Here is a 54,698-nt window from a genome sequence, read left to right as displayed (position 1 = left end):
GGGGATGCGTCGAGGCTATCGGCTGGCGTACGTCACCGCCGTTCTCCTCGTTGCCCTGTCCGGGGCACACGGCATCGTCCAGTTCCGAGCGGTGTCAGTCCCGCTCGTCGTTCTCTCGGTCGGCGGACTCACCGTCCTCGTCGCCACAAGCGGTCGGTTCACGCGCTCGAGTACCCTCGACGCGACGCAGATCGGTGCGTTCCTGTCTATCGTCGGCGTCCTCTGTTATGGAACCGCCGGAGCGTACGCGCTCAGAAGCGGGTTCGACGGGGTCACGACCGTCGTCGACGCGGTCTACTTTACCATCGTGACCGCGAGCACGGTCGGCTACGGCGACGTCCACGCGAGCACCGAAGCGGCGCGTCTGTTCGCCATCTCGTTGGTCGTCCTCGGACCGGCGACCCTGGCCGCCACGGTCGGCAGCCTGTTCGGACCCGTGCTCGATACCCACCTCGCCCGAACCGGTCGCGAGGCAACGGCTCGTCTCGGTTCCGACGCTGCCGCGGCCGGAGGCGAACCGGGGACCGGCGCGGAAATCGTCGTTTTCGGGTCCGACGAGACGATCGCACCGATCGTCGACGCCCTCGCGTCCCGCGCGTCGGTCGCGGTCGTGACGAGCGATGAGCGCTCACGGCGTTCGGACGGCGTCGACGTGATCATCGGAGATCCGACGGCCGACGGCACGCTCGAGCGGGCCGGCCTCGAAACGTGCGATGCGGTACTCGTCGGGACCGCCGCCCTGCGAGACGCGGACGCGGTGATCGCCGCGGCTCGGTCGCACACGGACGCCAAAATCGTGGCCCTCACGGGTGGGGAAACCGAGTCCACCGACCGAACCGAGGCGGACGTCGTGGTCGACCCCGAAACCGTGCTGATCGAGGTGACCGTCGACGCGCTGCTCGGAACCGACGGGGTCGTGGGTCAGTCGTCCGCGTCGGCGGCCTCCCACAGCGGATAGAGATCGTCCTCGATCGGCTCGGTGATCAGCTCGCCGTCGAGAACGAGTTCGGGTTCGCCGCCCTCGAGGCCCCGAACGGCCCCTATCTCGGCGGCCTCGATTCCCGCAGCCGCGAGCTCCTCGAGACAGTCGTCCAGTTCGTCCGCGGGGACGGTCGCGACCAGCGCGCCGGAGCCGAAGATCCGCAGCGGATCGACGCCGGCCGCCTCGCACAGCGCCGCCGTCTCCTCGCGGATCGGGACGGCGTCGCGATCGACCTCGAGCCGGACGGTCGAGGCGCGGGCCACCTCGAGCAGGCCGGCCGCGACCCCGCCCTCGGTGGGGTCGTGCATCGCCGTCGCGTACTCGCGGACGATGCGGGCCTCGGGAACGACGCTGATCTCATCGAGGAACCCCTCGGCGCGCTCGTGGGTTTCGGAATCGACGCCGAGTTCGTCGCCGAAGTCGGCCGCGAGGATGGCCGTTCCCTCGATCCCCGCGGCTTTGGTGAGGACGACGGCGTCGCTGGGCTCCGCGCCGCCGGTCGGGACGAACCGATCGGTCGTGCCCATCGCCGTCAGGGAGAGCAGCGGCCGCTCGAGCTGGTCGACGTACTCCGAGTGGCCGCCGACGATCGACGCGCCGACCGCCCGCGCGGCGGCGTCCAGGTCGTGGGAGATTTCCTCGAGAGCGCTCTCATCGGCTCCGGCGGGAAGCAAGACGACGGCCGTCAGCCAGCGCGGGTCGGCCCCCGAGACCGCGACGTCGTTGGTGGCGACGTAAACGCCGAGAGTGCCCACCTCGGCGGCGGCCAGGGAGATCGGATCGGAGCTGACGACGAGCGTCCCCTCGCCGTCGGGCCAGTCGATCGCGGCGGCGTCCTCGCCGTCCGCGGGGCCCTGTACTATCGTCTCGTCGGTTTCGGCCGCCCCCGTCCGCTCGAAGACGTGCGCGAGCAGGTCGTCCGGGCTCACCTTGCCGGGCATACCACGAACTGGGACGATGGGCCGTTTGTAGCTGTCGAAGAATTCGTTCGCGACGGTTGGGTATACGACGGACTCACTTACCAGAACACCCCGAAAGCCCCGACACCGCTCACGGGCTGCGACTCGCTGTGCTCCTCGGCTCGCTATACTCGCCTGCGGTGCTTACATCGTCTCGCACCGTGAGCGGCGTCGCCCCTTTCATTCCCACCCGAACGTGGTTTGGTAGGGGTGCTGTCGGATACCGCACACGTCCATGCAGAAACCAATTCGACCTCAATACCCGTTCAGGCGTCGGGCGCGACCGCTTCCATCGTCTGCCGAACCTGCTCCTCGCTCGCGCCGCGGGGGAAGCTGACCGCGACGGCGTCGAGGCCGTCGACCGCTTCGTAGGCCTCGAGTTGCTCGCGAACGGTTTCCGGATCGCCGGCCGCGCAGAGGTCGTCGAGGATGTGCTCGTCGACGAGCTCGAGAGCGCGCTCGCGGTCGCCGTCCTGCCACGAATCGTAAATCTCGGTCGCCTCGTCGTACCCCTGGCGCTCGAGGGAGTCACGGTAGAACGTCCCCATCCCGCCGACGTAGAAGCCGATGTGCTGGCGGGTGAGCGCGCGGGCCTCGTCGGGGTCGTCCAGCGCACAGCAGGTGACGCCGGCGGTGACCTGCACGTCGTCGGGATCGCGGTCGCCGAGTTCGGCACCGCGCTCGATGTCATCGATGCGGTCCGCCATCCCTTCGGGGGTGAGCATGATCCCGTGCCAACCGTCGGAGAACCGACCCGCCAGTTCGACTGCCTTGGGCCCCATTCCAGTGACCTCGACCGGCGGTTGCGTTTCCGGTGGATCACATCGAAGGCGGAACCCCGAGAGTTGGAAGTCGTCGCCGTCGTAGTTCACCGTCTCCCCCGACAGCACTTCTCGAACGATTTCGACGGTTTCGCGCGTCCGTTTGAGGGGGTTCCCGAACTCCACTCCGTGCCAGTTCTCGATCACGACGGGGCCGCTCGGGCCGAGCCCGAGCCGGAACCGGCCGTCGGAGAGCTCCTGCAGCGTCGCCGCCGTCTGTCCCAACAGCGCCGGCGAGCGCGAGTAGGTGTTGAGGATGCTCGAGCCGACGTCGATCGAGTCGGTGCGCTCGGCCATCGCCGTCAGGACGGTGACGCCGTCGCGTCCCCACGTCTCCGGGAGCCAGGCGCAGTCGTACCCGCCGTTCTCGGCGGTCTGTGCGTAGTCGACGATCGAGTCGATCGTCGGCTGTGCGGCCACCGGCAGGTGGACATCTCTGTCTGTCATCATCAACCACAGACGGAACGGTGCCTTTTGGGTGTATGGGAACCGGGGGCCCGAAGACTATCGTTTACAGCTCGGGATCGAACGCGGCCTGAACTAGAATGCGGCCTGATATTCGTGTTGCGCGCACGTCGGGCCGATCCGGAGCGACCGTCAAACCGCCACGGAATCGTCCGGTTTCGGAACGTTTGAGAGCCGTTGTCGGAACTAGTGACTGTGACCCGAACGCGACTCTTCGCCTCTCTCTGTGGCCTCGTCTTTTTGCTCAACCTCGCCAGGGTCATCTTCGCACCGCTGCTGGACGTGTTCATCACCGAATTCGCGATCGGCGAGGCGACCGCCGGACTCATCGTGACGCTCGCGTGGGTCGGGAGCGCCTCCCTTCGTCTGCCGACCGGGTGGCTCCTCACGAAGGTCTCGAGACACCACATCGTGGTCGGGTCGGGGATGATTCTCGCCGCGTCCTCGGCGATCGCTGCGACCGCGATGACCGTCCCACAGCTCATGGGCGGGGCCTTCCTCATGGGCATCGCTTCCGGAGTCTACTTCGTCTCGGCGAATCCGCTGTTGAGCGAACTATTCCCGTCGCGCGTCGGCCACGTTATGGGAATCCACGGGGCTGCCAGCCAGATCGCCGCGGTGATCGCCGCCCCGTTCGTCGCGCTCACGCTCATCGTCGACTGGCGGCTCTCGCTGTGGGCGATCGCCGTCGGCGCAGCAGTAGTGACGGCCGCCACGTGGATTATTGCGAGGAACACCGAGATGCCGAGCGCGGGAGGGGCCGATCGCGACTTCGTCGCCGGTGCGCTCTCGGAGTGGCGGCTCATCGTCACGGCGCTGGCGATCGTCGGCGCGCCCGTCTTCGTCTGGCAGGGCCTGTTCAATTTCTACGAACTGTATATGCAGTCGAAGGGACTTTCTGATCGGATGGCGGGGATGATGCTCACGATCGTCTTCGCTGCCGGCGTTCCCGCGTTCTACTTCGGCGGCGATCTGGCCGACAGGTTCCCGAAGGTTCCCTACCTGCTCGGAATCGTCGGCGCGTTCGCCGCAAGCCTTCTCGTACTGACGGCAGTCGACGGCCTGTTCGCGCTGATCGCGGTCACCGCGGTCGTCGGCTTCGTCATTCACACGCTGTTCCCGGCGACGGACACGTACCTCCTCGATACGTTGCCGGATTCGACGCGGGCGAGCGCCTACGCCGTGTTCAGTTCGGTCTGGATGCTAACGCAGGCGCTCGGTTCGTCCGCCGTGGGTCTCTTCCTCGAGCGCGGCTACACCTACGACGCGGTGTTCAGCGGTGCCGCCCTCCTCCTCGGCGGTTCGATCGTCATTCTCGTCCTCCTCGAGCGACGAGGCAGACTTCCGAGTTGATCCGTCGACTGCTGAGAAGTAGCGATCGTCGACGAAAGCCGAGATCGGGGTCCGACGACGGATTCCCGCGATCGCTACCGGTCCAGTAGTTATTCAGATTGTCGATAAATATACGTGCCGTGCTATCAAATGACTGTGTGATAGTTTCATCTCCCCTCGAGGGGAAAGAGAGCATGGGTTTCCGGTCGTCACCGGGGCAATCGGCACTGTTTCCGACGGCGGACGCGAAATCCGGAGGAGGGGATAATGGTATCAACCGAAACACAAGCGGAGATAGCGGAGTATCTCGGACGGGTTCCGAGCTGGATCGAGGCGCTGCCGGAGCCGGCCGCGGACCACAGCTGGGGAATCGTTCGGGATCTCGAGCTCGGAGAGACGGAGCTCGAGCAGCGGGAAAAGGCGCTCGTCGCCCTCGGCGCAGCGGCGGCAATCCAGTGTCCGTACTGCATCCGCTTCCACAGAGCGGAAGCGGAACTCGAGGGGGTGACGGACGCGGAGATGTCCGAAGCAATCGCCGTCACGAGCGGCGTGCGCTACTTCTCGACCGTGCTCCACGGGGCGGAGGTCGATCACGACGAGTTCGCGACCGAGACCGAAGCAATCGCCGAGCACGTCGAAGAACAGCGATCCGCGGCACCGAGCGACGACTGAGACGGTCTGGTGTAACGGTGTACCGGAGCAACCGCACGGCGGGTCGCGGTTGCGCCGAGACACAGTGGCGGTAGACCGTCTGAACGGCCGGATATCCGGTCACGATATTTCTTTTACCGAGCGACGATTTCTGTCATCGAACGGCGACCGGTGGACGCTCGAGGACTGGGACGGCCGCATCGTGAACCGAGTCGCTCGAGTGAAGCGGGGGTGTTTACATGTCGCGATCTTCGGAAATCTGCGGGACGCCCTGCACCGTGATCGTTTCGCCAACGATGTACGACGAGGCGGGGCTGGCGAGGAACTGCGTGACATCGGCGAGTTCCTCGACGGTCCCGATCCGGCGCGCGACCTCCTCGCGGTCGATGCTGTCCGCGGAGACGCCCATCTGGCTCTCGACGCCCGGCGTGGCGACGAAGCCCGGCGCGATGCAGTTGACGCGGACGTCGTCGTCGGCCCACTCGTAGGAGAGCGTCGTCGTCAGGTTGATCACGGCGGCCTTGGCCGCGCCGTAGGGGCTCATCAGCGGCGAGCCGCGCTGGCCGGCGACGCTCGCGAGGTTGATCACCGAGCCGCCGCCGTCCTTGAGGTGCTCCGCAGCGGCGTGCGTGCAGTGATAAGTCCCGTTGATGTTGATGTCGACGATCGTCTTCCAGCCGTTCGGCGAAATCTCGTCGAACTGGGCCATGAAAGACGCGCCGGCGTTGTTGACCAGCACGTCCAGCCCGCCGAACTCCTCGACGGTGGCCTCGACGAGCGCATCGACGGCCTCGCGGTCGGTCACGTCGCACTCGACCGGCAGCGCCCGGCCGGGACTGTCGCTTTCGTTGATTCCCTCGGCGACCGGATCGACGTTCTCCTGCTCGCGCGAGCAGACGACGACGTCGACGCCGTCCGCGGCGAAGCGCTCCGCGATCGACTTCCCGATGCCGCTCGAGGAGCCCGTGATGATGGCGGTCTCGCCGTCGACGCTGAACTGGTCCGTACTCACGCGCGGTCACCTGCAACTGCGACTCGAATTTGCTTCGTTACCATTGTTAGACTCACCCGCACATTCACATCAGTTGTTAATAAAGATGGGGATGGATACCGTACCGTTAAGTGAGTGGCAAGCACTGACACAGATATTCACGCGACGGCGGCAGGACGGTCGCCGTCACGGACACGACCATGACACCAGACACTCCCGATTACGGACCGGATCGCCAGGCCGAGGTCTATCTCAACGGAATGCTCGAGGACGAGCGCCCCGAGTTTCCCGTCTCCTACGAGGACCTCGAGGAACGCGCCCGTGAAGAACTCAGCGAGGAGGCGTTCGCCTACGTCGCTGGCGGCGCGGGCTCGGAGTCGACGGTCGCCGCGAACGACCGCGCCTTCGACGCGTGGCAGATCGTCCCCCGAATCATGCGGGACATCTCCGAGCGCGACCTGTCGGTCGACCTCTTCGGCCGCGAGTACCCCGCGCCCGTCATGCTCGCGCCCATCGGCGTCCAGTCGATCCTCCACGAGGAGGCCGAACTGGCCGTCGCCCGCGCGGCCAGCGAGTTCGGAGTGCCGATGATCTGTAGCTCCGTCTCCTCGTACTCGATGGAGGAAGTCAGCGACGAACTCGGCGAGAGCCCCGGCTGGTTTCAGCTCTACTGGAGTTCCGACCGGGACGTGGCGGCCAGCTTCCTCGAGCGCGCCGAGGACGCGGGCTACGAGGCCGTCGTCGTCACGCTCGACACGCCCAAAATGGGGTGGCGAGAGCGCGACATCGAACTCGGCTACCTGCCCTTCCTCGAGGCACAGGGCCTGAAAAACTACTTCGAGGATCCGTCCTTCCGCGAGCGACTCGAGGCGGATCCGCGAGACGACGAGGAGGCCGCGATCGCGTCCTGGCAGGCCTGCTTCGGCGACGCCTCGCTGACATGGGACGACCTCGAGTGGCTTCAGGCCCAGACTGATTTGCCGATCGTCGTCAAGGGCGTCCTGCATCCCGACGACGCTCGCGAGGCGGTCGAACGCGGCGTCGACGGGATGGTCGTCTCGAACCACGGCGGCCGGCAGGTCGACGGCGCGATCCCGGCGCTCGAGGCGCTGCCGGACGTCGTCGACGCGGTCGCGGACGCGACCGCCGCCGACCGCGAGGTTCCCGTCCTCTTCGACAGCGGCATCCGGCGCGGGAGCGACGTGATCCGGGCGATCGCGCTCGGTGCCGACGCGGTCCTACTGGGTCGGCCCTACGCGCTCGGACTCGGAATCGGCGGCGAGGACGGCGTCAGCGCCGTCCTCGAGAACCTGCTCGCCGATCTCGATCTGACGGTCGGGCTCTCGGGGTGTGCGAGCCTCGACGAAATCGACCGGTCGACGATCCGGAGGGCCGAGCGATGAGCGAGGATGCGGCGGCGGACGGCGACGCAACTGCACCAGACGGCGAGTGGGAAGCCGTCTTCTGGGACATCGGCGGCGTCATCCTCTCACTCGATTCCGTCCAGGCCGCCCACGCCGACTTCATCGCGGACGTGCTCGAGCGCCACGAGGTGGACGCGACGGTCGAGGAGGCCATCGACACCTGGCGGTCGACCGTCGGGGACTACTTCCGCGAGCGCGACGGCACCGAGTTCCGGTCCGCTCGCGACGGCTACCACCGCGGCGTCGAGGCCATCGTCGGCGAGGTGATCCCTCGAGCGGACTGGCAGCCCCGATTCGACGAGGTCGTCCGCGCGTCGATCGAACCGATTCCGGGGGCCGTCGAGGCGATCGAACGGCTCGCCGAACGGGACCTCCACGTCGGCGTCATCAGCGACGTTGACGACGCGGAGGGCCGAAAGATGCTCGAGCGCTTCGGCGTCCGCGAACAGTTCGACTCGATCACCACCTCCGAGGAAGTCGGGCGCACGAAGCCCGATCCCGCCATGTTCGAGACGGCGCTCGAGACGGCCGGCGTCGACCCCGAACGGTCGCTGATGATCGGCGACCGCTACGCTCACGACGTAAAGGGAGCCGCCGACATGGGGATGCACGGCGTCGCCTTCGGGGCCGACGACGGCCCGGCCGTCTCCTACCGGATCGAGACGCCGACGGACGTGCTCGAGATCGTTGATGGAGACGAGCCACGCCAATCGGAAAATCGGACCCGCTCCGGTGAAGACGCGCGAGACGAGTGAGTTCAATCGGTGGCTCGAGCGAGAGCCGAGAATTGATTCCCCGGATCCGAGTCAGTCGCTGGATCTTGAACTCGCGAGGTATCCGTTTAAGTCCGATCGCCATCTCGAACCGAGCCCGCGAATCCGACGAGACCGTCTCGAAGAGGTCTGAAAATAGATTCCCGCGATTGTAGAATTCACGTCTATTTATATAGCGTCTGTCGACGTCTATAGACGTAGATGAAGATCACATGTCCACAGAGAAGATGAGTGTCGGTGCGAACGTGTTCGAGAGCGAGATCGGCGGCGTCAGCGTCCGCGCGAAGGCCCACAGCCTGAGCGCGTGGTTCGTGCTCGCGCTACGGCTCATGATGGGTTACGCGTTCCTGTACTCCGGGGTCACGAAGATCGCGGAGGGCGGCTTTAGCGCCGGTGGCTACCTGACCCACAGCGCCGCCACGAACGGTAACCCACTCGCCGACGTGTTCGCCTGGATGGGGTCCACGCCGTGGTTCGTCGAATTCGCGAACGTCGCCGTCCCGTGGGGCGAGGTCCTCATCGGCCTCGGCCTGCTCGTCGGTGCGCTCGTCCGCCTCGCGGCGTTCTTCGGCGCGCTCATGATGCTCATGTTCTACTTCGGGAACTGGGACATGGCTCACGGGTTCATCAACGGTGACTTCGCGTACATGCTCGTGTTCCTCGCCGTCGCCGCCTTCGGTGCCGGCCGGATCCTCGGACTGGACCGGCTCATCGAGGCGTACGAGATCGACGGGCAGCCGCTGCTCGAGAAGTACCCGAAACTCGACTACATCCTCGGGTAAGTCGCGGTCTCTCTCCTGATTGGGGCGGTCGAACGGAGCCGGCGAGGAATTTCGGGCCGATCGCGTTCCCGACGAACGCCCGCGGCGGTTCCGCTCGAGCGGCCGCTTCCGTCTGGTTCCCGGCCAATATCCGCGCCCATTGGTAACTTCCACCGCACAAACATTGTAAAAGATGGTTTGCGGCGTAACTATTTTCGTTAAGGGGGGACGTATTGGCATACGACAATGCCCACAGCGAATCACGAATCGCCGGACGACATCGTATCGGCCGCCCGCGCCGACAGCACCGCCGAGTCGCTCCCATGAGCGAGAACTACTACGAGCGCCTCGTCGACGAGGACGCGCTGGTCGCGTATCTGGGAGAACACCTCGGCGAGGTCGACGACTACGACATTGCCCGCCATCAGGAAGGACACTCGAACGAGACCCTGTTCGTCACCTGGGGCGACCGCGAGCTCGTTATCCGGCGGCCGCCGCCGGGCGAAACCGCCGACACGGCACATGACGTCCTCCGCGAGTACCGCGTGACGAACGCGGTCGCCGACACCGACGTTCCCGTGCCGACCCCGGTGCTCGCCTGCGAAGACCACGACGTCATCGGCAGCGACTTTTACGTGATGGAGCAACTCGAGGGGGACGTCCTCCGCGAGGACGAGCCCGAACGGTTCGCCGAGCCGGACCAGCGCGAGCGGATCGGCGAAGAGCTCGTCGACACGCTGGCGAAAATCCACGACCTGGACTACGAGGAGATCGGTCTCGGCGAGTTCGGCCGCCCCGCCGGCTACACCCAGCGACAGGTCGACCGCTGGGGCAAACAGCTCTCGTGGGCGTTCGAAGTCACCGAGGACGAGCGGGAAGTGCCCGACCTCCACGAGGTCGGCGACTGGCTCCGGGACAACGTTCCCGACGAACACCCCCACACCCTCGTCCACGGCGACTACAAGCTCGACAACGTCATGTTCGCCCCCGGAACGCCGCCGGAACTGATCGGCGTCTTCGACTGGGAGATGGCCACGCTCGGCGATCCGCGCGCCGATCTGGGCTGGATGCTTTCCTACTGGCGCGACGCGAAAGACCCCGAGCCGTCGATTCCCGAACTCTCGACCCGCTTCATGGAGCGAGAGGGCTACTCGAGCCGACCCGAACTGGTCGAGCGCTGGGAGGAGCTGACCGGCTACGAGTTCGAACACGAGCGGTTCTACCGGACACTGGCCGTCTACAAGCTGGCCGGCCTCGGCGAGATGTTCTTCCGGCGCTACCTCGAGGGGAACAGCGACGATCCGATGTACCCGCTGATGGAAGAGCGCGTGCCGGCGCTGGCAGCGCGGGCCAAACGGATCATCGAGGGCGACGAACCGCTGTAGCGGGATCGGTCCACGATTTCTCCGTCCGACAGCGTCTGCCGCTCGAGTGGCGAGCGAACCGACCGACGGATCGAACGAAGCTGGTCGTACTTTTTGCTGCTGGCGCATCGAGAGTGAGCAGCGGCACAGAACGGTTCTGAAGCGGCTGGCTCACCCGATAGTCGTCGAACGAACTGTTCGGTAGTAGAGTGAATGGAACGGCGTAGTCTGGGGGAATTGTGGGAAATAAAGCGTCCTGCTATCGTGGCAACAGGGAATCGCCACGCCCTCCCCAACCGATTCGCTCGCTCCTGCCGTCGCTCGCTCATCCCTCGCGCAGTGTCAGGCCGCGGTTCATTACCATTCACCGCGGCCCAGCGCGCGCCACCGCACGCCGGTTGATTGGTCTGGAGCATGCGTTGCTTCCCTGTACGCCACGTCAGAAACCGACGAGGGACAGTCGAGTCGGACGACTCGAGTCGATCGCGAAATCGAACTCGTTCCGTCCCGTCGACCGCTGATCGGCCGTCCGGTCGGAATAAACCCGAGTTTCGATTACCGACGTTTACTCCAAACTCGAGTCAGCGTATGCGCGGTACAACGGCAGACAACGGGCTTAACATTGCTAAGTCGGTTCGGTGGTATTAAGACGATCCCGAGCAATCACACGACCATGTCACTGGACAGCATCGACCGCGTTGCAGTGCTGGGCGCGGGGAACATGGGGCACGGAATCACCGAAGTAACGGCCATGGCCGGCTACGATGTCACGATGCGGGACATCAAAGACGAGTTCGTCGAGGACGGCTACGAGTCGATCAAGTGGAGCGTCGAGAAACTCGAGGAGAAAGAACTCATCGACGAGTCGGCCGACGAGGTCCTCTCGCGGATCGATATCACGACGGATCTCGAGGAGGCCGTCGGCGACGCCGACCTCGTGATCGAGGCCGCACCCGAGGACCTCGATCTGAAACACGACATCTTCACCTCCCTCGAGGAGTACACCAGCGAGGACACGCTGCTGGCGACGAACACCTCGAGTCTTCCGATCTCGGACATCGCGGAGGCTGTGGACACGCCCGAGCGCGTGCTCGGACTGCACTTTTTCAACCCGCCGGTCAAGATGGACCTCGTCGAGGTCATCTACGGCGAGGACACCAGCGACGAGGCCGCCGAAGCGGGATACGAGTGGGTCGAGTCCATCGGCAAGACGCCGATCTACGTCCGCAAGGACGTCCGCGGCTTCGTCGTCAACACCATCGTCGGCCCCTTCGGCGGCGAGCCCGCCTGGATGGTCTCGAACGGCGAGGTCACCATCCGGCAGGCCGACGCCACCATGGTCCACGAACGGGGCTACCCGATGGGGCCATTCGAACTCGGCGATCTCACCGGCATCGACGTGGGCTACCACGTCCGCAAGGAGGGCGGCAGTCCGATCCCGCCGATCACGGAAGAGAAGGTCGAGGCCGACGAACTCGGCCAGAAGACCGGCAAGGGCTTTTACGACTACGAGGACGGCGACGGCGCCGACTACGAACCCGAGGACGCGGGCGGCTTCGACTGGCTCCGCGTCGAGGCCCGCATGATCAACCGCGCGGCTTTCCTCGTCGGTGAGGACGTCGCGACGCCCGAAGAGGTCGACACCGGCGTCCAGCTCGGACTCGGCTTCCCCGAGGGCATCTGCCGACGAGCCGACAAGATCGGCCTCGACGAGGTCCTCGAGAAGCTCGAGACCCTCTACGAGGAGACGGGTTCCGACCGCTTCGAGCCCCATCCCTACCTCGAGCAGCTCGTCGAGGAAGGCAAGACCGGCGAGGACGCCGGTGCCGGCTTTTATGACTACGGCGACGACGAACTCGGCCCCTTCCACGACCTGAACTACGAACTCGAGGACGGCGTTCTCTCCGTCGAACTCGACCGCCCGTCGCGGATGAACGCGCTCTCGGAGGACCTGCTCAACGAAATCGACGAGCTGTTCTCCTCGGTCGACACCGACGAGGTCCGGTGTGCGACGATCGAAGGCGCGGGCGACCAGGCGTTCTGTGCCGGCGCGGACGTCTCCGGCTTCAGCGACGCGAACCCGACCGACCTGATGGACGTGACGCCCGCCTTCGAGACGGTCAACGACTTCGAACGCCCCGTCCTCGCGAAGATCGACGGCTTCTGTCTCGGCGGCGGCCTCGAGCTCGCGCTGGCCTGTGACCTGCGCGTCGCGACCGACCGCTCGTCCTTCGGCACGCCGGAGATCAGCCTCGGCCTGATCCCCGGCGGCGGCGGCACGCAGCGACTCACCCGCATCCTCGGCGAGACCCGCGCGAAAGAACTGGTCTTCCGAGGCAACCACATCGACGCCGACCGCGCCGAAGAGTGGGGCCTCATCAACCGTTCAGTCGAGCGCGACGAGTTCGACGACACCGTTGAGGAGTTCGTCTCCGACCTCGCCGGCGGTCCGCCGATCGGCCTCAAGATCGCCAAGAAGGTCATGAACGAGGGCGAGGACGCGAGCATGGAAGCCGCACTCGCCATGGAGAGCCAGGGCTTCGGACTCCTGACGAGCACGGAGGACGTCCTGGAAGGGACCGCGGCCTTCGCGGAGGATCGCGACCCCGAGTTCGAGGGCAAGTAACATGACCGACGGACCGGACGAGCCGTCCGCGTGGCCCGAGTGGGCGTCGTTCGTCGAACACCACGGCTACCTGTCGTGGCTCGACATCGACGTCGACCACCTCGAGGACGGACGTGCGGTCCTCGTCATCGATCGAAACGAGGACTTCGAGAACCCCACCGGGACTGAGGGATACGATCCGGTCCACGGCGGGATCGTCGCGACGCTGATCGACACTTCGAGTGCGTTCGCACTCCGAAGCACGTTAGAGAACCCGTCGGAGGCGTTCCTGACGACGACAGACCTCAACGTCTCGTATCTACGGCCGGCGACGGGCGACCTGCGGGCCGAAGCCGAAGTACTTCGCGTCGGCGGCTCGACCGGCGTCACCGACGTGACCATCGAGGGGGAAGACGGCGAGGCTGCCGTCGGCCGGACTACCTACCGACTGTTCCGCGACGGCATCGACGGCTAACAACTACCGGGCGGGGTTACCGCTCGTTGCGTTCGTTTCGGAGGTCCTCGTAGATCCGCGGATCGGTCTGGAACTTGAGGACGTTGTGAACCGCCGAGTTGCGGATGTTCGCGATGACGTCGCCGTATTCGGTGTAGCACTCGTGGATCCACTGGGAGACCTCCTGGCGATCGCGGAACATCATCACGGTCTTCCACTGGTACTCCCCGTCCGAGAGGAAGAAGAACAGGGTGTGTTTGTCCGCCTTGATGTACTCCATCGCGTCGCGCCAGCTCTCGGCGAAGTTCTCGGGATTGAACTTGAACTCGAACAGCGCGAAGATGTAGTACTCCTCGTTGGGAATGATCGCCTCGCGGAAGACGCCCTCGTCGCGCATCCGTCGGATCGACTCGCTGACGGTGACGTGGGAGACGTCGATATCGTACTCCTCCTCGAGCACCTGCGTGAGTTCCCGAGAGGACAACTGCGGATCGTTCGAGAGTTCACAGAGGATCGCGATGTCGCGATCTTTGAAATCCCAGGTTGGTGGGTCACCACTCATACGTGCGTGAGTGTCGTAGCTGACATACTGTTACACTTCCGTTCCGGACAGGAACTCGCGGAGGCGGTCGGCGTAGGCGTCGGATCGATCCTCGGGCACCCAGTGGTAGGCGTCCGACAGCGGCGCGAGTGTCGCGTCCGAGATATCCTCGGCCAATCGTTCGGCGTAGGCGTAGGGCTGCATCACGTCGTCTTCGCCCCACAGCAGTAGCGTCTCCGCGGTGATCGCCTCGTAGTCGATCTCGGTCGTGTGGTTGGTGTTCGTCGCGACGGCGTCGCGGACCAGCGAGACGTGGCCCTCGTCGGTCAGCCACGGCGCTTTCATCCCGTCGACGAACTCGGGATCGGCCTCGCCGTAAGCGCCCTCGACGAACGCCGAATCGAGGCGCCCCTCGAGTTCCTCGCGCTCGAGATTGGCCGTCGACGGAAGACCCAGATTCGAGACGAACTCGACCGGCCAGGAGTCATAACAGACCGCATTCGAGAGGACGAGTCGCTCAACCACATCGGGATTGTGCGCGGCGAAGCGCAGGGCGACGCCGCCGCCGATGTCGTGGGCGACGAGCGCGATTCGACCGATAGCGAGGTCCGCGAGCAGGGCCTCGAGCATCTCTTCTTGTGCGCGAATCGAGCGGTCGAAGTCGTCGCTCATCGCGGAGTTGCCGTAGCCGACCATATCGAGCGCGATCGTGCGTCGATCCTCGGCGACCGGCGGCACGATATCCCGCCAGAGGAACGACCAAGTCGGGATGCCGTGGACGAAGACGACCGGCGGGCCCTCGCCCTCGCCCTCGTCAGGACCGGTGTCGTGGTACGCCACCTCGAGATCGCGGCCATCGACCGAGACGGTCGCCGTCGACTGCTCGTCGCTCCAGGTCTCGTGATCGACCATCTATCGCACCCCGTTCTGACGGCTGGTCAGTGGACGGCGGATCACGCCGTTGGATTCGCGATACAGATCGTCGGCCCCTGCGCGTGGAATTGTCTGGCGCATCATCGGTGATACACCACCACTTCAGTTTCCAACACAAAGTCAGTTTGGGCGAGAGCTACCGCTGGTAACGTGATGATCGGGTTCGCTGGCGAACGCGACTCGAGTGCGGACTCCGTCACTCGCCCTCGGGTCCCGTCGACAGCCCCGCCAGCGACTCCTCGCCGATCTCCTCGAGCACGCTGTCGTGAAACGACTGGAGCGCGGCGCTCTCGTCCTCGGCGAGGACGACGTCGCTGGCCGAGAGCGTCGCGAGACCGAACGCCCGTGGCGTCGGCGAATCGAGGAGGTGTCGCGAGACCGCGAGCTCGCCTGCGTCGATCGCATCGACGATGCCCTCGATTTCCGCGACGTTCAGCTTGTCCTCGAGGATCTCGCGGTAGGTCTCCTCGATCACGGCGAAGTTCTCGAGTTCCTCGGCGAACCCCAGCAGCATCTCGCTGGAGACCTGCTGTTCGCTCGCGGACTTCTCATAGCCCTTGTAGCGCTTGAGGATCATCAGCGAGCGAGTCGCGTTGATCCGGAAGTAGCGCTGGAGGAGATCGGTTCCCGACAGTGACGCCCGGAGGTCTGCGCGGACGTCGGCGGGCTCGAGGTCGTCGATGACGCCCTCGATGTCGACCTTTCGGTTGAGCGGCATCGAGAGGACGAAGCCGTTGTCCGCGACTGCCACGCGGACGTTGGCCGTCGCCTCCTGCGCACAGCGGTACGCGAGCAGCCGGGAAAACCCGTCGTTAACCTTGCGCCCGTAGTTCGAGTGGACGTAGTAGTGGCGTTCGTACTCCTCGCGGTCGCGGACGACCTCGATCGCGAGCCGGTCGGGCGTGCTCACGCTCGCCGCGCCGGCGTACCGACACTGGTACTCGAACAGGCGGGCGACCGCGCGGACGCTGTCGTCGTCCAGCGGGAACTCGCGGAGCCACGCGCGGACCCGCGGGGGGCCGCCGTCCTCGTAGTGTGCGAGGAGCTCCCCCTGAAAGTCGATGATCTCACAGCCCAGATCGTAGGAGAGCGGCAGCCGCTCGGAGTACCACGACGGGACGGTCGGCCGGGCGCTCGTGCGGTCGACGTAGACCTTCGACCCGCGACGGTAGCTGTACTCAAAGTGATCGCCGCCGAGGACGAAGACGTCGCCCTTCTCGAGGGTGTCGAGGTAGGACTCGTCCAGCTGGCCGACCCACTCGTCGCTCGCTCGCGTCTTAACGTCGCAGGTAAAGGAGTCCGGAATCGTGCCGATGTTGGTCATGTAGATGACGCGCGCGAGCCGGCCGCGCTTGCCGATCAGCCGCTCGCCGACCGGGTATTCCTCGTAGTGGTGTTCGCCGTCGGGCGGGTCGTTCTCGTCGCGCCAGACCTTCGCGTAGACGTTGCGGTCCTCGAGGCCGGCGTACTCCGCCGTCAGGTAGCGCATGAGCGACTCGTACTCGGCCGCGGAGTAGTCGCGATAGGGGTACGCCCGTCGGAGGATCGCTTTCAGCTCTGACTCGGGTCTGATCTCGGCGATCGCCATCCCGTAGACGTGCTGGGCGGCCACGTCCTGGGCGTTTTCGGGGATCGACACGGAGTCGACGAACCCCTCTGCGGCCGTCTTGAGCATGACCGCACACTCGATGAGTTCGTCGCGGTCGAGTGCGATCACCCGGCCGGTGACGGTCTGACCGACGCGGTGGCCCGCTCGCCCGACCCGCTGGAGCAAAGCGGCGACGGACTTGGGCGACCCGACCTGGACGACCAGATCGACGTGGGGCATGTCGATCCCCAACTCGAGGCTCGTCGAGGAGGTGACCACGTCGAGGTCGCCGTCTTTCAGCCGCCCCTCGATGTCCTGTCGGACCTCCTTCGAGAGGCTGCCGTGGTGACAGCCCGAGTTCTCCTCGTCGTAGGCGTCGAATCGCTCCCGGAGGTTGTGGAGGACGCGTTCCGCGCCCGAGCGCGTGTTGGTGAAGACGAGCGTGTTCGTGTGTCCCTGGACGTGGTCGTGAAGCATCCGGTAGAATCGCTCCTGGACGACCTCACGGGACGTGTTGATCAGGTCGTCCGTCGGGCACTCGAGTTGGAGATCGAACTCGCGGGCGAAGCGGGCGTCGACGATCTCGTAGTCGCGGGTCGCTTCGGTCTCCGTCTCCGTGCGAGTCTCCCGGTCGCGTTCGGGCCGTTCGCCCTCACTCTCGGTCGAATCGTCGGGGCGGTCCCTTCGATCAGGGCGGTCACTTCGATCGGGGGCCTCACCGCTTGCGTTGTCCGCGGGCGGTGCGGTCGAACTGCGAGAATCGCCGTCCGAATCCCGAACGCGTCCCGTCTCGTCGCCGCCGGATTTCTCGCAGCCGACCAGAAATTCCGCCACGCGATCCAGCGGCTCGATCGTCGCGGAACAGCCGATCCTGGTGATGTCGCCCGGGGCCATCGCCTCGAGTCGCTCGAGGCTCACCGAGAGGTGCGTCCCTCGCTTCCCCGCCGCCAGCGAGTGGATCTCGTCGACGATGACGTACTCGACGGTGCGGAGCTTCTCGCGGAACTTGGGCGAATTGAGGAGGATCGCGAGCGTCTCGGGAGTCGTGTTGAGGATGTGCGGCGTCTCCTCGAGCATCTTCTGTCGGTCGCTCGAGGAGGTGTCACCGTGGCGGATGGCGTGGCGGATCTCGCCCATCGACTCGTCGCCGTCGCGCTCGGCGACGATTTCTTCGATCCCCTCGAGTGGCACCTCGAGATTGCGGTGAATGTCGTTCGCGAGGGACTTAAGCGGGGAGACGTAGAGACAGTAGACCGAATTTTCGAGCCCGCTCGCCTTCTCGCGTTTGAACAGTTCGTTGATGATCGCACAGAAACTGGCCTGGGTCTTGCCGCTGCCAGTCGGCGCACAGACCAAGGTGTTCATCCCGTCGTGGATCTTCGGGATCGCGCCCCGCTGTGGCGGCGTGAAGAAGCCGTCGTTCTCGGGGACGAACTCGCCGAACTCCGCGAGCCACCACTCCTGGACCGCCGGCTCGAGGAGGTCGAAGACGTCGCCGTCTTCGATCGTCGCAGCGGCGGGATCGAAAGGGAGGGCGTCGTCGGTGACCGGCAACTCGAGGCGCTCGTTCCCGTCCATTACCGTCGTCTCCGGGACCGGCGTGTAAGAGGGTTTGGACAGCGGGGTGAAAGTGAAACAGTCCGCGGTTCGGGTCCCGCCGGCCCCGGACCGCCACAAGTCAGATCGGTTCCGCTCGCGAATAGCCACAATATAGTTATTCTTCCGTTCGAGACGTTCAGGAAATGCGATCTTCGCGGCTACTCACTGTTCTCGTTCTTCTCGTCGGATTGCTGACGACCGGAGTCGTCGCCGGAGCGACGGTCGTCGATCCCGACGGCGACGGAGAGCCGATACTGGTGGAACTCCGCGACGGAACCGCCCCGTTCGACGACGACACCGACGGTGACGGACTCGACGACGGCGCGGAAAAGCGACGCGGGACCGACCCGACCGTCGCGGATACGGACGGTGACGGGCTCGCGGACGGAGTGGAGGTGCACGACTACGAGACGGATCCGCTCGAGGCGGACACCGACGGCGACGGACTCGACGACAGTGCGGAGATCAGCGACCACGAGACCGACCCCGCTGTGGCGGACACCGACGGAGATGGTCTCGACGACGGCCCGGAAGTTCGCGACTACGAGACGGACCCGCTCGCGGCGGACACTGACGGCGACGGCATCGACGACGGGACGGAGGTCCGCCAGCACGGGACGAATCCGTTGACGAGCGATTCCGACGACGACGGACTGTCCGATCCCGACGAACTCGAGACGTACGGGACGGATCCGCTCGCGGCGGATACGGACGGCGACGGGCTCGCGGACGGCCCCGAGATCGGCGAGTACGACACCGATCCGACCGCGGCCGATACGGACGGTGACGGACTCGACGACGGCGCGGAAGTCAACGAGCACGGGACGGATCCGCTCGAGTCGGACACGGACGGCGACGGGCTCGCGGACGGCGCGGAGGTCCACCGTCAGGACCTGTATCCCGACGCCGACCCGCTTCGCACCGACATTTACGTCGAACTCAACCGGATGGAAGGGGTCGACCTCGAGCGTGCCGAGATCGAACGGGTCGTCGACGAGTTCGACACCGCGCCGCTCGAGAACCCCGACGGATCGTCCGGCGCGGACCTGCACGTCGTCTATAGCAACACGATTCCCCGTGAATCGTCGACCGACGTCGGCCAACTGACCGAGTACCGATCGCGGTACTTCGACCGGGCGGGGGAGGGATATCACTATCTGGCCATCGTCGAGGACGTCGCCGGCGATACCGCGCGGGGGAACGTCATCGGCAAGGCCGGGCTCGGGACGATGATGGTCGAAGCCCAGTGGGGCGACGACCACACCGGGTCGACCGTGATGCACGAACTGGGCCACTCGCTCGGACTGTCAAACACCGACTTCGACGGGATCGACAGCGCCAGATACGGCTTCCGGAGTTACACGAGCGTCATGAACTACGACGCGCCGCGGGAGTTCTACGGCTTCTCTTCGGAATCCGGGCCCCGAACCTTCGACGACTGGGGCTATCTCGACGAGCACATGTTCACGCCGTCGACATCCGCCGTCACCGTGGACGGCTGACTCGCGACGCGGCGGTCGACGGCATCCGATCGGACTCGTCGACTACCGTTCCGGACCGGTCCCGGTCGACCCGGTTCGATCGGTGTCGTTCTCCGTCACATCGACGCGACCCGCGCTATCGACGGACACGTGTTTTCCCCGATACGTGAACTCGACCGATGACGCAACCGCGTTCGGGTCCTCTGTCGGACGAAATAGCGCGTCGAGTGCGTCCGTATCGATGACCGCGTGCAACGGCGGCTCGAGATCCATCGGGTCTGTTCCCTCGTGTGCTGCCACCCCCTGTACCACCCTGATGCTGGTCGGAATCGTTGCTGACATATGACGGGCGGCAACGAGGATCGCAATAATTCCCTCGATACGTTACTGACAGCTGGCAGCCACGCGGCAGACGCGCGTCAGACAGCCGAACTCGCCGACTGCTCGAGCGATCGTTCGACGGGCGGGAATTCGAATGCCGTGCCACCATCTGTTTCGATCAGGGCCGCTGTGGTGAGCCGTCTCGACGAACGGGACGCACTCGACCGGGCTCCAGCGGATACACCGATCGCGACGTGTCGAGTCACTACCATAATCGAAGGAACCAAGCCGGTCGCGTGGCATCGGAGGGACAGATGGGGCTCACTCGAAGATCGATGCTCAGCGGCGTCGGCGTGGGACGATAGCGGTACTGGCGGGCTGTTCCGGTAGCGACGGCGGCGGGATCGGCGGTGGCTTGACCGTCGACGACACGTCCGCGGAGACGACAGCGTTCGGAAACGTCGTCCTGTCCGTCGCGGTCTCGAACACGAGCGGGTCGTCGAACTCCGACACGCTGCTCGGCCAGATCGATATGACCGGCGGTGACACCTACACCGAACGGCGTGACATCACCGTCGACGGCGAGCAGTCGAATACGTACGAACTCGAGTTCGATATCGACTTCTCGGAATCTCTTAGCGCCAGCGAGTTCGAGTACAGCGCCCGAATCGAGAGCTAATTCTCGGATTCGGTCGCGGGTCACGTTCAAATCGTCGCGTCCGAGAGCACCATACATCACCGCGAGCGACGGGTGTGGCTCGAACCCGTCGCCTCGAGTCGGTGTTACTCCCCGAGACCCGGATTCGGGAGCAGTTCGGGCGGCATGTGACAGCCACAGGGGCCGACGTAGCCGTCCTCCGGTCCGATGACCGTCAGCGTCGCGACCGGTTCGCCACAGCGCGGACAGTCTGGATGCGAACGCGAACTTCCGCCTCTGCCGCTGCTCTCATCGGCCATCGGGATCACCGGATCGGGTCGTGAGGCTGGTTGTAGTGGGTGTCGTGGGTGCTCGAGTCGGTGCACGCGTCCGTCGGGCGGGACGTTTATATCCCGGTAGAATGTGCGGAATCATGGCTTCGAAGCGTCCGCTTGGAAGCCACGTCTCGGGTGCTCTGACACCCGGGGCATTTCGGCGCAGCCCCCTGCGACAGATGGAGCGTCGCTTCCATTATAATTGTTGACATATGGTGTCTTAAAACTACTCTGTTTCGTAGCGAAGTATGGTGCCGGATCCGTGGATTCGTTGCGGCTCCGTGTATTCTCGTCTCCGAAATCGTGGAGCGACCGTCTCCGTGATGAGTCTGACCCGCTCGAGCGAATGCTGTCGAGTGAAACAGTTCATATGGTTGTGACCAACAGCTATCGATATGAGTGATACTGCCGACCGCCAAAACGACATCATGAACATGCTCATCGGCCTCCAGATTTCCCTGATTGGCGTCGCCTTCAGGGATCTTTTCTTCATCTTCTTTTCCCTGGGCGCAGTATTCACGCTCGCAGTGTATACGAACGAACTCCGCCGGTGACTGTGAGTCCCGCTCGAAGGTACGAGACGCGAGGAGTTGAACACGTAGATAATCCCGGGTGGGACCACGGTCGCAGCGAAACTGCTCCCTGCTCCCGTTATCTCTCCTCACATTGCGATGGTCGCTCCGCTCCCTCGCTCGTTGCGTCGCGAAAATGGGACCGCCGAGAATTGAACAGATGCAAGACGGTCTGACTCGCTCGCGCTCGTCAGCTGCGACTTGCGTGCTCAATTCTTGGCTCTTTCCAGAGTCTGTCGCTCACGATCCTGTTCGCGACAGAATATGGGACCGCCGAGAATTGAACTCGGGTCCTACGGACCCCATCCGCAGAGGATACCACTACCCCACGGTCCCGTACCTGAATCGATGCCCGTCTGCCGCTTAAGAGTGTCGTTTCGCGACCGCTTCAACACGGGTTTCCACCACCCATCGATCGAGACCGCTCAGACCAATACACGCTCGAGACCAACCACAACACCGCTCTCAGCGTCGATATCACCGACCAGTTCGCCGAGACACACCGCTGCACCGTCGGGCGTGTAACAGGCCACGAGCGCTCTCCGATCGATCCCGTCGTCGGCCTCGAGCACGCCCGGCGCGTAGACCGGCGCTCCCTCGGCCACCTCGCGGGCCGCGTTCCTGGCGATTACGACGCTCGGGATCCCCTCGAGCATGCGCTCTGCGGGCTCGACGACGTCGTACAGCGGTTCGGGATCGTCGTCCTCGAGCCAGAAGCCCAGCGCGTCGAGGAAGTCATGGGTCGTGTGGAGCGTCCGATCGTCGAACGGATCCGTGGCCGTCCGGCGCAGGTGCCCCATGTGCGCGCCCGTTCCCAGCGCCAGTCCGAGGTCGTGACACAGTTTGCGGACGTAGGTCCCGCTCTCGCAACGCATCCGCACGAGGAGCCGTCGATCCTCGGCCTCGAGCACCTCGAGGTCGTAGATCTCTCGCACGCGCAGACGACGGGTCACCGCGCTCTTGCGCGGCGGCTTCTGATAGATCGGTCCCTCGAACTCGGCGATGACCGACTCGGCGTCGGCCGGAACCGGCGCGTGACACTCGAGAACGGCGACGTACTCCTTTCCCCCCTCGAGAAAGACCTGTGCGAGCCGGGTCGCGTCGCCGAGCATCATCGGGAGACAGCCGGTCACCTTCGGATCGAGCGTCCCTGCGTGGGCGGCGCGACCGATCCGCGACTCGACGCCGCGCTCGGCCAGCGTCTCGTCGACGGCGTCGCGGAGCCAGCCGCTGACCTGATGCGAGGACGGACCGGGCGGCTTGTCGAGGTTGACGACGCCGAAGGTGAGCAACTCGGCGGGCGAGCGCTCACCCGGTGGGCCACGGAGCGTCATCAGAAGTCAGTCTCGAGGTCGACGAGCGCTTTCCCCTCGTCGCCGGCGGCGTCGTAGCGTTCGACGGCGGTCACGAGCATATCGAGGACGGCATCGGGCTCCCAGCGGGCCGTGTTCACCGAGAGGTCGTAGATCGTCAGATCCCGGATGTCGATCCCGTAGTACTCATCGTAGCGTTGGGCCTCGCTGGCCTCGCGAGCCTTCGTCTCCTCGGTCGCGCGGACGGGGTCTTTCTCCTCGCGCTCGGCGATGCGTTCGCCCCTGACCCGCGCCGGTGCGTCGAGCCAGAACCGGAAGTCGGCCTGGTCGCCAGCCAGCCAGCCGGCGAGTCGCGACTCGAGCACCAGATCGTCCGCGTCGACGGCGATTTCTCGGAGCCGCCGGTCGAGATCGCGGTCGATCTCGTCGTTTTCCTCGGCGAGTTTATTGAACTCGAGGGGGGTGTAGCCGCGTTCGTCGGCCAGGTCGCGGAAGATGTCACCGCCGCTGACGTGGTCGAGATCGAAGGCGTCGGCGAGCAACTCGGCGGTCGTGCTCTTCCCGCTTCCCGGCGGGCCGGAGACGGTGAGTAACATAGTCGATCTGCGAGGGGGCAGGTGAAATGGGTTTTGAATGCGCGAGGCCGGTCGATCTGGGCCAAAACGAACGAGAAGGGACGATTGTCGACGGGTCAGCTCAGGCGTTCGACGGCGACATATCGATGTTTAGCGACTTGCGAATCAGCTGGGAGAACCCCATCGAACACAGGAAGTACCAGACGATCCACGCCTGCATCGGTCCGAGCACACCTTCCTGCCACTCGATCTCCCCGACGAGGGGCATCACGACGGTCTCTTCGGCGGCCCCGATAGCGCCCGTCCGGATCGTCCAGTACATCCAGAGGAACAGCGGGATCGTCAACAGCATGATCCAAACCATCGGGCGGAACTGCTCTTTGAACATGCCCAGATTGTCCGCCATGGCCTCCATCTGCTCTTCGCGGGCCTTCTCGATCTCGTTTTCGATGCGTTCGATTTCGGCCTCGCTCGCGCCGCGGTCCTCGGCGTCTTTTTTCTTCTGGCGGAGCTCCTTCTGTTCGTTCTGGACGGCCTTCATGCGCTCTTGATACTTGCCCATGACCTCCGTGTTCATCAGATTCGCCTGGAGCAGCGACGAGTAGAGGCCGGTGAGCAGCGCGACCGAAAGGATCACAGCGTAGAACGGTAACGCCGCATCGAGCGGTCCGAGAAAGACGTTGACGGCGTTCCCGACGACGTTCTGGATCGAGTCGAACCAGTACCCTGGCATCAACAGGAGCGCCCCCACGCCGGCCAGCTTGTCCCATTGCGACCAGCTCGATTCCTCCTCGTCGATGTCGACATCGGCTGCGGCATTGCTACCGTTGCCATCGCCGTCGAGTGCCCGATCGTAGGCCTCGCGATCGGCGATCTCGAACCCTTGGTCGCCGTCGACTAACACACCTTTCTCGATCAATCGCCCCCATTGTCCGCTCGTCAGGTCGTCGCTGACGTCGGCCCACTGGACCTCGCCGCCGTTCCTGTCGGCTTCATCGCGGATCGCCTCGAGGGCGGCCGCCATCGAGGAATCCTCGCGGACGAGGGCGTCGATCTTCTCGGCTGTACGCGTCATCTGGTTTGTGCTAGGGTGGGTCCGATATACAAGTGTTTTTCTTCGATAGCGACGAGGCCGCGTCGGATCGAACGGTAGTCATCACCGGCCCGGATACGACGAAGCAAAAGATGCCAGGCGATGATCGTCGTCTGCCACCCGTATTCGCTCTCTAAGCGGTATCGAACAGAATTGAAGCGTTTGATCAGTCGAACGATTTATAAGTAATGTTGACAATCACCTTCTAATGAATTCTCGAGGCGAGGGGCACGTAACCGTCACTTCGAATCGCGGGCAGTCGGCGGTACTCAGCCTCGTCATCCTGATCGGGATGGTCGCGACGGTCAGTGTTGGGATACTGATCGTCGCTGGTGACGTTATGTCCAGCGCCGAACAGCAGTCGGAACACGATCGAGTCGAACAGGCATTCGTCGAGCTCAGTCATACGATGTCGACGGTCTCGGCGAGCGACGATACGCCTCGATCGGTTCAGTTCGAGGCGGGCGAGTCAGGTGCGGTGACGAAAACGAAAGCTGGATGGGTGACTATCAGAGGTGGCGGGGTCAATATCACTCAACAACCGATGGGGGCTATCGAGTACGAGGGCGGTGATGGGACGATCATCTCTTATCAATCGGGCGGGGTCTGGCGAGAAACCGGGAATCAGACTCGAATGCTCTCTGCCCCGAATATCAATTACAATTCCGAGGACGACACGTTGTGGTTCCCGATCACGACGCTCAGCGGAGAGCAGTCGCTCGATTCTGGTGAGATCTCGGTCAAACACACCAAAACAAATCCCATGCGCCACGTGAGTTTCGTCAAAAACGATTCCGTCACGATCACGATTCAGAGCGACTACTACAGGGGCTGGGAACGGTACTTCCGGACGGAAGCCGGCGGAACGTCGATCCAGAACATCGATCACGAGAACCGAACGATCACGGTCCTTCTCGGATACGCTGATCTCGAGGGGGCGTTCGATGAGGGCGCGACAATCGGGTCGGATGACCCGAACGATTTCTACGACAAGCACGATAACTTCGGAAACGATCACCGGACGGGAACGCCCTTACCGGAGATGGACACTGTTATCGATCAGATGGTCGCCGACGCCAAAACCGGCGAAGACGTTGACGAAAACCTCTCGAATGGGAGCTATACGAGCCCGATCGACGATGGTACGTACTTTATTGAGGAGATTGACGGCGATGAGGATTACGAGTTCGACCTGACGAACGGGAACGCGACGCTGATCGTCGAGAACGACGTTAACCTCGAGAAAGACGGATCGATCCGCGTCGTCAACCGGGATGACGGGAACGTTTTGCGCATCTACGCCGGAGGGAACGACACCGTCATTAAGGGCGACATATGTGATACTAGCGACGGGGGCACTTGCAGCGACGATGCGGGGGCCATCCAATTTTACGGCTCGTCAACGATGAGCGTAGATTTCGGACCGGGTAATACGGGCGCTTTCGAGGGTGTACTCTACGTTTCATCGAACGAAGAAAAGGACTGGTGGGACGGAAGCACCGGTAAATGTAGTGATTCACATCAGGTCCACATGCAGGGCGGGGGAGACTTTTTCGGGTCGATCGTCGCCTACTCCGCCTGTGCACAATCGAACTCCGTCTCCTTCGATTACGACTCCAATTTGAAGAACGCTAACATCGATCCCTATTCGGGTGAATACCCGCTTCCGCCGCAGATCACCTATCTGAACGTCGCCGTTCACGAACTCGACGTGCAGAACAAATAGCAGCGTCGGTAGCTGTCCTCGACCCTCGAGCACTCTTCTGTAACGAAGACGTTTTCCTCAGAAAGGATTACGCCGTGTCTTCGATCGTCGCCTTCACGTCCGCCCAGACTTCGTCGGGAGCCTGCTCGCCGTCGACTCGTTCGAGCACGCCTTCTGCCTCGTAATACTCGATAACGGGTTCGGTGTTCTCGTGGAAGACCGACAGTCGCTCCCGCACGGTCTCCTCGGTGTCGTCGTCTCGCTGCTCGAGGCGTTCCTCGACGTCGGGATCCTCCGGCGGGTTGTACTCGACGTGGTAGATGTCGCCCGTTTCGGGATCCATGCGGCGGCCGGTCAGCCGGTGGACGAGTTCCTCCTCGCTGACCTCGAGGGAGAGGACGACGTCGAGGTCGGTCATGCCCTCGAGTTCCTCGGCCTGTTCGACGTTCCGCGGGTAGCCGTCGAGAACGAAGCCGTCGGCCTGCGAGAGGGCCTCGTCGACGATGGCATTGACAACCTCGTCGGGGACGAGTTCGCCCCGGTCCATGTACTCGCCCGGCGTGTCGTACTCGGTGTCCAACTCGGAGATGTCCATCTCCTTGTTGTTTCGGAGCGCGTCGCCGGTCGTGATGTGATCAACGTCGAACTCGTCGGTGATCTTTGCACTCTGGGTCCCTTTCCCCGCACCGGGCGCGCCCAGGATCAGGATTCGTGGCTGAGCCATACGTTTCCGTTCAGGGGCACCGCATAAAGGCTTAAAGAATCGAGGACGTCCGTTCGACTATGACTCGCTTCGATGCGACCGAACCCGCCGAGCGACGGAAACTGTACGTCGACGCCATCGTCGCACATCGCGATCGCGAGAGCACTTTTCTGACGTTCGAGGCCGACGACGCCGTCCTCGAGGCAGACGCAGACGGGACTGACGAGACGGAGACGACGCCCGGTTCCGAGGACGGTGTGGACGATGCGCCGCCCGCGGAATTGAGCGTTCCGTGGATCCAGTTCGGTGACGGAACGGTCAACCTCGACTGTACCGACGCGGAACTGGAGACGCTAAAGACCGTCATCGGGGAGTTTTCGGCGTTCAAGATCGACGAACTGATTCGACCTGAGGAGGCAGAGGGGGTCAACGCCCGGATCAGCGCGAAGGCGGACCCGAATCGGATCGCCCAGTTTGTCGACGAGGTCTTCCTCGAGGTGTATGATCTACCGGCAGGGTTTCGCGTCTGGGTCGCCGAGGTGTGAACGGCCCTCTAGTAGCCACTGAAACGATTTACACACTGATCGGACAGCTGTCGGTCGATCAGGCGTGCAATGACGTTCAGTGGCTACTATAGACGACAAGCGAGACCATCGCCCTCAGATAGCTGACACGAACGTGTTCGCCTGACTACGTCATGATTCCCATCCTAGCGGGCGTCATCCGGCCGAAAGAACGATAAAGAAAAGGTCGTCGACCCCAACGACATCGTGATGAGGGGAACTGACGGCGGCGGACGGTCCGCCGATCGAACCACGAACCGCAGCCTGACTCGAGAAACGGGCGCGTCCGGGCGGTTTCCAAATAGATAAGTGCCCCCAGCAACCATCGTCCGACATATAACTGGCCGACAAAAGAGATGAATACAATCTACAGCGCACTCATTGCCCCGATGCAGCGGACCCGCGTCGACGTGTTCGAGAATATCTTCGTGGTATTCCTCGGACTCGGGACGCTCGTCGGTATCGTCGTTGTCGCGTACACGTTGTACAACGCGTACAAGTACCGTGATACTGGCGAGGCCGCCGAGAAAGACGAGGATCTGCCATCCGTGGGGGAGTTACCGACAGGCGGAAAGGGCGGCAAAAAACTGTTCCTCTCATTTGGAATCAGTGCCATCATCGTCATTTCTCTGGTGATCTGGACGTACACGATGCTCCTGTACGTCGAAGATCCCGGAGACGCCAACCAAGAAGAGGCACTCAACGTCGAGGTGACCGGCGATAGCTTCGCGTGGTACTTCGAGTACGACAACGGGATCGAATCGACGTCGACGCTCCGAGTCCCCGCAGACGAGCGAGTCTGGCTCCAGGTGACATCGGGCGACGTCTGGCACGCGTTCGGTATCCCCGATCAAAAGGTGAAAGCCGACGCGATTCCGGGCGAGTACGACGAAACCTGGTTCGAAGCCGAGGAACCCGGAACGTACGAGATCAAATGCTTCGAGCTCTGTGGCGAGTTCCACACTACCATGACCGGAGAAGCCCAGGTCATGGAACCCGACGCGTTCGACGAGTGGATGAACGAGCAGCTGACGATGTCGATTACGGTTCAAGACGGGAACGAGACTCCCGTTTCCGAAGAAACCGGATACGGGGACGTCGGATACGAGATGACCCTCGAGAGTCAGGAGTGGGACTTCGAAGAGACCTACACGGACGACCAGTTCGATAACGGGACGATCACGGTTAGCAACGTCAGCGACATCGAACAGGGCGGAGTCTACAACATAACGATCTCACCGACCGAGGGCGGCCAGCAGTTCGAACCGGTCGAAGCGCAGTTCGACATGACCGGTCCGGTCGACGAGTCCTACACGCTCGAGCTCAACGCGACGGAAAGTGAAACCAATGAAAGCGACACGAACGACGGAGGTGAGGCCTGATGAGTGATCTCCCGCCGATGAAATCGGTCAAGCGGTGGTTAGTAACGACCAACCACAAGGACGTCGGGATCCTGTACATCACGACATCGCTGTTCTTCCTCATCTTCGGTGGTGTCCTCGCTTTGCTGTTCCGCGCCCATCTCTGGGAGTCGGGCGGCATGCAATTTGGCGGCAGCGCGCTACTATCGAACGACCAGTACTATCAGTCGGTTTCCGCACACGGACTGATAATGGTCTTCTGGTTCCTCTCTCCGATCGCGAGCGGGTTCGCGAACTACTTCGTTCCGCTGCAGATCGGGGCGAAAGACCTCGCGTTCCCACGACTGAACGCCCTGAGTTACTGGTTTTACCTGTTCTCGGGCATCCTCATGGGGATCTCGTTCTTCCAGGGAGGAACGTTCTCCGGCGGCTGGACGATGTACGCCCCGCTGAACGTTCCAACCTATACACCGGCGATCGGGGCGACTGCCGGCAGCAACGCGACGATCCTCGCGCTGACCTTATTCGTCGTGTCGATCACGATTGGGTCGGTAAACTTCCTCGTGACGATGCATCGGTCTCGAGCCGAAGGGCTCGGTCTCTGGAACATCCCGATGTTCTCGTGGTCGTGGCTGCTGACCATCTGGATGATGCTGTTCGCGTTCGCGGCACTGCTGGCAGCGCTCCTGTTGCTGTCGGTCGACCGCCTGTTCCTCACACAGTACTTCGCCACTGACCAGGGCTCGAGCTTGCTGTGGGCCCACCTGTTCTGGTTCTTCGGCCATCCGGAGGTGTACATCGTCTTCTTCCCGGCGCTGGGAATCATGTTCGAGACGTTCCAGACCTTCTGTGGTCGACGACTCGTCGGCCGGAAGTGGGTCATCATCGCGATGGTCCTGGTGGCCGTCCAGTCCTTCCTGGTCTGGATGCACCACATGTTCCTGTCGACGATCAACCTCCCGATCAAGACGCTCTTTATGGCGACGACGATCGGTATCTCGCTGCCCTTCGACCTGATGGTCTTCGCACTGATCTACACGATGGTCAAGGGTCGCGTGCGCTTTACGACGCCGTTCCTGTTCTCGCTGGGTGCGCTCGTGTTGTTCATCCTCGGCGGGATCACCGGCGTCTTCCTCGGTGCCGTCGTCCTCGATTACGAGTTCCGCGGGACCTACTGGGTCGTCGCTCACTTCCACTACGTGATGGTCTCCGGTGTCACCGCGCTGTTCGGTGGTCTCTACTACTGGTGGCCAAAGATCACCGGGAAGATGTACTCCGAACGACTCGGAAAGCTCAGCTTCGCAGTCTACTTCCTCGGCTTCAACCTGCTGTACTTCCCGATGTTCCTCGCCTGGGAGACGCCGCGGCGCGTCTTCCACTACGCTGAGAGCGCAGAGATCTACCACCAGCTAGCAACCGTCGGGGCGTTCGTCCTCGGTGCGGGAGTGTTGCTCGTGTTCATCACGCTCGGGAAGAGTTTCATCTCCGGGCCCGACGCGCCGGACAACCCGTGGACGTTCTCGAGAACTGCCGAGTGGGCAATCCCCTCGCCGCCGCCCCTCGAGAACTGGCCGAACCGCCCCAGCTACGCGAGCGGCCGACTCGAGTTCGTCGACGACGCCCCCGCGGCGACCGACGGCGGCGTCGCCCACGGAGCGACCGCAACCGCCGAAAGCCACGAGGAAGAACACGCCGACCACGCCAGCATCTGGCCGGTCGGCATCGGTGCCGGGACCTTCGTCTTCTTCCTCGGGCTCAGCGGCATCACACCGTACGTCTACTCGTTCGTCGAGTCCAACATCGCGAGCGATGTCGGCGACTTTGTCAGCCTGGCTTCTGCGCCCAACCAGAGTATCGTCTACCCGATACTGACCGCGCTCGGACTCGGCCTGATGGGGATCACGCTGTTCCAGTTCGGCCGCGAGCAGTTCGACGCTCCCGAGATGGCGATCGCCGAACGCTGGCCGTTCGAGGGCATCAGCAACGAAAAGATGGGCGTCTGGGTCTTTCTGGCCTCTGACGTCGTCGTCTTCGGGGCCGCGATCGGTGCGTACATCTTTATGCGCATCCACGGCGGCTGGGATAACTGGCACCTCGAGTCGATCACCATGGCGGGGCTGTTCAACACGTACGTCCTGCTCACCTCGAGTTTCACGGTCATCCTCGCGCACGTGATGGCCGAACGCGGAAACAAGAAGGGACTGCTCGGCGCGCTCAGCGCGACGGTCCTGCTCGGGTTCGTGTTCATGGGCGTCAAGGCCTTCGAGTACAGCAGCAAGTTCGCGGACGGTCACTACTGGTTCAGCGGGATCGAGTACTCGTTGTACTTCGTGACGACCGGCCTGCACGCGCTGCACGTCATCCTCGGCCTGCTCATCGCGGGCTTCATGATCTACCGCGTCGTCTCGATCGACGCCTATCTCGAGGATCACATGCCGGTGGAGTACTTCGGTCTCTACTGGCACTTCGTCGACATCGTGTGGGTCTTCCTGTTCCCACTGTTCTACCTGATGTAGCGGCCCGCCGCTACACGGGTTCGATTCGGCGTTCGATTGCTGTTCCCTTCTTCCTGACGACTACTGAGACGAACCGACGAATTCGCGGCGTTGTATTCGCTGACCATACCCGTCGGTACCCGATACTGGCGTTTCGATCCAGGCGGTGAATTGTCCTCCCGACACTCGAGCGGCGACAGCGCTACCGACCGCGCGATCGAGCCGGGATTCGAGAGCACGGTGAGACGAGACAAATCAGCCTCCCGGCTCGAGCGACGGTGTGAGAGACGGAACGATGACGAGAAGCGAGGGCAGCATCGGCGGCCGGGGATCGGTACGAGAGGGGAGAGGATTCGAGTCAGAGCGTTAGCCGGCCCAGACGAGCGCGTAGACGAACGTAAACAGGAAGTAGACCAGAAACACGGAGATAGCCGCCTTGAAGTGGAACGTAAAGAGGTCGTACTCCTCGTCGTCGCGTTCGGCTTCGAACGCCTCGTATTCGTCCTCGGAACACTCCTCGGCGTGGTCGACACCGATATGGAACGTGGCGTATCGCTCGGATCGGAACGGCCGTCCGCAGTACGGACAGGTCTTGCCGGGTGTTTCCTCCGGTGGCACCTCGTACTCCCGCTCGAGTGGCCGATTGGTCGCCATTCGATCGACAATTACGAGAGCGAGAGGAAGTGTTTGCCGGTTCAGTAGTCCGAACGGTCAGTGGGAGAGAAACCAGTGAGCCGGACGAGTAGTGGGTCGAAAAGGAAAGGTGTCGAAGAGAGATGGCGGGCGATTAGCCCGGAACGTATGGCGGGCTCATCGACCCCTTGGAGACGAGGTAGAGGCTTACCATCGTGAAAAACACCATCACGACGATGAGCGGATACTGGCTCCTGATCGACTGCAGCTTGCCGGGAAAGAGATCGAAGGAGACGGTGTGGGCGATCCACACCGCGAGAACGTGACCGAGCAGGATGCCGGCGATTTCGACGTACCCGAACCAGCCCGGGAGCGCGTACCGGGTCGGGTTCGGCGGCGGATCGAGCGGCATTGCCAGCGCGTCGAACAACGAGGGCCACAGCGAGATCGCGAAGCCGATATAGTGTGCGAAGTGATAGCCGGCCGCGATTGCGAGCAGCGGTGCGGCGAAGCGGATCCCGAGATACCGACGGGAGAGATACGTGTCGGCCCGATCGCGGGTCCGGTCGATCGCGATCCAGTACACCTTCCAGAACAGGGCGAAGCCGCCGACGAGCAAGAGCAGGTAGACGATCACCGGCGGGATGCCGAGCCCGACGAGCGCTTCGACGGTCCCGACGCCGACGGGGGTGACGATAAACCCGCTGTAGGTGAGTTCCCAGACGAGTGCGAGCACGAACGCCACGACGGAGGTGTCAGTTACCAGGTCGTCGTCGCTCAGCCGAGAGCCGGGGAATCGCAGTTCGAGCCCGTCGTCCGTGCGCTGAATCGGCGCGACGGCCCCGTAGAGTCGAAACCACAGCGAGAGCGGATCGCCGCGACGGAACCACGTCTCGGGGGAGAAGACGACCGCACTCGAGATCGTAAACAGCGAGTACATGACGAGCACGAACACCAGCACACGCGCCGACGAGGTCAGCGGGGCGACCACCTCGAGCCAGATGAACGTCAACAGCGCCACGACGGCGGGCCAGGAGCCGAAAGCCGACGGGTACGATTCGTAGCCGTTGGGCAGCGCCGCGGCAATCCGTCGCCAGGGGTTGAGCGCCGGCCACGGGTTGCCGACGGTGTATGCAGCGATCGTCAGGAGCGCCCGCCCGCCGACGAACGTCACTAGGACGGTCGCGCTGACCAACCCGATTGGCGGACCGCGGATCCCGGCGATCAGGATCAGCGCGAGTCCAAAAAGACCGAGCACGCCGAATAGGAGCGAGCCCGCAGCCAGGAGCCGGTCCGTCGTGGTCTCGAGCGTGCGGTCGTGGTAGGTCCCGATCACGTCGCGATCGGTGACGAGCATGGTCAGCAGCGCCGAGGCACCGATGGCACCGCCGCCAGTCGCGAGGTAGAGCCACGTCGGAACCGACACGTCGCTGCCCCCCGAAAGGCCGGCTGCCACGTTGCTCGCGGCGACGACGCCGGTGCTCGCGGCGAGGACCGCGAGGGCGAACACGAACCCGATACCGGTCCGGCGACGGAGAGCCGAACGTCCACTCATTGTCGGCGATTCGTACCCGCGATCCATCTACGTGTCGCTTCCATGCGGTCACGGTCGGTCCCGCGCGACCGTCGATTTACTACCTCCTTCCGACGGACGCGCAGACGCCGGCCAGGCCGGTGAGCGATCGTATGAGGAAGGTATAAGTATCCGTCAGTCTCATTCCTCACCAATGGCGAGTATTCGGAACTACGCATTGATTTACGTGGCGCTGATACTGCTGGCAACGGGGAAGTTCGTCTTCTTCCACTTCCCGGAGATCTTCACCTATGAACTCGCAGTGGGTGGGACGATGATTCTGGCAGTCATCAAGGTCTCCTTGATCGCCGGTTACTTCCAGCACCTGAAAGACGAGCCGCGGTCGATCACCTACCTGATGCTCACCGCGGTGTTCATGGTCGTCCTGCTCACCCTCGCAGCAGGGTACTCGATCCAATAACGCCACCGCGCACGGACGGCGCCTGAAACCGAATCACGCCTTCTCTCTCCGTCACAGCCGATAGCAGTGACATCGGATCCAATCCGCCGGTCGAACGGCCCAGTCGCTCGACGCTCACCGGTGACGTGACTGCTCGACGGAGGCGTCCGCAGCACGAACTGACTCGCGATGACCTGACTCAACTGCGTCGGCGTCGGAACCGGAGTCGACCACTGGCTGCGAACCTGCGGAATACTCCGTTCGCTGGCGCTCGAGTCGGCACCGAATTTCCGCGAGGTTCTTGTAGAGGAACCCCAATCGATCGCACTTCTCCCGCGGATTCGCGTGGAAGCGCCACGGACTGGCAGACTGGAAGTGAACGTCGGTCTGGGTCACGAGCGCGTGTCCGAGGTAGGCCCCGAACGTTCGCGGGCGAACGCCGATGGCGTCGCAGTACGCGACCAACTGCTCGTACACGCAGTCAGCGTGGGGCGTGTCCTCGAGCAGCGTGGCTCGGACGCCCGCCTCGAAGCCGCCGAACGCGAACTCGGCGAGTTTCAGGGTGAAGAAGCCGGGATCGGCGACGGGGTTGCGATCGAGCGCGCTGTACTCCCAGTCGATGACGCGCTCGATCGTGCCGTCGTCGGCGACGAGGACGTTCCCCGGGTGATAGTCCCCGTGCGCGGGGACCCTCGGATACTCGACTGGCTCGGACACCGCCGGCGGTGTCACGTCGAGTTCGTCCGGGGTCAACTCGCGATGGATCGTCTCCGGTGACACCGTTACTCGAGGCCCCATGTGCGTTCGCTGTAGCCTCCCGACCCAGTCGAGTCCCGTCTCGAGGACTCGAGCGAAGGCGTCCGGATCGGGCGGCGTCTCCAGTCGGGCGACAACGTCCATGAGCGGCATGCCCGCTGCCGGCGATTCCGACAGCACTGGACCGAGCGGGGACTCCTCGAGCGCCACGTCGGGGAGCGTCCCCGTTAGCGGGCTGTCCGCAGCCGCGAGCGCAGAGAGGGTCGACGCCGCGCGTTCGTTGTAGCGGCCGTGGGAGGGAGCGTTCGGTACTTTCCGGACGGACTCGAGGCCGCCGTCGACGAGTTCGAAGACGATCGACCGGTTCGCGCCGCGTCGGAGCACTCGTGTCCGCTCGGTCCCCGTCCCCGATTCGGCGTCCGTTTCCGACGCCGCCGACCGCGTTCGACAGACGGCGACGTAACTGGGATACGATTGTTTGACGACACCCATCCTGTTGGCGAGGGTCGCACCGCCTCGGAGCAGCCGAGCGGCCGTCGTGTCTGCCTCGATCGTGTCCAACACCCACTCGAGGGCGTCGGGGCCGGCGACCGGCACCGCCCACCGGTATCGCCTCCCACCGGGGAGCAGCCCGAACAGTTCGACCTCGTCGAACCCCCTGTCTTCGAGGGCGGCGACGAGCCGCGAAGGGATCGATCGCCAGACGGTCGCCGGGGATCGATCGCCGGCCATCGCCGACCCGCGCTCGAGGCCGACCCGATCCGTCATTCCGGTCGTTCTGGGCCAGCCGTTTATCTCGGTGATAAGGGTGCCACCGTCCTCGAGCGACGGGGCGAGCCCGTCGACGTGATCAAAGAAGTCGCCGTCAGGTGCCCGCGGTCCCGTCGTGACGATCGTCTCGAACGAACGACCGCGGACCGCCGAGGCGAGGTCGTCGCTCGCGATCGACACCACGTCGGCTCCCTCCAGTGCCGGTCGAGCCTCGAGGAGCCGACTGCCAGTATCGGTCGGCTGGTACGTGTAGACCGTGTCCGCGAGTCGACTCAAAAGCGGCGTCGTTCGTCCCCAGCCGGGGGTGAGATCGAGGCAGGAGCCGGAGATGTCGTCGGCGACGAGAGCGTACCAGCCGTCGTATCCGACGCCGAAGAGCGACGTGAGTATCGAACGCGGCTCGTCGGCGGTCTCGAGCAGGGTTTGGACCGCCGCGTGTCGCTCACCCCGCTCGAACTGATCGACGAACGACCGGAGGGCTGCCCCGTTGGTATCGGAATCGGGGAGTCGTGTGTTCACATTCTCGATGCCGACTGTATCCTATTTTGATATGAACGTATTACTGGTATATAGCGCTCCAGAAGGGTATTGTTACCACTGGAGACGAGCGAGCCGATGGGGGAGCGGCCACTCTCGTGAGCGCACGAACGGACCGGAATGCCGCGATTCGAACCGGAATGCCGCGAGTCGAGCGTGAGCGGAACGGAGACAGCACGGGCAGGCGGTCACCCGAACGCAGTCGGTCGCCACTCGAGGGAACGCGACGACCGAAACGGAGTCTCGAGCAAAAATCGTGCGTAGAGAATCGGGAGCAGGGGAACGAAATAGAGGAGGGATCGAGAACGGGTACGGAAAGCGCCAAGACTAGCGACCGCCGGCGAGACTAGGTCAACAGTGCGAGCGTCTCTTGAGGATCGACCAGCCCGCTGAACGTGATCAAGCATCCCCAGATGCCGACGCCGAGTGCGATCACGCCGGTGAGGGCGATCAGGTTCGAGACGTAGGGGACGAGAATGAGGACGGCGACGCCCATCCCCGCGGAAATGAGGGAGATGAGCGCGATCGATCGGCCGACGCCGCCGTAATCGAACGCGATCTCGCGGTACATCACGAAGACGTTGACGGCCGTGTAGATGCCGTAGGTGATGACGGTGGCGAACGCCGCCCCTGGGACGCCGAATCGCGGGATCAAGAGCACGTTGAGAACGGCGTTGGCGGCGGAGGTGACCCCCTTCGCGATCGCGCGGTCGGACGCCCGGCCGAGGTAATCCAGCCCGTTCGTGGTCACGTTGGTGATCGCCTGGAAGATGACGTAGATCGCCATCAGCTGAAGGACGGGGACGGCACCGGCGTAGTCCGCGCCGAACACGAGCCGAATGGCCGGATCGGCGACGAGGATCAGCCCGACGGCCGCCGGGATGTAGAGGAGGAGGACGTACTGCAGCGTCGACTCGTAGATCCGCGCCGCCTCCTCGAGCGCGTCGTTGGCCTTCTGTTCGCCGTAGGTCGGCGAGACGGAGAAGCCCAGCGAGCCGGCGGGAACGAGCACGAACTCCGAGATTTGCTTGCTGAGAACGTAATAGCTCACGGCCACCGGATTGAGGAAGAATCCGACGAGAACCGTATCGATCCGATTGTCGAGAATGCTCGCGCTGGTCGAGGCGGTCAACGGAATACTGTATCGCAGCATTCGATTGCGCAGCGTCTTCTCACCACCGTCGTCGTCGTAGGTCACGTAGAACCGTCGGTAGAGGAGGACGAGCCCGACGCCTGTCGCGAGCACTGCGCCGACCAGATACCCCATCATCGCGCCGACGACGCCGAGTCCGAGGACGGTAAAGGCGACGACGAAGCCGACCCGCGTGACGTTGTTGACGACGTTGACAACGGCGCTGAGTTCGACCTGATTGAAGCCCTGAAAGACCGTCTGGGTGTAGGAGTTCAGCGACTGGAAGACGAGATAGACGCCGCCGACCAGCAATAGCGTCGCCGCCTCCGGCGTCTCGAGCAGGGCGGCAAGCTGCTCGTGACCGACGACCAGCGTAGTCGAAACGATGCCGATCAACACCAGTCGAAATCCGAGCGATGTCCGGAGGAGGTACGGGATTTTGCCGGAATCGGTCTCCTTGGACTCGGAGATGTATCGGGCGGCCGAGCGAGCGATTCCGAGGTCGGTAAACATCCCTGCGACGCCGATGACCGCGATCACGAAGAACAGCAACCCGTACTCGTCGGGTGTGAGTAGTTCCCGCGCGAGCAGTAGCATCAACACCCCGTTCGCGAGGTTGGTGACGAGACGAGCCCCCAGCGTCGCCTTGAAGCCGTCGACGATCCGCTCAGTAACTGACATTAGTCAACGCGAACACCGGGTCAGTCGGAAGGCGACGACAGCGCGACGTCGTCGACTCCACGAGCGCGAACCGGGGATCTGCCGTCGCACGATCCGACCGGTGACGAACGGCGAGCACGTTCCTGATCACTGCGTTGACCGTCGCCGACGGACGGCATTGTTATCAACCTCCTACCCGCAGTCGAGACGGACTCCCCTCCAGAAGGGATGAAATAACCCGCGCGACGCCGCCCGAGAATCCCGTTCGGTGATCGGACGGCTGTTTCCCGGGTGACGGCGAGGAGTCACCCGTCGGTGTCTCCGTCCCGATTCGCCCAGTCGTCACCCCTCGAGTTCGGGTTCGGGCTCATCGTCCGGTGCGACGCTTTCCGCCGAAAACGCGGCCCTGAGCCGGACCGCATCCTCGGTGATCTCGTCGATCGCGTCGTCCTCGAGCGGGACGATGTCACCGGACGCGGGCTCCCAGTCGAGCACGGCCGTGATCGAGTCGGTCATATCCGGTTCCGGATCGAGGTGCGCACCCTCTGGGTCGACGCTCACGACGGTACCGAGTGTCTCGCCGTCTGCACTCTCGACGGGCTTGCCGACGTCGTCGTCGGTAACGGTGGGACTCATTCGGTCGGCAGTACCGTCCCGCCCCGGAAGCCGTCTCGGCCTGCACGACCCGGACGGTCCCGGTCTCCGTCACGCCAACTCGAGGGCGGTCCGCAGATCCGACTCCACGGCGTCGACCTTGCTCCGGTCGTACAGCGCCGCCGCGGGATGGAACGCCGGCACGACGCGGCGGACCTCGCGCTCTCGCGGATCGCGTCCGCTCGCGGGTCGTTCCTCCCCGCTCGTTTCATCGAGGCGCTCACTTCGGTCGCGCCTCGCACCGCTCGAGGAATCCGAGGTGCCACGCAGCTCGCGCTCGAACTCGCGCCCGTGCAGGTCGGTGATCGTCTCGTCCGTCTCGAGGAGTTCGTCCGTCGCGAAACTCCCCAGCGGAACGAGCACGCTGGGATCGACGCGCTCGATCTCCGCCTCGAGCACCGGCCACCAGGCCTCGATCTCCGCGACGTAAGGGTCGCGGTTCTCCGGCGGTCGCACCTTGACGAGGTTGGTGATATAGAGGTCGCGACGGTCGTAGCCGATCGCATCGAGCGCTCGATCGAGCTGCTGGCCGGCCTGCCCGACGAAGGGTTCACCCTGTTCGACTTCTCGCTCGCCCGGCGCCTCGCCGACGAGCATCACGTCCGCCGACAGCGGTCCGACGCCGGGGACGAACCGGTCCCGATCGAACTGGTCGTCGGGCACCGTCTCGAGGGCCGTCTCGAACTCCGCGTCGAACTCCCAGTCGGTCACGGATCGGTCGCCCATCGAGTGGGGCTCCGACCGCGTCGAGGAAACACCTTTTCGCTGCGCACGCTACCCGACGGGTCGGTCGAAACGGCGGCCGTCGCTCGACAGGTAGATCGGACGCCGACGGCTTGGATGTCGATGATGGAGCGCTCGAGACGCATCGCGGGCGGGCACATGCATGCTGTAGCGCTTTCCCTCGAACAGACGGATGGTGAAGAACAGATGGCATTCAAACCGCCGATCGAGTGTCCGATCTGCCACGACGTACTGGAACTCGATCGGACGCTCGAGGACCACCTCGTCGGGGCCCACACCCACGACGAAGTCGCCCGCTATCTCGCCACCCTCCACGACCAAGCCGAGATGCAGCCGGTCTCGGACTGATGCGGTCTACTGTAACGATTTATCGGCGCGACCGCGTCCGGCCTGCGGTCGCGCCGGAAATGACTTACAGTAGTCCGTATGAAGCGCCGGCAGTCGAACACGGTCCGATCGCTCGCGTCGACAGCGACCGCTCTCTCGGCACCGCATCTCACGCAGCCGTTGCAGGCTGCGCGTCCCCGTCGTGGCGCGAGAACGGAGCGGACGTCACCCCGTCCCGTCGACCGTGTACTCCGGGATCCAGGGCAGCATCGACCGCGCTTTCGACCACTCGAACAGGTGTCGCTTCTCGTTCGCGTCGTAGTAGCGATAGGCGTCGACGTAGTCCTCGGCCGTCCACCCGTCCGTCACCGGCGGCGAATCCTCGCGGCCCTCGCGGGGCCACTCGAGGCCGCGAACCCGATCGTCGTCGAGCGATCGAACGGTCGCCCAGCAGCCGTGCCGATCCGTCGAGTCGTGATCCCAGCGATAGCGCCACTCCTCGTGCGCCGTGTCGGTGTACGCCCGGAGTGAGCGCCAGTTGGCAAGGGAGCGCGCCGCCCAGCGAGTCAGCGGGTGGTCGGGATGCGTGACGTACAGCGCGTCGGATTCCGGGTAGCCGTTTCGCTGAACCGCCGTCGTCAGCACCATCGAACACTCGAAGACGCTGCTCGTGACGTGGCGATCGACGAGCCACGTCGCGGCTCGCTCGAGGTCGCGATCGAGCCAGAAGGCGTTGACCATGTGTTGGGGTGCGTCGTGCAGCGGGTTATAGTAGCCACTGAAACGACTCACACACTGATCAAATCGTGCGATTGGGTTGCAGGACTTTCAGTGGCTACTATCGGTCTCTCACCGGTCGGCAGCCCACAGTTCGATACCGACTGGTGCAGTTGCGCAACTGCTCAGGGTCCGGAGAACTGAAAGAGAACGGAGTCGGCGTTAGTCGCCGCCGCCGAACATGTCGCGCATCATCGGATGCATCTCCATCATCTGCTCCTCGGCGATCTCCTCGTACAGCTTGTACGTAATGGAGACGGCCAGCAGCAGTCCGGTTCCGCTCACACCGCCGATGGTGCCGAGCATGTTGGCCCAGACGGCCAGCAGGCCGACCAGCGCACCGCCGATGACGGTCACCTGCGGAATGTAGCGCTCCATGACCTTCTCGATGACACCGACGTTCTGTCGAAAGCCGGGGATCTGCATCCCGGAGTTCTGGATCTGCTTCGCCGTCGATTCGGGACCCATGTCCGTCGTCTCGACCCAGAAGATGGCGAAGATCGCCCCACCGACAACCATGAAGGTGACGTCGATACCGATTCGGATCATTACCTGCCACCACTCCTGGCCGACGTTCGCCGTGAACCACATCCAATCCTGCGGCGAGTAGATCGGGGACACATAGTAGAAGAACCCGCCGTCGGGTTGGCCCTGCGAGTAACTCCCGAGCCACGCGGGCATCCCCGCCCACTGCTGATTGAGGATCTGGCCCATGAACTGGATGTTCGCCTGCACTGCGCGAACGAGGATCATCGGCAGGACGCTCGCGTAGATGAGCTTCACGGGGAAGCGACCGCGAGCGCCCTTGACTCGGGCGTGGCTCAGCGGGATCTCGACGCGGACCGACTCCGCGTAGACGACGATCCCGAAGATGAGCACCGTCGTGAACAGGGCGATAATATGCCCGTCACCGAGCAGCAGCGTCTGCAGACCGCTTCCCGAGACGAGCGACCCCATCTCGACCTGTCCGGTCAAGATGCGGTACCAGTCGAAGAAGAACCCGCCCTGGACCGGGTTGATGAGCCCGGTGACCAGTCGCTGGCTCACGCCGGCGATGATGAACAGACCGATCCCGCTGCCGACGCCCCATTTGCTGACGACCTCGTCCATGTAGAGGATGAGGATACCGCCAACGACGATTTGGGCGAACATCAGCATCTGCACCTGCGTCTGATCGAGGGTGAGCCCGCCGAGCTGGAGCTGTGGCACTGCTGGCAGGAAGCCGCCGGCGAACACCATCGGGAGCCCGGTCAGGATGACCATCAGGACGACCAGTACCTTCTGGAGGCCCTGATAGAGAACCTGATCCCGGGGATCGTCCGTATCGAGCCCGAGCAGGTTCGCACCGCCGAGCAGCTGCAAGACGATGCTCGCGGTGACGATCGGTCCGATACCGACCTGGAGCACCGATCCGTGCGCTCCCGCGAGGATCGCACGGAACTGTCCGAAGAGGTCGCCCGCCCCGCCGGACTGGTACCCGAGCAGCGAGATGTTCGTCAGGAAGAAGTACAACATGAGGATGCCGACCGTCCACATCAGCTTCCGTTTGAAGGGGACGTGCCCCTCCGGACGGCGTACTGCTGGCATCCTCGTCAGAACCGGTTCAGCGGCTTCCTTCCATCCCATAGTTATTCCTCGTCCTGTTCAGCGTCGGCTTCCTCGTCCTCGGCCTCGGCCGCTCGCTCCTCGCCGCGCTCGGAGAGAACAGCCTCACCGCCGCCGGCCTCGAGCTTCTCCTCGGCCGTCTCGGAGAAGGCGTCCGCAGTGACCGTCAGCTGGTTGCGGACCTGCCCCGATCCGAGGACCTTGACGACGTCGACCTCGTGGCCGTCCTCGACGATATCGCGTGCGTCGAGTTCGTAACCGTCGTCGGTCTCCTCGGCGAGGTCCTCCGCGACATAGAGGATCGCGTCCTCGTCTAACTTCTGGACGTCGATCTCCGCGACCGTCTCGCGGATGTCGTGGGGTCGCTTGAAGCCGTGTTTCCCCTTCGGTTCGTAGTTGTGGAACTCGTGTTTGCTGCGCCCGGCACGGCCGCGGCCACCGCGATGGCCCGCACCGCGTCGATTCTTGTGGGAACCGCCGCTGTGGGTCCGCGATCCGCGCTGGCGTCGTTTTTTGCTCGTCATGGTTATCGCATCGATTCTAGGAGGTCGTTAATCTCCCCTGTTGTATGCTTTCCGAGTTGGCCGCCCTCGACGGTCGGCTTTTTGATACCATCGTGACCCCCCGCGGCGGGTGGAGTCGAAGCGTCGGTGACAGTCCCTCGTCACGAAGTGTCGTCTCCTCGTCGAGCAGCGCGTCGGCCAGTTCACCGAAGGTATCGTACTCAGTGTTGTCGGCCAGCCACTCCTCGTCGACGTCCGCCTGCTTGCCCTCGAGGGGCTCCGCTCGCTTCGCGAGCAGGGTCTCGATCACGTCCGCGTCGGGCTTGCCGACGGCGACGTAGTCGTTGACCTTGGCAATCATCCCCTCGTACGGGTCGGTTTCGGGGACGAGCGTGCAGTGGTTGACGTTGTGGATGTTGAGCATCGACAGGGTGTCCTGGACGTCGTCCTGTCGATTCACTTCGCCACGGATCTGGATGATCGCTTTCATTGGTCAGCCACCTCAGCTTCGTCCCGGCCGCCTCGCTGTCGCGGCTGTCGCGACTGGGAGGCGTTCTCGAGCGCGTTGTACGTCGCTTTCGCGAGGTTGACCGTCGTTCGAGTGTTGCCGTGGCTCTTGGTCCAGGCGTTCTCGATGCCGGCCAGCTCGAGGACGTGACGGACGGTGTCGCTGGCGGCCAGTCCGAGCCCTTCGGGGGCCGGAATGACCTCGACTTCGACGGAGCCGGCCTTGCCGGTCGTCTTCCGCGTCAGCGAGTGGGGCCGATCCGAGCGGTCCTCCCAGGAACCCGAACCGCGGGGCACCTGGATCATGTTCAGCTTCGCGATACCGATCGCCTTCTGGATGGCAGAGCCGACCTGGTCGTCTCGACCCTCGGCGTAGCCGACGAACCCGTTGCGGTCGCCGACGGCGACGACGCAGCGGAACTTCACGCGTCGTCCGGAGTCAGTCATCCGCTGGACCATGTTGATGTCCAGTACTTCGTCTTCCAGTCCGGGGAGGAGCTGGTCGATAATTTCGGGTTCCTTTAGCGGGAGGCCCGAGTTGAGGGCGGTCTCCATGTCCTCGATTTCGCCCTCCTGGACCTTCCGGCCGAGACGGGTGACGGGTTCCCATCCGCTATCGTTGTAGTTACTCATTCGAGAATCGCCTCTCGTACCTCGTCGAAGTGTTCGGGGAGATCCGTTGCGTCGAACTCGCCGCTGTACAGCGGCTCGTCGAGCTGTTCGGCGTAGTCGGCGATGTGCTCGCCGCGCGTACGCGACCAGTCAGCGAGTACGCTATCGTTGTGCGGGATCTCGAGGCCGGCGTCGATCGCGCCCTCCTGTACCGCGAACACCTTGTTGCCGGGCGTGGCCGTGTTGAGGCCGATGTCGAGGACTGCCTCCTCGAGACCGGCGTCGACGGCTCGTTTGCCGGCCAGGAGGCCGGTCAGATACGCCGCGGAAATGTTACTCGTGGGGGCGTCCCAGCCGTACTCCGCCAGATCGCTCGAGTGCGCGCTTGCAAGCGTCTCGTCTCCCTGAGGTCCGGGAGTGATCAGCTGCGCCGTAGTATGCTTGTTACTCTTGCGAGCAACGAGGCGGGGCTTTCCCGATTTCAGCAGGCGCAACCTCTGGTGGTAGTCCGTCCGGACCTCACGGCGACGCCGCATCGGCACTTTATATCGTGGTCCTGTCGCCATTATTGGTTACCGTAGTTGTCGTCGATGTAGTTCAACAGGTACTGGACGCTACGGAACTCCCCGCCGCCCGCTTTCTTGTAGAGCGTGCGGTACTGCGTGGGCGTCAGTTCGCCCTTGTCGCGGAGGTCGCGTAGCTTCCGGCGCTGTGCACGGATCTTCTTCTGCCATTCTTCTTTCTCGTTCTGGCGTGCGCCCTTCTTGCCGCGACGCTTACCCTGACCGTTCTGGTGGCCGTAGGCGCGTTTCGCGTTGCGCTCTCGAGCGCGGCCGCGTGAGTTGCCGGAGGGTTCGTCGGCCTGAATGCGACCCTCGTCAACGAGTTCGCGGATCTCGTCACGAGTGATCGCTTCGGCGATGTCTCCCTGTGCGTCCGGGTCGAACCAGACGCGGTTCTTGCCGACGTCCATGACGTCGGCCGCCAGTCGCTTCTGTGCGCTCAGATCAGTCATCTGATTCCACCTCGACTTCCTCGTAGGTCGGGTTCAGGACGCGAACGCCCTGGTCTTCGGCTTCCTCTTCGATCCGCTCGCGCTTGCGCGCGCCGACCGCGGAGGCGATCCGGACCGCCTCGCTGTCGCCGTCGACGCCCTCGAGGTCGCCGAGATTCTCGACGTAGACTTCCTCGAAGCCGCTGGGGTGTTTCCCCCGGACGGCTTTCGGCGTGCGGAAACCGGCCTCGACTTTCGGGCCCTTGCCCTTGACGCCGCGGCGCTGCTTGGACAGCTGGCCGCGGGGTCGTCGCCAGGATTCCGGCGTCCGCTTTTTCTTGTGGTAGTCCTGTCGCTTGAACTGCGGTTTCCCCTCGCTCCGTCGGCGGTTGAGGAGTCGCTCCTCGTTCTCGGAGAGTTCGGGCGTCTTCTCGGTCAGCCCGCGGGGCTGCAGTTCCGTCTCGACGTCTTCGTCGAGCGCTTCTTCCTCTGCACTCTCGTCCTCGATCTCGGCTTCGGTCTCGTCGGTGACCTCGAGGTCGCCGACATCGGCCTTGATACGGGCTGCGAGCGCGTTCCCGACGCCGTCGGCATCGGCCAGGTCGTCCTGGTCGGCTTCCTTGACGTCCTCGATGGACTCGAAACCGGCATCGCGCAGCGCGTCCGCTTTGCTCGCGCCGACGCCGCTGATGTCCTCGAGTGTTCGGGCGTCGTCCGAGGCTTGCTCGTCGTTCGATTGATCGTCTGCCATCTTTTAGACGCCTCCTTTGGCGGGTTTGGTGGTGATGTAGACCCCGTCCTGGAAAACGCGGGTGTCCTTGCCGGTGACCTTCGTCAGCTGCTCGATATCGGCCGCCGTCTGTCCGACATCCTCCTTGTCGGGGCCGGACAGGACGAGTTGCTCCTCGTCGACGGCGACGTCGGTCTCACCGTGGATAGTCGTTCGTCGCGGTGCCTTTTCGCCGAGGAAGTTCTCGATGACGACCTCCTCGCCTTCCACGCGGACCTGCATCGGGAAGTGAGAGTAGAAGACTTCCATCTCGTACTCCCAGCCCTCGGTCACGCCGTGGAATGCGTTTCGGATGTGGCTCTCGAAGGTGCCGACGGTCGAATTCGTCTTCGCGTCCTCGGCACCGCTTTCGATGACCACCTGATCGTCGTCGGTTTCGACGGTCACGTCGGGGTACCAGAGGCGGCGCGTCACGCTGCCTTCCGGCCCTTCGACGGTCACGTCGAACCGATCGACCTCGACGGTTACGTTCTCGGGGGTTTCCAGTTCTACTCGCATGGTCAGTAGACGTATGCGATAACCTGGCCCCCAATACCCTGCTCGCGAGCCTCGTAGTGGCTCATGATGCCGCTGCTCGTCGTGACGACGAGCGCACCGAAGTCTCGAGCGGGGAGATAGCGCTTCTCCCACTTCTCGAAGTCCTCGGAGCCGACGGCGTAGCGGGGCTTGATGGGGCCGCACTGGTTGATCGCTCCTTTCAATTCGACCTCGAACTGACCGGCTTTACCGTCGTCGACGTACTCGAAGCCGTCGATGTACCCGCGGTCATAGAAGACCTCGAGCACGCTGCCGATTTCGTTCGAGGCGGGCGTTACCTCGTGGGTGAGATGACCCACACTCTCGGCGTTATCGAGTCCCGAGAGCGCGTTACTGAGTGGATCGTTTCCGGTCATGTTATCGATACTTCCTGAATCCCATGTCGCGGGCGATCTCGCGGAAGCACTGCCGGCAGAGGTTGATGTCGTACTTCCCGACAAGTCCCTGCTCGCGGCCACAGCGCTGACAGGACTCGATCTGTCCCGTCCGCTTTGCTGCGTGCTCGCCCGTGCGGTCGTTTTCTGTTTCGCTTTCACTCATCGTCTGTGCCCTCTACGGTCACGTCGAAGTTCGCCTCGAGGAACGAAATAGCGTCCTCGGGGGTCAGTCGGTGGCTCGAGGGGATCGATCGGGTGGCCTTATCGCGCTTGGCGATGCGGTAGCCCGGACGCACCAGGTTGACGGTGACGTCCAGCCCGTAGATCCCGACGTTCGGGTCGTACTCCTGGCTGGGGAAGTCGGTGTGTTCTGCAACACCGAAGCTGAAGTTCCCCGTATCGTCGAACTGCGACGACGAGATGTTCGCCAGGGGAAGCGCCGTCTCGAGGAACTCGCGTGCGTCCTGATCGCGAAGGGTGACCTTCGTGCCGATCGGATCGCCCTGACGGATGCCGAAGTCGGGTTCGGTCCGTTTTGCCTGCGTACGGACGCTCTCCTGACTCGTGACCTCCTCGATAATGTCCTCGGCCTTGCCGAGTTCGCGACCGCCCTGGCCGACGCCCATGTGGACGACGACTTTCTCGACGCGGGGCTCGCGCATTTCGTGGAAGTCAGCGTTGTCGGCTTCGCTCATTCGTCATCACCTGTGTTTGCGGGTTCGTCGTCGTCTCGCGGCTCCGCCGCTTGACTGTTCGCGGAACTTCGTTCCGCGCTATCCTCGTCACCGGTGAAGTTCTTGTCGATGACGACGACGTACTCTTCGACGGTTTCGAAGCCGCCGTCGTCCATCGAGACGCCAACGTTGTTCGACCCGCTGCCCGGCGTGATGTCGATCGCGTCGATCTCGCCGACTTTGCCGCCGTGGTTGCCACGGACGGCCGTCACGAGCGCGCCCTCCTCGTATGGGAAGTGCGCGACGACGGATTTGTCGTCGTTGTCGATGACGATCGAGTCCTTCGGCCGGTACTCGTCGGAATCGGTGAGGACGTTCGTTCCGTCGTGGAGCGTCAACTGCGTGTCGCCGCCGGGAACCTGCTGTTTGCCCTCGATCTTGCCGAGGCGGCTCCCCGCTGCGTCCTCGTCGATTGCGGTCAGCGCGAGCCGACCGCCCTCGTCGGGGAAGACGCGGTAGTATTCCTCGAGAGCGGGGAACGCGACGATGTCGAACATGCCGATCGGGCGCTGTTCGTCGTTGATCGCGACCCCGTTAATGAGGATCGAATCCTCCGAGAGTGCGTAGCGCGCTTCCTTGCGCGAGTCCACGTAGCCGAGCACGTCCCGCAAGAGGACGACGAGCGGCACGCCGTCCTCGCCGTGTGGGCCGGCACCGGCCTTTACCGTGAAGGTCTCGGTCTTTCGCTCGACCGGCCAGGACTTCGGAACTGACAGTCGCTTCTGGTGTTTCGTCATTCGGTATCACCTTCGAGACGCGCCTCGCGACGCTCGTCCTCGAGGTCGAGCTCCGTGATGCGGACGTTCGACGGGTCCAGCGGCCGCGGCACTTCTTCGCCGTCGGCCGTCTCGACTGTCACGTCCTCGACGTGGATGGTCCCATCCTCGAGGATCGCGCGCATGACCTCGCCTTCCTCGCCGGCGTGGTCGCCGCGCATGACCTCGACCGTGTCGCCCGCGTTGACGCGGGTTCGACGGGTGTCGTACTCCTCGCGGAGGTCGTCGGACAGCGTCGCGTGCAGCTGCTTTCCTCGCTCGTGCAGCGGCGCGTTTCTCGTCTGCGTTCGCTGTTTGTGTGGTTGCGTGGTCATATCTATACGATCATCGTCGCCGTGCTGGCGATTGCTCCGAAGCGTTCCGCGACTTCGCGGGCGATGGGGCCCTTGATCTCCGTGCCGCGGGGCTCCTCGTTCTCGTCGATGATGACCGCCGCGTTGTCCTCGAACTTGAGCCGCGTGCCGTCCGGCCGGCGGATCGACTTCCGCTGGCGAACGACGACGGCCTCGAGGACCTGTCGGCGCATCTCCGGGGTACCCTTGGTGACCGAGACGGTCACCTTGTCACCGATCCCCGCCTTCGGCTGGCGGTTCTTGGTGCCGTGGTAGCCCGCGACGCTGATGACCTTCAGCTCACGTGCGCCGGTGTTGTCGGCACACGTGATCAGGGATCCCTTCTTGAGGCCCTGCGTGACGTCGGCTTTCATCGCCTCCATCACTCGTCACCCTCGTCTTCGTCCGTCGCGAAGTCCTCGTCCGACAGCTCCGGCTCAGGCTCGGCCTGGCTCGTGAGTTCGGCGAGGTCCTCCGCGGTCGCTTCGGCGGTTACTTCGACGACCACGTGCGATTTCGTCTTCGACAGTGGTCGGGTCTCTGCGATCTTGACCGTGTCACCGACCGAGAGCGGCTCGAGCACGCCCGGTACGTGTGCCGGGATGCGCGAGCGTCGTTTCATGTGTCGGTCGTACTTCGGGACCGCCACATCGTACTCTCGCTCGACGACTACGGTCTTGTCCATGTCCGTCGAGACGACCGTTCCCTCGAGGATCTGTCCTCGAACGGAGAGGTCGCCGTAGAACGGACACTTCTCGTAGTCGTATTCCTCCGGATTGTTCGGTTCCGGAGGGGTTTCAACGTCTAGTCCTATTGCCATGGTGAGTCACCATTCGTTTCCGTGCGTCGGGCGGGCCGTGAGAGCAACCGCGATCCATCGACCGTAACGTAGGCTACATCCTCGCCAGCGCAGTCCGCAGCGGGTGAGGATCGTTCCTCGGATCCCTCGGCGGGTTCAGTGTCGGCCAGTTTGGACGCAGTCCCCGATCCCTTCGCGAGATCGGCGGCGTCATCTGTGATCGCAAACTCGAACGTCGAGCCCGACTTCGGCACCATAACGACCCGGGACTCGCCGTCGGCGCGAACTTCTATCGAGAGGGTCTTGGTCGTCTCGATGACGACTCGTCCCTCGAGGCCGACCCGCGAGGAGTCGTCGCTCTCGACGACTCGCACGGGGAGCCCGTTGAGTTCGTGTCGCGGCAGGGTCTCGGGTGTCAGTGCCATTGTGTTGTTTCTTATTCTTCGTCTGCGAGGTCGCCTTCCTCACGCTGGATCGTCTTGATCCGCGCGACGGTGCGACCGAGTTCGCCGATGCGACCCGGATTCTCCGGGGCACCACCGGCGGCGAGAACGGACTTCTGGTTCAGCAGTTCCGTCTCGAGTTCCTCGAGTTCTTCCTCCCGCTCGGCGGGAGTCATGTCGCGGATCTCTTCGACGCGGAGGATCGCCATCAGGCGTCACCTCCCTCGTCTGGGTCCGCTTCGTCGGTATCTGCTTCGTCCGCATCGTCCGAGGGGCTTTCCGACTCCTCGTCCATCTCTTCGACGAGCTCTTCGGCTTCCGCTTCGACGTCTTCCTCGAGCTCCTCGAGCTCTTCGTCGACGTCTTCATCGCCGGGGACTTCGACTTCGTCGAACTCCTCGTCGGCGTCAGCCTCGACCTCTTCTTCGATGACTTCCTCGACGACGTCTTCGTCGAGGTCGGCTTCGTCGGTTTCGACGGCTTCGTCAGCAGCAGCTTCGGCATCGCCTTCGGCGGCCTCGGCCGCCTCGGGTTCGCCCTCGAGGAGTTCCTCGACGCCGCCTTCCGCGTTGACTTCGACGGCGTCCGGAACGACCTCTTCCGGATCCATGTCCTCGCTGACCTGGAAGTCGTCGGGAAGCTCGGCTCCCGGCGGAATGATCTTGACATCAACGCCGATAGTGCCGAGTTTCATGACCGCGACGCCCTGGCCGTGGTCGACGACCGTCTCGGCGGGCTCGCCGTTGTGCTTGATGTAACCGCGGTTGAACTTCTCGACGCGCGATCGTGCGCCGGTGACCTTCCCCGACAGGACGATCTCCGCGCCGAGCGCGCCGGCGTCCATGATCCGGTCGATCGTCGTGTGACCGGCCTTCCGGAAGTACCAGCCACGCTCGAGCGCGTTGGCCAGTCGGTCCGCGACGATCCGTGCGTTGAGGTCGGGTTCGTCGACCTCCTGCACGTCGATCTGGGGGTCCTCGAGGTTGAACTTCTCCTCGAGAGCCGTCGTGACCTTCCGGATGTTCTCGCCGCCTTTGCCGATGACCATCCCGGGCTTCTCGGCCTTGAGGACGATCTGGGTTCCCATCGGCGTCTTGGCGACGTCCATACCACCGTAGCCCGCGCGGCCGAGCTCTTCTTGGAAGAACTCGTCTATCTGGGACCGCTGCAGGCCGTTTTCGATGAATTGGTGTTCGTCAGCCATTAGCTATCGTCCTCCTCGTCTTCGACTTCTTCGACGACGATCTCCACGTCGACCTGTGGCGTATTCCAGGCCGAGGCACGCCCCATCGCGCGGGGCTTGCGGCCCACGGACTCGCCGACCTTGTGGGCGGCGACGTGGACGATCTCCATCGACTCGCCGTCGAAGCCCTGATGATCCGCATTTGCTTCGACGTTCTCGAGCAGATCGATGAACTCCTTGGAGACCTTCTCGGGGTACTTGCCGGCGTCCCAGCCGTCGATATCGGAGCGGTGACCCGCGCCGGTATTGTGGGACTTGAACGGCACCGACTGCTTCTTGTCGATTACGTCCTGAAGGTACGCCCGAGCCTCGCCGACGGTCTGGCCCTTGAGTTGGCGTGCGACCTCCTTGCTGTGCTTGTTGCTCATATGACGCTCCCGAAGCATGGCTTTCGCCGTGGCGTCGGGATCCGCGTCGACTGAGTAATTGATTCCCATGCGTGGATCACTTCAGTGGGACGAACTTGGACGATCGAGTCGCGCCGATACCGGCCTGACCGTGCTCGACGGAGGTTCGCGTTAGCTGGAACTCGCCGAGGTAGTGGCCGATCATTTCGGGTTCGACGCGAACGCGCTCGAACGACTGTCCGGTGTAGACCTCGAAGGTCAGTCCGACGAACTCCGGCAGGATCGGCATATCCCGCAGGTGCGTTCGGATCGGGTCGTTCGCCGTCTCTTCTTCGCCCTTCTCGCTGGCCTCCTCTCGGAGCTTCTCCTTCTCGACGGAGAGGCCGCGTTCGATACTTCGCCGCTGTCGTGCGGGTAACAGTTCCACAACCTCGTCGAGCTCCATCGACTGCAGCTCCTCGAGCGTGTGACCGCGGTAGGTAAACTCACCTTCGCGGCCGGTTCGGTACTCCTGACTCATTTCTTGCCACCTCGACCGGTGCTTCGGGACGCGATGTCACCGACCTTCCGTCCCGGCGGGGCGTCCCGCGAGACGGACTTGGGTTTGCCGGGGTGCTGTCGGCCGCCGCCACCGAAGGGGTGGTCGACGGCGTTCATCGCGACACCGCGGACGCGGGGCCACTTGGTGCCCCGGGACTTCATCTTGTGATACTTGTTGCCGGCCTTGACGAACGGCTTCTCCGTGCGGCCACCGCCGGCGACGACGCCGATAGTGGCGCGACACTGCGGATCGAGGCGCTTGACCTCGCCGCTGGGAAGCTGGACGACCGCCGCGTTGCGGTCGTGGGTGATCAGGTCGGCATTGGTCCCCGAGGCTCGGGCGAATCGACCGCCGTCGCCCGGGTTCGATTCGACGTTACAGACCGGCACTCCTTCGGGAACCTCCGCGAGCGGGAGCGTGTTGCCGGGCTTGATCTCCGCCGTGACACCGACTGCGAGCTCCTCGCCAACAGTGATGCCTTCAGGTGCGAGGATGAGGCGCTGATCGCCATCGTCGAACTCGACGGCCGCGATTGGTGCGGAGCGGGCCGGGTCGTGTTCGATGTCGACGACCGTCCCGCGGACGATATCGTCGTCTTCCTCTTTCTTGTGCTCGAGGTCCGCCTTGTATCGGTGCGACGGGGCGCGGAACGTGGAGGTCCCGCGACCGCGTCGTTGTCCTTGAATGCGTCGTCCCATTCTCAGAACACCCCGATTCGCGAAGCAACTTCCTGTGCGTCGTCCTCCTCGGCGAGGCGGACGATCGCTTTCTTTTTACCCTTCATCGTTACCTGCGTGTTGACGTTCTCGACCGAGATCTCGAAGCGCTCTTCGACCTCGTCCCGAATCTCGGGCTTGGTCGCGTCCGGGTTGACGACGAACTGGAGCTTGTTCTCGAAGTCCATGTCGTTCATCGCCTTCTCCGTGACCAGCGGGTGTTCGATGGCCGAGCTCATCGGTCGGCCACCTCCTCGAGTGCACTCTCGGTCCAGACGGTGAGTCGTCCCGGCTGTGCGCCGGGTGCGAGATCCTCCGCGTTGACCTCGGCTGCCGTCGTCACGTCTGCACCGGCGAGGTTTCGGGCCGCTCGCGACGGGCCGGTCTCGCTGGATGTGACGAAGAGGATCGACGTCGGCGTCTTGTACTTGCGGCCACGGGCTTTCCCCTGACCGGAGCGGACGCTGCGACCCTCGTCGGCGCGTTCGATGTCGTCCGCGAGGCCCGCTGCCTCGAGGAAGTCGACGACTTCCTGCGTCTTGTGGAGGTCCTCGAACTCGTCGTCGACGACGACGGGAGTCTCGACATCCTCGTCGAACTCGTGACCGCGCTCGGCGACGAGTTCGGCGTCGGTCGTCGCAGCGATCGCGCTGCGGACGGCCAGTTTCTTTGCTTTCGTGTTGATCGATTCGGACTGGTCCTTCTCGGCTTTCGGCGGGTGCGCCTTGCGTCCCTTGACGGCCTGGGGAACGCGGCGTGCGCGCCCCTCCTGTCGTGGAACGTGGGCCATCCCGCGGCCGCTACCGAACGATTCAGCCGGCGTTCGAAGGCCGGCGAACTCGTCGGCACCGTAGTCCTGTTTTCGGTTTGCCTGCGCGGCGCGCACGGCTCGGCCGATCAAGTCCGGGCGGTACGTGGTCTCGAAGACCGCCGGGAGCTCGACCGTGTCCGCGTCGTCGCCGTCCAGGTTTCGTACTGTTGCGTCCATGTGTTATCCCTGGTTGGATGCGGTGGAGACGTAGCGTACCTCGGGATCGAGGCGCGGCTGGTCTCCGGGTCGGATCGCCGGGCGGAAGCGTACGAGACGCTGTTGCGGCCCGGGGAGCGAGCCCTTGATCAGCGCGTGCGGTCCATCGACTTCGCCGTAGTTGACGAAGCCGCCGTCGACCGTCGCGTCTGCGCCGTCGCCGATGTCGACGAGGCGCTTGTTCAGTTCCGTCCGCTGGTGGTAGCCGGTCTGGCCCTGCTGGGGAACCGTCGACCGAACGCGGGACGGGTTCCAGGGGCCGAGGTTACCGATGCGGCGGCGCCATCCCTGCCGGGCGTGCTTGCCCTTTCGTTTCTGGACGCCCCATCGCTTGACGGGACCCTGGGTCCCTTTCCCTTTCGTGACGCCGCTCGCGTCGACGTACTCGCCGGCGCGGAACACGTCGTTCATGACGTGTTCGCCGCCGTTCTCGATCGTCTCGAGGGCGAACTCGACGCGATCGTCGACGGAGCCGCCGCCGACGCGCGTTTCCATCACGTCCGGTTTCTTCTTCGGCATCGAGGGCAGCTCCCCCGGTACCGTGTGGGTGATGACGCGAACGTCATCGACGCGACCCTCCTCGTGGAGGGAACGGAGTTCGTCCGTGGTCGCGCCGGTGTCGGTCTCGTCACCGGGAAGGTCGAGAACGCGATCGAGTTCGGGAACGAACTCGTCGGTCCAGACCTCGGTTATCGGCTTCATACCGTACGGCGTGTCTTCGTATGCTCGCAGAGCGACGGCGCGCATCGGCGGCGTCTCCACGATCGTCACGGGGACGGTCTCTTCCATCCCTTCGGTCGGCGAGTTCGCTGTATCGTCGACCATGACGACGTGGGTCATGCCGGCCTTGTAGCCCGCGAAACCCTGGAGCGTCGGCTGTCCGTCAGTGTCCGGCCACGAGTTAAAGCGTGGGACCTCGCTGGTCGCACGCTGTCGTGGGCCGAACCCGAGTGAGCCTTTGCGTGGTGTATTTGCTTGTGGCATTCTATCACTCTCTCAGTGAGAGGGGCGCGAGGGTGGCGAACAGAGCTTCTTCCGTTCGCACGACCTCGCTTCCCTGATCCGGAACCGTATTTAGCCAGAGGTCGAACCCCGGATCGGCAGTGGGTTCGACTCCGTTATCCCCGTCGACGGCTGCGTCCTGTGCAGCACCGACGGCGGATTCCTCGATTTCGAGGATAGCCGGCAGCCCTCTCTCGGGCGCGCCGAAGGCGACGGTCATCCCGTCGCGCTGAACGCGTCCGGCCAGCGTCTCGAGCCGCCCGACGGTGAGTTCTTCACCGAATCGGGAGGCCGCGATACGAACGCCAGCGTCCTCACGGCCGAGTGCTGCCCGCAGGTCCGTCTGCTCGATCGAAAGCCCCGGAAGGGGATCGTCGACGAGCTTCGCCCGGACCGGTCGTCGCGAAGAGATCCTGACGGTCACGCGCTCCCCCTCTTCGACCGCCATGTTT

Annotated in this window: 61 protein-coding genes, 1 tRNA gene and 1 pseudogene (2 of these 63 cut by a window edge); 18 read left to right on the top strand and 45 right to left on the bottom strand. The window is 63.9% G+C overall.

The features are described 5' to 3' along the window. Positions 1-958: the 3' portion of an ion channel gene (locus tag CP556_RS12250; protein WP_098725879.1), read on the top strand. Its footprint begins 206 nt before the window's first position; only the last 958 of its 1,164 coding nucleotides appear in the window; its start codon lies beyond the left edge, outside the window; it ends in the stop codon at positions 956-958. Here the strand turns inward: CP556_RS12250 and CP556_RS12245 are convergent. Continuing rightward, positions 922-1,923, bottom strand: a complete 1,002-nt coding sequence (locus CP556_RS12245) for an AIR synthase family protein (RefSeq protein ID WP_098725878.1) — start codon at positions 1,921-1,923, stop codon at positions 922-924. The two genes, CP556_RS12250 and CP556_RS12245, sit on opposite strands and share 37 nt — an antisense overlap. Positions 1,924-2,207: 284 nt before the next feature. Then, positions 2,208-3,209 carry a TIGR04024 family LLM class F420-dependent oxidoreductase gene (locus CP556_RS12240; RefSeq protein ID WP_098727390.1) on the bottom strand — a complete coding sequence of 334 codons (1,002 nt, stop codon included), beginning with the start codon at positions 3,207-3,209 and terminating at the stop codon, positions 2,208-2,210. 213 nt (positions 3,210-3,422) lie between these two features. On the opposite strand from CP556_RS12240, the gene CP556_RS12235 reads away from it, so the two are divergent. Beyond that, positions 3,423-4,580, top strand: coding sequence for an MFS transporter (locus CP556_RS12235; protein WP_098725877.1), 1,158 nt, complete (start codon positions 3,423-3,425; stop codon positions 4,578-4,580). Positions 4,581-4,826: 246 nt separating this feature from the next. After that, a complete protein-coding gene (locus CP556_RS12230; RefSeq protein ID WP_098725876.1) occupies positions 4,827-5,231 on the top strand; it encodes a carboxymuconolactone decarboxylase family protein in 405 nt (134 codons plus the stop codon). Between the two features lie 214 nt (positions 5,232-5,445). Here the strand turns inward: CP556_RS12230 and CP556_RS12225 are convergent, their stop codons facing one another. After that, the gene (locus CP556_RS12225; protein WP_098725875.1) at positions 5,446-6,222 is read right to left on the bottom strand and encodes an SDR family NAD(P)-dependent oxidoreductase; all 777 of its coding nucleotides are present in this window, start codon (positions 6,220-6,222) and stop codon (positions 5,446-5,448) included. Positions 6,223-6,401: 179 nt separating this feature from the next. Here CP556_RS12225 and CP556_RS12220 point away from each other — a divergent pair, with 179 nt between their 5' ends. From CP556_RS12220 to CP556_RS12195, 6 genes are all read left to right on the top strand, one after another. Next, the gene (locus CP556_RS12220) at positions 6,402-7,604 is read left to right on the top strand and encodes an alpha-hydroxy-acid oxidizing protein (protein ID WP_098725874.1); all 1,203 of its coding nucleotides are present in this window, start codon (positions 6,402-6,404) and stop codon (positions 7,602-7,604) included. Beyond that, a complete protein-coding gene (locus CP556_RS12215) occupies positions 7,601-8,380 on the top strand; it encodes an HAD family hydrolase (protein WP_098725873.1) in 780 nt (259 codons plus the stop codon). Before CP556_RS12220 ends, CP556_RS12215 begins: the two co-directional genes overlap by 4 nt. Before the next feature lie 245 nt (positions 8,381-8,625). After that, positions 8,626-9,180, top strand: coding sequence for a DoxX family protein (locus CP556_RS12210; protein ID WP_394340734.1), 555 nt, complete (start codon positions 8,626-8,628; stop codon positions 9,178-9,180). A gap of 302 nt (positions 9,181-9,482) precedes the next feature. Continuing rightward, complete coding sequence (locus tag CP556_RS12205; RefSeq protein WP_098725871.1) at positions 9,483-10,544, top strand: phosphotransferase family protein; 1,062 nt, start codon at positions 9,483-9,485, stop codon at positions 10,542-10,544. A 652-nt stretch (positions 10,545-11,196) separates the two neighbouring features. Continuing rightward, the gene (locus tag CP556_RS12200) at positions 11,197-13,149 is read left to right on the top strand and encodes a 3-hydroxyacyl-CoA dehydrogenase/enoyl-CoA hydratase family protein (RefSeq protein ID WP_098725870.1); all 1,953 of its coding nucleotides are present in this window, start codon (positions 11,197-11,199) and stop codon (positions 13,147-13,149) included. A 1-nt stretch (position 13,150) separates the two neighbouring features. Further along, positions 13,151-13,603: a PaaI family thioesterase gene (locus tag CP556_RS12195; protein WP_098725869.1), complete on the top strand. Its 453-nt coding sequence runs from the start codon at positions 13,151-13,153 to the stop codon at positions 13,601-13,603. Positions 13,604-13,619: 16 nt separating this feature from the next. Here the strand turns inward: CP556_RS12195 and CP556_RS12190 are convergent, their stop codons facing one another. From CP556_RS12190 to CP556_RS12180, 3 genes are all read right to left on the bottom strand, one after another. Beyond that, entirely contained in the window at positions 13,620-14,144 is a 525-nt protein-coding gene (locus tag CP556_RS12190) for an Lrp/AsnC family transcriptional regulator (protein WP_098725868.1), read from the bottom strand. 30 nt (positions 14,145-14,174) lie between these two features. After that, the gene (locus tag CP556_RS12185) at positions 14,175-15,035 is read right to left on the bottom strand and encodes an alpha/beta fold hydrolase (protein WP_098725867.1); all 861 of its coding nucleotides are present in this window, start codon (positions 15,033-15,035) and stop codon (positions 14,175-14,177) included. A gap of 217 nt (positions 15,036-15,252) precedes the next feature. Beyond that, on the bottom strand, positions 15,253-18,222 hold the full coding sequence (locus CP556_RS12180; RefSeq protein ID WP_098725866.1) for an ATP-dependent helicase: 2,970 nt from the start codon (positions 18,220-18,222) through the stop codon (positions 15,253-15,255). Between the two features lie 164 nt (positions 18,223-18,386). Between CP556_RS12180 and CP556_RS12175 the strand changes: the two genes are divergently transcribed. Further along, entirely contained in the window at positions 18,387-19,745 is a 1,359-nt protein-coding gene (locus tag CP556_RS12175; protein ID WP_098725865.1) for a zinc metalloprotease, read from the top strand. A 42-nt stretch (positions 19,746-19,787) separates the two neighbouring features. Here the strand turns inward: CP556_RS12175 and ddfA are convergent, their stop codons facing one another. Then, positions 19,788-20,066 (bottom strand): DdfA family disk-determining factor, encoded by a 279-nt coding sequence (gene ddfA / locus CP556_RS12170; protein WP_098725864.1) that lies wholly within the window; start codon positions 20,064-20,066, stop codon positions 19,788-19,790. Positions 20,067-20,460: 394 nt separating this feature from the next. Between ddfA and CP556_RS12160 the strand changes: the two genes are divergently transcribed. Continuing rightward, positions 20,461-20,724: a hypothetical protein gene (locus CP556_RS12160; RefSeq protein WP_098725862.1), complete on the top strand. Its 264-nt coding sequence runs from the start codon at positions 20,461-20,463 to the stop codon at positions 20,722-20,724. Positions 20,725-20,828: 104 nt separating this feature from the next. On the opposite strand, the gene CP556_RS25960 is transcribed toward CP556_RS12160, so the two are convergent. Continuing rightward, entirely contained in the window at positions 20,829-21,002 is a 174-nt protein-coding gene (locus CP556_RS25960) for a hypothetical protein (RefSeq protein ID WP_176548177.1), read from the bottom strand. 410 nt (positions 21,003-21,412) lie between these two features. Here CP556_RS25960 and CP556_RS25955 point away from each other — a divergent pair, with 410 nt between their 5' ends. Continuing rightward, positions 21,413-21,571: a hypothetical protein gene (locus CP556_RS25955; protein WP_176548176.1), complete on the top strand. Its 159-nt coding sequence runs from the start codon at positions 21,413-21,415 to the stop codon at positions 21,569-21,571. Between the two features lie 283 nt (positions 21,572-21,854). On the opposite strand, the gene CP556_RS12155 is transcribed toward CP556_RS25955, so the two are convergent. The 4 genes from CP556_RS12155 to CP556_RS12140 form a co-directional block, all read right to left on the bottom strand. Beyond that, positions 21,855-21,925, bottom strand: a tRNA-Pro gene (locus tag CP556_RS12155). Positions 21,926-22,014: 89 nt separating this feature from the next. Continuing rightward, positions 22,015-22,923: an RNA-guided pseudouridylation complex pseudouridine synthase subunit Cbf5 gene (locus CP556_RS12150; protein ID WP_098725861.1), complete on the bottom strand. Its 909-nt coding sequence runs from the start codon at positions 22,921-22,923 to the stop codon at positions 22,015-22,017. Continuing rightward, the gene (gene cmk / locus CP556_RS12145; protein ID WP_098725860.1) at positions 22,923-23,498 is read right to left on the bottom strand and encodes a (d)CMP kinase; all 576 of its coding nucleotides are present in this window, start codon (positions 23,496-23,498) and stop codon (positions 22,923-22,925) included. Before cmk ends, CP556_RS12150 begins: the two co-directional genes overlap by 1 nt. Before the next feature lie 100 nt (positions 23,499-23,598). After that, on the bottom strand, positions 23,599-24,552 hold the full coding sequence (locus tag CP556_RS12140; RefSeq protein WP_098725859.1) for a DUF106 domain-containing protein: 954 nt from the start codon (positions 24,550-24,552) through the stop codon (positions 23,599-23,601). A 226-nt stretch (positions 24,553-24,778) separates the two neighbouring features. Between CP556_RS12140 and CP556_RS12135 the strand changes: the two genes are divergently transcribed. Next, on the top strand, positions 24,779-26,296 hold the full coding sequence (locus CP556_RS12135; protein WP_098725858.1) for a DUF7289 family protein: 1,518 nt from the start codon (positions 24,779-24,781) through the stop codon (positions 26,294-26,296). A gap of 67 nt (positions 26,297-26,363) precedes the next feature. Here CP556_RS12135 and CP556_RS12130 read toward each other — a convergent pair whose 3' ends face one another. Beyond that, positions 26,364-26,999, bottom strand: coding sequence for an adenylate kinase (locus CP556_RS12130; RefSeq protein WP_098725857.1), 636 nt, complete (start codon positions 26,997-26,999; stop codon positions 26,364-26,366). 59 nt (positions 27,000-27,058) lie between these two features. Between CP556_RS12130 and CP556_RS12125 the strand changes: the two genes are divergently transcribed. The 3 genes from CP556_RS12125 (at position 27,059) to CP556_RS12115 (ending at position 31,418) form a co-directional block, all read left to right on the top strand. Beyond that, positions 27,059-27,523, top strand: coding sequence for a DUF7975 family protein (locus CP556_RS12125; protein WP_098725856.1), 465 nt, complete (start codon positions 27,059-27,061; stop codon positions 27,521-27,523). Between the two features lie 374 nt (positions 27,524-27,897). Beyond that, complete coding sequence (gene coxB, locus CP556_RS12120) at positions 27,898-28,923, top strand: cytochrome c oxidase subunit II (RefSeq protein WP_098725855.1); 1,026 nt, start codon at positions 27,898-27,900, stop codon at positions 28,921-28,923. Continuing rightward, the gene (locus tag CP556_RS12115; RefSeq protein WP_098725854.1) at positions 28,923-31,418 is read left to right on the top strand and encodes a cbb3-type cytochrome c oxidase subunit I; all 2,496 of its coding nucleotides are present in this window, start codon (positions 28,923-28,925) and stop codon (positions 31,416-31,418) included. Before coxB ends, CP556_RS12115 begins: the two co-directional genes overlap by 1 nt. A gap of 345 nt (positions 31,419-31,763) precedes the next feature. On the opposite strand, the gene CP556_RS12110 is transcribed toward CP556_RS12115, so the two are convergent. After that, positions 31,764-32,051: a DUF7410 domain-containing protein gene (locus tag CP556_RS12110; protein ID WP_098725853.1), complete on the bottom strand. Its 288-nt coding sequence runs from the start codon at positions 32,049-32,051 to the stop codon at positions 31,764-31,766. A gap of 133 nt (positions 32,052-32,184) precedes the next feature. Further along, entirely contained in the window at positions 32,185-33,585 is a 1,401-nt protein-coding gene (locus CP556_RS12105) for a hypothetical protein (protein WP_098727389.1), read from the bottom strand. 172 nt (positions 33,586-33,757) lie between these two features. Between CP556_RS12105 and CP556_RS12100 the strand changes: the two genes are divergently transcribed. Continuing rightward, the gene (locus CP556_RS12100; RefSeq protein WP_098725852.1) at positions 33,758-34,024 is read left to right on the top strand and encodes a cytochrome C oxidase subunit IV family protein; all 267 of its coding nucleotides are present in this window, start codon (positions 33,758-33,760) and stop codon (positions 34,022-34,024) included. A 114-nt stretch (positions 34,025-34,138) separates the two neighbouring features. On the opposite strand, the gene CP556_RS12095 is transcribed toward CP556_RS12100, so the two are convergent. The 4 genes from CP556_RS12095 to CP556_RS12080 form a co-directional block, all read right to left on the bottom strand. Then, positions 34,139-36,049, bottom strand: a complete 1,911-nt coding sequence (locus CP556_RS12095) for a phosphotransferase (RefSeq protein ID WP_098725851.1) — start codon at positions 36,047-36,049, stop codon at positions 34,139-34,141. A 364-nt stretch (positions 36,050-36,413) separates the two neighbouring features. Further along, on the bottom strand, positions 36,414-37,880 hold the full coding sequence (locus tag CP556_RS12090) for a flippase (RefSeq protein WP_098725850.1): 1,467 nt from the start codon (positions 37,878-37,880) through the stop codon (positions 36,414-36,416). Between the two features lie 321 nt (positions 37,881-38,201). Then, positions 38,202-38,495: a hypothetical protein gene (locus CP556_RS12085; protein ID WP_098725849.1), complete on the bottom strand. Its 294-nt coding sequence runs from the start codon at positions 38,493-38,495 to the stop codon at positions 38,202-38,204. Positions 38,496-38,564: 69 nt separating this feature from the next. Further along, positions 38,565-39,239: a uracil-DNA glycosylase gene (locus CP556_RS12080; RefSeq protein WP_098725848.1), complete on the bottom strand. Its 675-nt coding sequence runs from the start codon at positions 39,237-39,239 to the stop codon at positions 38,565-38,567. A gap of 3 nt (positions 39,240-39,242) precedes the next feature. On the opposite strand from CP556_RS12080, the gene CP556_RS12075 reads away from it, so the two are divergent. Next, a complete protein-coding gene (locus CP556_RS12075; protein WP_098725847.1) occupies positions 39,243-39,605 on the top strand; it encodes a hypothetical protein in 363 nt (120 codons plus the stop codon). Positions 39,606-39,809: 204 nt separating this feature from the next. Here the strand turns inward: CP556_RS12075 and CP556_RS12070 are convergent, their stop codons facing one another. From CP556_RS12070 to CP556_RS11945, 26 genes and pseudogenes are all read right to left on the bottom strand, one after another. Next, positions 39,810-40,376, bottom strand: a complete 567-nt coding sequence (locus tag CP556_RS12070) for a hypothetical protein (protein ID WP_255291450.1) — start codon at positions 40,374-40,376, stop codon at positions 39,810-39,812. 147 nt (positions 40,377-40,523) lie between these two features. Next, entirely contained in the window at positions 40,524-41,987 is a 1,464-nt protein-coding gene (gene secY, locus CP556_RS12065) for a preprotein translocase subunit SecY (protein WP_098725845.1), read from the bottom strand. 2 nt (positions 41,988-41,989) lie between these two features. After that, positions 41,990-42,490, bottom strand: coding sequence for an uL15m family ribosomal protein (locus CP556_RS12060; protein WP_098725844.1), 501 nt, complete (start codon positions 42,488-42,490; stop codon positions 41,990-41,992). 2 nt (positions 42,491-42,492) lie between these two features. Further along, positions 42,493-42,959, bottom strand: a pseudogene (locus CP556_RS12055) (50S ribosomal protein L30). Continuing rightward, a complete protein-coding gene (locus CP556_RS12050) occupies positions 42,956-43,609 on the bottom strand; it encodes a 30S ribosomal protein S5 (RefSeq protein WP_098725843.1) in 654 nt (217 codons plus the stop codon). Before CP556_RS12050 ends, CP556_RS12055 begins: the two are co-directional and overlap by 4 nt. Next, positions 43,606-44,154, bottom strand: a complete 549-nt coding sequence (locus CP556_RS12045) for a 50S ribosomal protein L18 (protein WP_098725842.1) — start codon at positions 44,152-44,154, stop codon at positions 43,606-43,608. Before CP556_RS12045 ends, CP556_RS12050 begins: the two co-directional genes overlap by 4 nt. Next, positions 44,154-44,603 carry a 50S ribosomal protein L19e gene (locus CP556_RS12040; protein WP_098725841.1) on the bottom strand — a complete coding sequence of 150 codons (450 nt, stop codon included), beginning with the start codon at positions 44,601-44,603 and terminating at the stop codon, positions 44,154-44,156. The genes CP556_RS12045 and CP556_RS12040 overlap by 1 nt, the downstream gene beginning before the upstream one ends. Beyond that, positions 44,596-45,333: a 50S ribosomal protein L32e gene (locus tag CP556_RS12035; RefSeq protein WP_098725840.1), complete on the bottom strand. Its 738-nt coding sequence runs from the start codon at positions 45,331-45,333 to the stop codon at positions 44,596-44,598. Before CP556_RS12035 ends, CP556_RS12040 begins: the two co-directional genes overlap by 8 nt. A 3-nt stretch (positions 45,334-45,336) precedes the next feature. Continuing rightward, on the bottom strand, positions 45,337-45,870 hold the full coding sequence (locus CP556_RS12030) for a 50S ribosomal protein L6 (protein ID WP_098725839.1): 534 nt from the start codon (positions 45,868-45,870) through the stop codon (positions 45,337-45,339). Between the two features lie 2 nt (positions 45,871-45,872). Next, positions 45,873-46,265: a 30S ribosomal protein S8 gene (locus CP556_RS12025; RefSeq protein WP_098725838.1), complete on the bottom strand. Its 393-nt coding sequence runs from the start codon at positions 46,263-46,265 to the stop codon at positions 45,873-45,875. 1 nt (position 46,266) lies between these two features. Then, positions 46,267-46,449 carry a 30S ribosomal protein S14 gene (locus CP556_RS12020; protein ID WP_098725837.1) on the bottom strand — a complete coding sequence of 61 codons (183 nt, stop codon included), beginning with the start codon at positions 46,447-46,449 and terminating at the stop codon, positions 46,267-46,269. Beyond that, positions 46,442-46,981: a 50S ribosomal protein L5 gene (locus tag CP556_RS12015; RefSeq protein ID WP_098725836.1), complete on the bottom strand. Its 540-nt coding sequence runs from the start codon at positions 46,979-46,981 to the stop codon at positions 46,442-46,444. Before CP556_RS12015 ends, CP556_RS12020 begins: the two co-directional genes overlap by 8 nt. Continuing rightward, positions 46,978-47,757 (bottom strand): 30S ribosomal protein S4e, encoded by a 780-nt coding sequence (locus CP556_RS12010; protein ID WP_098725835.1) that lies wholly within the window; start codon positions 47,755-47,757, stop codon positions 46,978-46,980. The genes CP556_RS12015 and CP556_RS12010 overlap by 4 nt, the downstream gene beginning before the upstream one ends. Further along, on the bottom strand, positions 47,754-48,110 hold the full coding sequence (rplX, locus tag CP556_RS12005) for a 50S ribosomal protein L24 (RefSeq protein ID WP_098725834.1): 357 nt from the start codon (positions 48,108-48,110) through the stop codon (positions 47,754-47,756). The genes CP556_RS12010 and rplX overlap by 4 nt, the downstream gene beginning before the upstream one ends. A 2-nt stretch (positions 48,111-48,112) precedes the next feature. Then, on the bottom strand, positions 48,113-48,511 hold the full coding sequence (locus tag CP556_RS12000) for a 50S ribosomal protein L14 (protein ID WP_006430978.1): 399 nt from the start codon (positions 48,509-48,511) through the stop codon (positions 48,113-48,115). After that, positions 48,511-48,948, bottom strand: a complete 438-nt coding sequence (locus CP556_RS11995) for a 30S ribosomal protein S17 (RefSeq protein WP_098725833.1) — start codon at positions 48,946-48,948, stop codon at positions 48,511-48,513. The genes CP556_RS12000 and CP556_RS11995 overlap by 1 nt, the downstream gene beginning before the upstream one ends. Beyond that, positions 48,939-49,352 carry a ribonuclease P protein component 1 gene (locus CP556_RS11990; protein ID WP_098725832.1) on the bottom strand — a complete coding sequence of 138 codons (414 nt, stop codon included), beginning with the start codon at positions 49,350-49,352 and terminating at the stop codon, positions 48,939-48,941. Before CP556_RS11990 ends, CP556_RS11995 begins: the two co-directional genes overlap by 10 nt. An 11-nt stretch (positions 49,353-49,363) precedes the next feature. Next, positions 49,364-49,579, bottom strand: coding sequence for a 50S ribosomal protein L29 (gene rpmC, locus CP556_RS11985; protein ID WP_098725831.1), 216 nt, complete (start codon positions 49,577-49,579; stop codon positions 49,364-49,366). After that, positions 49,579-50,574 carry a 30S ribosomal protein S3 gene (locus tag CP556_RS11980; protein WP_098725830.1) on the bottom strand — a complete coding sequence of 332 codons (996 nt, stop codon included), beginning with the start codon at positions 50,572-50,574 and terminating at the stop codon, positions 49,579-49,581. The genes rpmC and CP556_RS11980 overlap by 1 nt, the downstream gene beginning before the upstream one ends. Continuing rightward, the gene (locus CP556_RS11975; RefSeq protein WP_098725829.1) at positions 50,574-51,050 is read right to left on the bottom strand and encodes a 50S ribosomal protein L22; all 477 of its coding nucleotides are present in this window, start codon (positions 51,048-51,050) and stop codon (positions 50,574-50,576) included. The genes CP556_RS11980 and CP556_RS11975 overlap by 1 nt, the downstream gene beginning before the upstream one ends. Positions 51,051-51,057: 7 nt before the next feature. After that, a complete protein-coding gene (locus tag CP556_RS11970; RefSeq protein ID WP_098725828.1) occupies positions 51,058-51,480 on the bottom strand; it encodes a 30S ribosomal protein S19 in 423 nt (140 codons plus the stop codon). After that, the gene (locus CP556_RS11965; RefSeq protein ID WP_098725827.1) at positions 51,477-52,199 is read right to left on the bottom strand and encodes a 50S ribosomal protein L2; all 723 of its coding nucleotides are present in this window, start codon (positions 52,197-52,199) and stop codon (positions 51,477-51,479) included. Before CP556_RS11965 ends, CP556_RS11970 begins: the two co-directional genes overlap by 4 nt. 2 nt (positions 52,200-52,201) lie before the next feature. Continuing rightward, a complete protein-coding gene (locus CP556_RS11960) occupies positions 52,202-52,456 on the bottom strand; it encodes a 50S ribosomal protein L23 (protein WP_098725826.1) in 255 nt (84 codons plus the stop codon). Next, positions 52,453-53,205, bottom strand: coding sequence for a 50S ribosomal protein L4 (gene rpl4p / locus CP556_RS11955; protein WP_098725825.1), 753 nt, complete (start codon positions 53,203-53,205; stop codon positions 52,453-52,455). The genes CP556_RS11960 and rpl4p overlap by 4 nt, the downstream gene beginning before the upstream one ends. Positions 53,206-53,208: 3 nt before the next feature. Continuing rightward, entirely contained in the window at positions 53,209-54,228 is a 1,020-nt protein-coding gene (locus tag CP556_RS11950; RefSeq protein WP_098725824.1) for a 50S ribosomal protein L3, read from the bottom strand. A 4-nt stretch (positions 54,229-54,232) separates the two neighbouring features. Continuing rightward, positions 54,233-54,698 carry the 3' portion of a putative RNA uridine N3 methyltransferase gene (locus CP556_RS11945; RefSeq protein ID WP_098725823.1) on the bottom strand. Its footprint extends 410 nt past the window's final position, so 466 of the gene's 876 nt are visible here — the last part of the coding sequence; its start codon lies off the right edge, out of view; the stop codon is at positions 54,233-54,235.

It is taken from the genome of Natrinema sp. CBA1119 (assembly GCF_002572525.1).
Taxonomy (GTDB): Archaea; Halobacteriota; Halobacteria; order Halobacteriales; family Natrialbaceae; genus Natrinema.
Note: the sequence above shows the minus strand (reverse complement) of the source record. Positions and strands in the feature narration are given on the sequence as shown.

Excerpts from the sequence above, each read along its gene's own strand:
- CP556_RS12080 (WP_098725848.1), bottom strand. The coding sequence starts at position 39,239 with ATGGGCGACCGATCCGTGACCGACTGGGAGTTCGACGCGGAGTTCGAG.
- CP556_RS12015 (WP_098725836.1), bottom strand. The coding sequence starts at position 46,981 with ATGAGCGAAGCCGACAACGCTGACTTCCACGAAATGCGCGAGCCCCGC.
- CP556_RS12205 (WP_098725871.1), top strand. The coding sequence starts at position 9,483 with ATGAGCGAGAACTACTACGAGCGCCTCGTCGACGAGGACGCGCTGGTC.
- CP556_RS11990 (WP_098725832.1), bottom strand. The coding sequence starts at position 49,352 with ATGGCACTGACACCCGAGACCCTGCCGCGACACGAACTCAACGGGCTC.
- CP556_RS12060 (WP_098725844.1), bottom strand. The coding sequence starts at position 42,490 with ATGACGAGCAAAAAACGACGCCAGCGCGGATCGCGGACCCACAGCGGC.
- secY (WP_098725845.1), bottom strand. The coding sequence starts at position 41,987 with ATGGGATGGAAGGAAGCCGCTGAACCGGTTCTGACGAGGATGCCAGCA.
- CP556_RS12025 (WP_098725838.1), bottom strand. The coding sequence starts at position 46,265 with ATGACCGGAAACGATCCACTCAGTAACGCGCTCTCGGGACTCGATAAC.
- CP556_RS12010 (WP_098725835.1), bottom strand. The coding sequence starts at position 47,757 with ATGACGAAACACCAGAAGCGACTGTCAGTTCCGAAGTCCTGGCCGGTC.
- CP556_RS12230 (WP_098725876.1), top strand. The coding sequence starts at position 4,827 with ATGGTATCAACCGAAACACAAGCGGAGATAGCGGAGTATCTCGGACGG.
- CP556_RS12105 (WP_098727389.1), bottom strand. The coding sequence starts at position 33,585 with ATGAGTGGACGTTCGGCTCTCCGTCGCCGGACCGGTATCGGGTTCGTG.
- CP556_RS12045 (WP_098725842.1), bottom strand. The coding sequence starts at position 44,154 with ATGGCGACAGGACCACGATATAAAGTGCCGATGCGGCGTCGCCGTGAG.
- CP556_RS12110 (WP_098725853.1), bottom strand. The coding sequence starts at position 32,051 with ATGGCGACCAATCGGCCACTCGAGCGGGAGTACGAGGTGCCACCGGAG.
- CP556_RS12175 (WP_098725865.1), top strand. The coding sequence starts at position 18,387 with ATGCGATCTTCGCGGCTACTCACTGTTCTCGTTCTTCTCGTCGGATTG.
- CP556_RS25955 (WP_176548176.1), top strand. The coding sequence starts at position 21,413 with ATGAGTGATACTGCCGACCGCCAAAACGACATCATGAACATGCTCATC.
- CP556_RS12240 (WP_098727390.1), bottom strand. The coding sequence starts at position 3,209 with ATGACAGACAGAGATGTCCACCTGCCGGTGGCCGCACAGCCGACGATC.
- CP556_RS12150 (WP_098725861.1), bottom strand. The coding sequence starts at position 22,923 with ATGACGCTCCGTGGCCCACCGGGTGAGCGCTCGCCCGCCGAGTTGCTC.
- CP556_RS12140 (WP_098725859.1), bottom strand. The coding sequence starts at position 24,552 with ATGACGCGTACAGCCGAGAAGATCGACGCCCTCGTCCGCGAGGATTCC.
- CP556_RS11965 (WP_098725827.1), bottom strand. The coding sequence starts at position 52,199 with ATGGGACGACGCATTCAAGGACAACGACGCGGTCGCGGGACCTCCACG.
- CP556_RS12085 (WP_098725849.1), bottom strand. The coding sequence starts at position 38,495 with ATGAGTCCCACCGTTACCGACGACGACGTCGGCAAGCCCGTCGAGAGT.
- CP556_RS12050 (WP_098725843.1), bottom strand. The coding sequence starts at position 43,609 with ATGAGTAACTACAACGATAGCGGATGGGAACCCGTCACCCGTCTCGGC.
- rpl4p (WP_098725825.1), bottom strand. The coding sequence starts at position 53,205 with ATGGACGCAACAGTACGAAACCTGGACGGCGACGACGCGGACACGGTC.
- CP556_RS12000 (WP_006430978.1), bottom strand. The coding sequence starts at position 48,511 with ATGGAGGCGATGAAAGCCGACGTCACGCAGGGCCTCAAGAAGGGATCC.
- CP556_RS12030 (WP_098725839.1), bottom strand. The coding sequence starts at position 45,870 with ATGCGAGTAGAACTGGAAACCCCCGAGAACGTAACCGTCGAGGTCGAT.
- CP556_RS12200 (WP_098725870.1), top strand. The coding sequence starts at position 11,197 with ATGTCACTGGACAGCATCGACCGCGTTGCAGTGCTGGGCGCGGGGAAC.
- CP556_RS11995 (WP_098725833.1), bottom strand. The coding sequence starts at position 48,948 with ATGGCAATAGGACTAGACGTTGAAACCCCTCCGGAACCGAACAATCCG.
- rplX (WP_098725834.1), bottom strand. The coding sequence starts at position 48,110 with ATGACCACGCAACCACACAAACAGCGAACGCAGACGAGAAACGCGCCG.
- CP556_RS12220 (WP_098725874.1), top strand. The coding sequence starts at position 6,402 with ATGACACCAGACACTCCCGATTACGGACCGGATCGCCAGGCCGAGGTC.
- CP556_RS11980 (WP_098725830.1), bottom strand. The coding sequence starts at position 50,574 with ATGGCTGACGAACACCAATTCATCGAAAACGGCCTGCAGCGGTCCCAG.
- CP556_RS12215 (WP_098725873.1), top strand. The coding sequence starts at position 7,601 with ATGAGCGAGGATGCGGCGGCGGACGGCGACGCAACTGCACCAGACGGC.
- CP556_RS12115 (WP_098725854.1), top strand. The coding sequence starts at position 28,923 with ATGAGTGATCTCCCGCCGATGAAATCGGTCAAGCGGTGGTTAGTAACG.
- CP556_RS12210 (WP_394340734.1), top strand. The coding sequence starts at position 8,626 with ATGAGTGTCGGTGCGAACGTGTTCGAGAGCGAGATCGGCGGCGTCAGC.
- CP556_RS11975 (WP_098725829.1), bottom strand. The coding sequence starts at position 51,050 with ATGGGAATCAATTACTCAGTCGACGCGGATCCCGACGCCACGGCGAAA.
- CP556_RS12125 (WP_098725856.1), top strand. The coding sequence starts at position 27,059 with ATGACTCGCTTCGATGCGACCGAACCCGCCGAGCGACGGAAACTGTAC.
- CP556_RS12040 (WP_098725841.1), bottom strand. The coding sequence starts at position 44,603 with ATGACTGATCTGAGCGCACAGAAGCGACTGGCGGCCGACGTCATGGAC.
- CP556_RS12090 (WP_098725850.1), bottom strand. The coding sequence starts at position 37,880 with ATGTCAGTTACTGAGCGGATCGTCGACGGCTTCAAGGCGACGCTGGGG.
- CP556_RS12180 (WP_098725866.1), bottom strand. The coding sequence starts at position 18,222 with ATGGACGGGAACGAGCGCCTCGAGTTGCCGGTCACCGACGACGCCCTC.
- CP556_RS11950 (WP_098725824.1), bottom strand. The coding sequence starts at position 54,228 with ATGCCACAAGCAAATACACCACGCAAAGGCTCACTCGGGTTCGGCCCA.
- rpmC (WP_098725831.1), bottom strand. The coding sequence starts at position 49,579 with ATGGCGATCCTCCGCGTCGAAGAGATCCGCGACATGACTCCCGCCGAG.
- CP556_RS12100 (WP_098725852.1), top strand. The coding sequence starts at position 33,758 with ATGGCGAGTATTCGGAACTACGCATTGATTTACGTGGCGCTGATACTG.
- CP556_RS12195 (WP_098725869.1), top strand. The coding sequence starts at position 13,151 with ATGACCGACGGACCGGACGAGCCGTCCGCGTGGCCCGAGTGGGCGTCG.
- CP556_RS11970 (WP_098725828.1), bottom strand. The coding sequence starts at position 51,480 with ATGAGTCAGGAGTACCGAACCGGCCGCGAAGGTGAGTTTACCTACCGC.
- CP556_RS12185 (WP_098725867.1), bottom strand. The coding sequence starts at position 15,035 with ATGGTCGATCACGAGACCTGGAGCGACGAGCAGTCGACGGCGACCGTC.
- CP556_RS12135 (WP_098725858.1), top strand. The coding sequence starts at position 24,779 with ATGAATTCTCGAGGCGAGGGGCACGTAACCGTCACTTCGAATCGCGGG.
- CP556_RS25960 (WP_176548177.1), bottom strand. The coding sequence starts at position 21,002 with ATGGCCGATGAGAGCAGCGGCAGAGGCGGAAGTTCGCGTTCGCATCCA.
- cmk (WP_098725860.1), bottom strand. The coding sequence starts at position 23,498 with ATGTTACTCACCGTCTCCGGCCCGCCGGGAAGCGGGAAGAGCACGACC.
- CP556_RS12020 (WP_098725837.1), bottom strand. The coding sequence starts at position 46,449 with ATGAGTGAAAGCGAAACAGAAAACGACCGCACGGGCGAGCACGCAGCA.
- CP556_RS12035 (WP_098725840.1), bottom strand. The coding sequence starts at position 45,333 with ATGGCAGACGATCAATCGAACGACGAGCAAGCCTCGGACGACGCCCGA.
- ddfA (WP_098725864.1), bottom strand. The coding sequence starts at position 20,066 with ATGTCAGCAACGATTCCGACCAGCATCAGGGTGGTACAGGGGGTGGCA.
- CP556_RS12130 (WP_098725857.1), bottom strand. The coding sequence starts at position 26,999 with ATGGCTCAGCCACGAATCCTGATCCTGGGCGCGCCCGGTGCGGGGAAA.
- CP556_RS11960 (WP_098725826.1), bottom strand. The coding sequence starts at position 52,456 with ATGAGCTCGGCCATCGAACACCCGCTGGTCACGGAGAAGGCGATGAAC.
- CP556_RS12190 (WP_098725868.1), bottom strand. The coding sequence starts at position 14,144 with ATGAGTGGTGACCCACCAACCTGGGATTTCAAAGATCGCGACATCGCG.
- CP556_RS12245 (WP_098725878.1), bottom strand. The coding sequence starts at position 1,923 with ATGCCCGGCAAGGTGAGCCCGGACGACCTGCTCGCGCACGTCTTCGAG.
- coxB (WP_098725855.1), top strand. The coding sequence starts at position 27,898 with ATGAATACAATCTACAGCGCACTCATTGCCCCGATGCAGCGGACCCGC.